This window comes from Pedobacter kyonggii (assembly GCF_004310665.1).
GTDB classification, from domain to species: domain Bacteria; phylum Bacteroidota; class Bacteroidia; order Sphingobacteriales; family Sphingobacteriaceae; genus Pedobacter; species Pedobacter kyonggii.
The window spans coordinates 230,163-287,833 of the sequence record NZ_SIXF01000003.1; the positions used below are offsets into that span (position 1 = coordinate 230,163).

At 38.4% G+C, this 57,671-nt stretch carries 41 protein-coding genes (2 of these 41 cut by a window edge); 26 read left to right on the plus strand and 15 right to left on the minus strand.

Annotated elements, in window-relative coordinates; genetic code table 11:
• Positions 1-796: the 5' portion of a winged helix family transcriptional regulator gene (locus EYS08_RS05285; RefSeq protein WP_131028873.1), read on the minus strand. The gene continues 95 nt to the left of window position 1, outside the view; 796 of the gene's 891 nt are visible here — the first part of the coding sequence; it begins with the start codon at positions 794-796; its stop codon lies beyond the left edge, outside the window.
• Positions 797-1,330: 534 nt separating this feature from the next.
• Here EYS08_RS05285 and EYS08_RS05290 point away from each other — a divergent pair.
• The 3 genes from EYS08_RS05290 to EYS08_RS05300 all read left to right on the plus strand — a co-directional run bounded on the left by EYS08_RS05290 (position 1,331) and on the right by EYS08_RS05300 (position 5,260).
• Positions 1,331-2,686 (plus strand): alkaline phosphatase family protein, encoded by a 1,356-nt coding sequence (locus EYS08_RS05290; protein ID WP_131028875.1) that lies wholly within the window; start codon positions 1,331-1,333, stop codon positions 2,684-2,686.
• A 271-nt stretch (positions 2,687-2,957) separates the two neighbouring features.
• A complete protein-coding gene (locus EYS08_RS05295) occupies positions 2,958-3,800 on the plus strand; it encodes an AraC family transcriptional regulator (RefSeq protein WP_131028877.1) in 843 nt (280 codons plus the stop codon).
• 134 nt (positions 3,801-3,934) lie between these two features.
• Complete coding sequence (locus EYS08_RS05300) at positions 3,935-5,260, plus strand: amidohydrolase (protein ID WP_131028879.1); 1,326 nt, start codon at positions 3,935-3,937, stop codon at positions 5,258-5,260.
• Between the two features lie 211 nt (positions 5,261-5,471).
• On the opposite strand, the gene EYS08_RS05305 is transcribed toward EYS08_RS05300, so the two are convergent.
• The 8 genes from EYS08_RS05305 to EYS08_RS05340 form a co-directional block, all read right to left on the minus strand.
• The gene (locus EYS08_RS05305) at positions 5,472-7,112 is read right to left on the minus strand and encodes a TldD/PmbA family protein (RefSeq protein ID WP_131028881.1); all 1,641 of its coding nucleotides are present in this window, start codon (positions 7,110-7,112) and stop codon (positions 5,472-5,474) included.
• Between the two features lie 187 nt (positions 7,113-7,299).
• A complete protein-coding gene (locus EYS08_RS05310; protein WP_131028883.1) occupies positions 7,300-8,616 on the minus strand; it encodes a TldD/PmbA family protein in 1,317 nt (438 codons plus the stop codon).
• Positions 8,617-8,618: 2 nt separating this feature from the next.
• Positions 8,619-10,253, minus strand: coding sequence for a TldD/PmbA family protein (locus EYS08_RS05315; RefSeq protein ID WP_131028885.1), 1,635 nt, complete (start codon positions 10,251-10,253; stop codon positions 8,619-8,621).
• 390 nt (positions 10,254-10,643) lie between these two features.
• Positions 10,644-12,431 carry a hypothetical protein gene (locus tag EYS08_RS05320; RefSeq protein WP_131028887.1) on the minus strand — a complete coding sequence of 596 codons (1,788 nt, stop codon included), beginning with the start codon at positions 12,429-12,431 and terminating at the stop codon, positions 10,644-10,646.
• A 2-nt stretch (positions 12,432-12,433) separates the two neighbouring features.
• Positions 12,434-14,566 (minus strand): DUF4175 family protein, encoded by a 2,133-nt coding sequence (locus EYS08_RS05325; RefSeq protein ID WP_131028889.1) that lies wholly within the window; start codon positions 14,564-14,566, stop codon positions 12,434-12,436.
• Entirely contained in the window at positions 14,553-15,923 is a 1,371-nt protein-coding gene (locus EYS08_RS05330) for a BatA domain-containing protein (RefSeq protein WP_131028891.1), read from the minus strand. Before EYS08_RS05330 ends, EYS08_RS05325 begins: the two co-directional genes overlap by 14 nt.
• A gap of 3 nt (positions 15,924-15,926) precedes the next feature.
• Positions 15,927-16,814, minus strand: coding sequence for a DUF58 domain-containing protein (locus EYS08_RS05335; RefSeq protein ID WP_244215859.1), 888 nt, complete (start codon positions 16,812-16,814; stop codon positions 15,927-15,929).
• Entirely contained in the window at positions 16,814-17,851 is a 1,038-nt protein-coding gene (locus tag EYS08_RS05340) for an AAA family ATPase (protein WP_317130080.1), read from the minus strand. The genes EYS08_RS05335 and EYS08_RS05340 overlap by 1 nt, the downstream gene beginning before the upstream one ends.
• Positions 17,852-17,963: 112 nt before the next feature.
• Between EYS08_RS05340 and EYS08_RS05345 the strand changes: the two genes are divergently transcribed.
• Positions 17,964-18,593 carry a DUF4159 domain-containing protein gene (locus tag EYS08_RS05345; RefSeq protein ID WP_131028893.1) on the plus strand — a complete coding sequence of 210 codons (630 nt, stop codon included), beginning with the start codon at positions 17,964-17,966 and terminating at the stop codon, positions 18,591-18,593.
• 139 nt (positions 18,594-18,732) lie between these two features.
• On the opposite strand, the gene EYS08_RS05350 is transcribed toward EYS08_RS05345, so the two are convergent.
• The gene (locus EYS08_RS05350) at positions 18,733-19,200 is read right to left on the minus strand and encodes an Lrp/AsnC family transcriptional regulator (RefSeq protein WP_131028895.1); all 468 of its coding nucleotides are present in this window, start codon (positions 19,198-19,200) and stop codon (positions 18,733-18,735) included.
• Between the two features lie 323 nt (positions 19,201-19,523).
• Here EYS08_RS05350 and serC point away from each other — a divergent pair, with 323 nt between their 5' ends.
• The 4 genes from serC (at position 19,524) to EYS08_RS05365 (ending at position 22,892) form a co-directional block, all read left to right on the plus strand.
• Complete coding sequence (gene serC, locus EYS08_RS05355) at positions 19,524-20,621, plus strand: 3-phosphoserine/phosphohydroxythreonine transaminase (RefSeq protein WP_131028897.1); 1,098 nt, start codon at positions 19,524-19,526, stop codon at positions 20,619-20,621.
• 11 nt (positions 20,622-20,632) lie between these two features.
• Positions 20,633-21,754 (plus strand): DUF1015 family protein, encoded by a 1,122-nt coding sequence (locus EYS08_RS05360; protein WP_131028899.1) that lies wholly within the window; start codon positions 20,633-20,635, stop codon positions 21,752-21,754.
• A 25-nt stretch (positions 21,755-21,779) separates the two neighbouring features.
• Positions 21,780-21,926 (plus strand): hypothetical protein, encoded by a 147-nt coding sequence (locus EYS08_RS25665; protein WP_165456383.1) that lies wholly within the window; start codon positions 21,780-21,782, stop codon positions 21,924-21,926.
• A gap of 174 nt (positions 21,927-22,100) precedes the next feature.
• The gene (locus tag EYS08_RS05365) at positions 22,101-22,892 is read left to right on the plus strand and encodes a DUF4350 domain-containing protein (protein WP_244215860.1); all 792 of its coding nucleotides are present in this window, start codon (positions 22,101-22,103) and stop codon (positions 22,890-22,892) included.
• A gap of 4 nt (positions 22,893-22,896) precedes the next feature.
• Here EYS08_RS05365 and EYS08_RS05370 read toward each other — a convergent pair whose 3' ends face one another.
• Positions 22,897-23,463 carry a DUF1543 domain-containing protein gene (locus EYS08_RS05370; RefSeq protein WP_131028901.1) on the minus strand — a complete coding sequence of 189 codons (567 nt, stop codon included), beginning with the start codon at positions 23,461-23,463 and terminating at the stop codon, positions 22,897-22,899.
• A 407-nt stretch (positions 23,464-23,870) separates the two neighbouring features.
• Between EYS08_RS05370 and EYS08_RS05375 the strand changes: the two genes are divergently transcribed.
• The 16 genes from EYS08_RS05375 to EYS08_RS05450 all read left to right on the plus strand — a co-directional run bounded on the left by EYS08_RS05375 (position 23,871) and on the right by EYS08_RS05450 (position 52,547).
• On the plus strand, positions 23,871-25,574 hold the full coding sequence (locus EYS08_RS05375) for an FAD/NAD(P)-binding protein (protein WP_131028903.1): 1,704 nt from the start codon (positions 23,871-23,873) through the stop codon (positions 25,572-25,574).
• A gap of 1,140 nt (positions 25,575-26,714) precedes the next feature.
• Positions 26,715-29,708, plus strand: coding sequence for a SusC/RagA family TonB-linked outer membrane protein (locus EYS08_RS05380; RefSeq protein ID WP_131028906.1), 2,994 nt, complete (start codon positions 26,715-26,717; stop codon positions 29,706-29,708).
• An 18-nt stretch (positions 29,709-29,726) separates the two neighbouring features.
• The gene (locus tag EYS08_RS05385; RefSeq protein ID WP_131028907.1) at positions 29,727-31,325 is read left to right on the plus strand and encodes a RagB/SusD family nutrient uptake outer membrane protein; all 1,599 of its coding nucleotides are present in this window, start codon (positions 29,727-29,729) and stop codon (positions 31,323-31,325) included.
• A gap of 14 nt (positions 31,326-31,339) precedes the next feature.
• On the plus strand, positions 31,340-32,014 hold the full coding sequence (locus EYS08_RS05390) for a hypothetical protein (protein ID WP_131028909.1): 675 nt from the start codon (positions 31,340-31,342) through the stop codon (positions 32,012-32,014).
• A 10-nt stretch (positions 32,015-32,024) separates the two neighbouring features.
• Complete coding sequence (locus tag EYS08_RS05395; protein WP_244215861.1) at positions 32,025-33,065, plus strand: DUF5007 domain-containing protein; 1,041 nt, start codon at positions 32,025-32,027, stop codon at positions 33,063-33,065.
• Between the two features lie 35 nt (positions 33,066-33,100).
• Positions 33,101-36,259, plus strand: a complete 3,159-nt coding sequence (locus tag EYS08_RS05400; protein WP_131028913.1) for a SusC/RagA family TonB-linked outer membrane protein — start codon at positions 33,101-33,103, stop codon at positions 36,257-36,259.
• A 16-nt stretch (positions 36,260-36,275) separates the two neighbouring features.
• Entirely contained in the window at positions 36,276-37,817 is a 1,542-nt protein-coding gene (locus tag EYS08_RS05405) for a RagB/SusD family nutrient uptake outer membrane protein (protein ID WP_131028915.1), read from the plus strand.
• An 89-nt stretch (positions 37,818-37,906) separates the two neighbouring features.
• Positions 37,907-38,572 carry a fasciclin domain-containing protein gene (locus EYS08_RS05410; RefSeq protein ID WP_165456384.1) on the plus strand — a complete coding sequence of 222 codons (666 nt, stop codon included), beginning with the start codon at positions 37,907-37,909 and terminating at the stop codon, positions 38,570-38,572.
• A gap of 30 nt (positions 38,573-38,602) precedes the next feature.
• Positions 38,603-40,276, plus strand: coding sequence for a DUF5008 domain-containing protein (locus tag EYS08_RS05415; protein ID WP_131028919.1), 1,674 nt, complete (start codon positions 38,603-38,605; stop codon positions 40,274-40,276).
• A gap of 26 nt (positions 40,277-40,302) precedes the next feature.
• A complete protein-coding gene (locus EYS08_RS05420) occupies positions 40,303-42,036 on the plus strand; it encodes a DUF4983 domain-containing protein (RefSeq protein WP_165456385.1) in 1,734 nt (577 codons plus the stop codon).
• A 17-nt stretch (positions 42,037-42,053) separates the two neighbouring features.
• A complete protein-coding gene (locus tag EYS08_RS05425) occupies positions 42,054-43,994 on the plus strand; it encodes a M60 family metallopeptidase (RefSeq protein ID WP_131028923.1) in 1,941 nt (646 codons plus the stop codon).
• Positions 43,995-44,006: 12 nt separating this feature from the next.
• Entirely contained in the window at positions 44,007-45,713 is a 1,707-nt protein-coding gene (locus EYS08_RS05430) for an alkaline phosphatase family protein (protein ID WP_131028925.1), read from the plus strand.
• Positions 45,714-45,927: 214 nt separating this feature from the next.
• Complete coding sequence (locus EYS08_RS05435) at positions 45,928-49,092, plus strand: glycoside hydrolase family 2 TIM barrel-domain containing protein (protein ID WP_131028926.1); 3,165 nt, start codon at positions 45,928-45,930, stop codon at positions 49,090-49,092.
• A 140-nt stretch (positions 49,093-49,232) separates the two neighbouring features.
• Positions 49,233-50,435, plus strand: a complete 1,203-nt coding sequence (locus EYS08_RS05440; RefSeq protein WP_208745791.1) for a glycoside hydrolase family 27 protein — start codon at positions 49,233-49,235, stop codon at positions 50,433-50,435.
• Positions 50,436-50,465: 30 nt separating this feature from the next.
• The gene (locus EYS08_RS05445) at positions 50,466-51,962 is read left to right on the plus strand and encodes a M60 family metallopeptidase (protein WP_131028928.1); all 1,497 of its coding nucleotides are present in this window, start codon (positions 50,466-50,468) and stop codon (positions 51,960-51,962) included.
• Between the two features lie 192 nt (positions 51,963-52,154).
• A complete protein-coding gene (locus EYS08_RS05450; protein WP_131028930.1) occupies positions 52,155-52,547 on the plus strand; it encodes a hypothetical protein in 393 nt (130 codons plus the stop codon).
• Between the two features lie 61 nt (positions 52,548-52,608).
• On the opposite strand, the gene EYS08_RS05455 is transcribed toward EYS08_RS05450, so the two are convergent.
• The 4 genes from EYS08_RS05455 to EYS08_RS05470 form a co-directional block, all read right to left on the minus strand.
• Complete coding sequence (locus EYS08_RS05455; RefSeq protein ID WP_131028932.1) at positions 52,609-53,322, minus strand: NmrA family NAD(P)-binding protein; 714 nt, start codon at positions 53,320-53,322, stop codon at positions 52,609-52,611.
• On the minus strand, positions 53,291-53,476 hold the full coding sequence (locus tag EYS08_RS26440) for an NAD(P)H-binding protein (RefSeq protein WP_131028934.1): 186 nt from the start codon (positions 53,474-53,476) through the stop codon (positions 53,291-53,293). The genes EYS08_RS05455 and EYS08_RS26440 overlap by 32 nt, the downstream gene beginning before the upstream one ends.
• A 79-nt stretch (positions 53,477-53,555) precedes the next feature.
• Entirely contained in the window at positions 53,556-54,182 is a 627-nt protein-coding gene (locus EYS08_RS05465) for a M23 family metallopeptidase (protein WP_131028936.1), read from the minus strand.
• A 260-nt stretch (positions 54,183-54,442) separates the two neighbouring features.
• The gene (locus EYS08_RS05470; protein WP_131028938.1) at positions 54,443-55,663 is read right to left on the minus strand and encodes a metallophosphoesterase; all 1,221 of its coding nucleotides are present in this window, start codon (positions 55,661-55,663) and stop codon (positions 54,443-54,445) included.
• A gap of 216 nt (positions 55,664-55,879) precedes the next feature.
• On the opposite strand from EYS08_RS05470, the gene EYS08_RS05475 reads away from it, so the two are divergent.
• The gene (locus EYS08_RS05475) at positions 55,880-56,326 is read left to right on the plus strand and encodes an RrF2 family transcriptional regulator (protein WP_029275042.1); all 447 of its coding nucleotides are present in this window, start codon (positions 55,880-55,882) and stop codon (positions 56,324-56,326) included.
• Between the two features lie 889 nt (positions 56,327-57,215).
• Positions 57,216-57,671: the start of a HEPN domain-containing protein gene (locus EYS08_RS05480; protein WP_131028940.1), read on the plus strand. It continues 1,635 nt past the right edge of the window; the window shows 456 of its 2,091 coding nt (coding positions 1-456); it begins with the start codon at positions 57,216-57,218; the stop codon falls past the right edge of the window.

A 57,671-nucleotide genomic window follows, 5' to 3' on the forward strand; every position in this document is an offset into this window, starting at 1 on the left:
ACATATCCAAACTTCGGCCCACGATAACACCTTCGTCTTCCCATATCTCTTTTTGCAGTCGGTTTCTCTCTATAGTTTCATTTGGAGACAGCGCGAAGATGAGCAGTAACCGTGTTTCAGTCCCGGTTAAGTCTGTCATCTTTTCATTGATGATGAGCTTACGATTTTTCGCATCGAACAACACTGAGCCTAAAGTGAACATATTAGTATGCTGATCGTTAGACAAGGCTCTTCGTGGCTTAACAGATCTAAAAAAAATAAACCCAACAAATGCTAAAAATGACAAGCTGCCAAAAAGATATCCCTTCTTTGCGGAATTTATACCTGTCGGTTTGAATTTGATGTTGATCATATAACATGCTTTGGGCTGCTTTCTTCCTATGCATGTTACAATATCATTTTTTTTGTTTTTTGATATCGCGTATCCATAAGCTACACTGGCATTGCCACAGTTTAGTACGTTAACAATATAATCACTTGCGAACGGGTCTTTTGCCAATAAACGCTGAGTCGTATTTACCAGGGAATCGGCTTGAAAAGCTAGATCTTTCTCAAACGTGATCTGGTATTCATTTTCAGCGATCTTTTTTATGGGAAGAACCCTCGATATACTGTCGCCCGACTGGAGGAGTAGTTCGTGCCCGATCCGGCGGAGCAAAACTTCCCTTCTGGAAATATCAAAGTCGTCACTGCCCGTCATACTGAAAGCTACGCAGATTACAGAAATAAACGAGAGTAATACTAAACCGAACAGGTATTTGTGCTTCCCATAGAAGAGATTTCGAATAAAATCCATTTGTCAAGTTTTAATTTACAAAGTTTACATTTTTATTTGCAATCCTGATTCTTCAGACGGAAAGATATCAAAGTAATTTCGATGAATCAATTTTAATAGGATATTAGGGATCACCCACCCTGTACTTTCCCAGTCAAAATATAAGTTAAGAACGGAACTGTTAAAGCAATTGGCAAGCTGGTCATTGATCGAACAAAATGGAGCCTCAGGTATAAATCAGGCAAGTTCTATGATCTTTTAGCTGATCAAACCATGTCGGATTCTATTGAATTCAATATAAAGATTGTAGCAAAAAAATAAATAGCTAAAAAAGGCAGTTTTCAAATCGAAATTGCCTTTTTTATTGCCTTGTTACGCTGTAAAGAAGTATATCAAAATTAAATTCTGTTTGTGAATTTTGATTGATGATACATCTTTTTTTGTGTTGATTCTTCTCAAATCCCCGTCTGTAACGTTTCTAACATTAACATTTTCTTAATATCTATACAACCTTAACGGCATCTTACGCAAATACCTTCGCGTAAAAATAATTTTATGAAGAAAATAGTATCCTTAATTGCATTATTCTGGCTTTCGGCAGGGCATTTATCTGCTCAAGAAAACCATGTAGTATTGATCAGTATAGATGGTTTACGTCCCGAATTTTATCTCGATCCACAATGGGGCATGGTTAATGTGCGCCAGGGGATGAAAGGCGGCTCATATGCCGAAGGAGTACGCGGTAGTTTTCCTACGGTTACCTATCCGTCCCATACCACAATAGTGAGTGGTGTATTGCCAGCAAAACATGGTATTTATTACAACACACCTGTTGAGCCTTTAGGTATCTCAGGTAAATGGTTCTGGTATTATAAAGACATTAAAGTACCTACAATATGGACTGCTGCTAAAGATGCAGGTTTAACTACCGCAGGTGTAAGCTGGCCGGTAACTGTTGGTGCACCAATCGATTATAATCTGCCTGAGTATGTAATCCTTCCAAAGGATAAAGGGGAGAAAAAAGATGAAATCAAAGCCATGTCGCAGGAGTCCAATCCAAAAGAACTTTTTCAGGAAATTCAGGATAATGCTATTGGTAAGTTTGGCGAGTATGGAGCTTCTATTGATTTCTACACTAGCGACCAAAACAAGTCAAGAATGGCTGCCTATATCCTGAAACGTTACAAACCCGCTTTTTTAGCCTTGCACATTGCTCTCCTAGATCATTTTGAGCATGAGGAAGGTCGAGATGGCGATAAAGTAAGGTCGGCCATTGTTGGTGCAGATGTGGCCGTTAAAACCATTATGGATGCGGCAGAGGCTGCGGGTATTAGTAAGAACACCACATTTATCATCACAGGTGATCACGGTTTTGTTGATATTCATACACAGTTTAAGCCTAATGTGATGCTCGCCAGGTTAGGGTTGTACAATGGTGAAAACAAAGAAGCCTGGAAAGCCTATTTTCAGCAAAGTGGAGGTTCTTCATTTTTACACCTCAAAGACCCTAAAGACAAAGCATCTTTAGGGAAAATCAGACAGGCATTAACACAGCTTCCTGATGGGATCCAAAGGATGTTCCATGTACTGGATAAAGATGCAATAAGCAAAGCACAAGGTGATCCTAATGCTTTTATGGCTTTAGCCGCCAATCAAGGTTTTAGTTTTGGTGCTTCTGCCGAAGGTGAGATGCTTGCTCCAGTAAGCGGTGGTACACATGGTTATTTGCCTACCGATTTCAAAGAAATACAAACAGGTTTTGTTGTTTTTGGTAAAGGTATTAAAATGGGTACTGTATTGCCTATAATCGGACAAGAAGATATAGCGCCATTAATTGCAAAATTGTTAAATCTGAACCTTAAAACAGACGGTGTTTTATATCCTGGTTTAATTGCTCCGGTAAAAAAATAATACACTTTATCTGTCTATATCATAATTATTCGTCATTGCGAGGAGGCTTTTTCAGCCAAGGAAGCAATCTTACAACGATCGCTACCAGCTTGCGCTTTAAGATTATTCATTTTTGCAGTTGCTTTTAAAGGCATTCATGAGCTCACTCCGTTCGGTTATCTTCGTACCTCGCAATGACGATTTTTCTTTTAGATCGGTACAGGTAGCACCTCATTCTATTTTATTCCATCATACATTTCCCATTTTACATCCTAAATGGTAATTTTCCCCAATGGATGCGATTGCAAATTTTCCTACGCTTGATATTAGTGAGTTTTGGCCTGAGCAAGATTCGGGAAATAACTTGCTATATCATGAAATACTAGGGAAAAGGCATATCGAAAAACCACATAAGCATGATTTTTTCCTTTTTATGCTTTTTGCGGAGGGTAGCGGCATACATACCATCGATTTTTTAGATCACCAAGTTGACGGAGGTCAGTTGCACTTATTGTTTCCAGAGCAGATCCATAAATGGGAACTCGGCGAAGAAACCCATGCCCATCAACTTATGATTAGTAGGAGCATATTCGAAACGCTGGCCTATTCTTTACGTTTTTCATTAATCTTATACCAAAATTATCCGGTAATAAACTTAAGTGCCGAAGCTTACGGAAAAATCCTGTACGAATTTCAGCGCATCAGTTCCGAGCTCGCAAAGCCTGCCATACTTTGGGAAATTATCAATGCCAGGATCAGGCTTATTGCGCTGATGGTTAGTGAAGAGGCAGAAACATTGTTCAATAACCAAACGGTTTACCAAACCAAACCGATGCTTTTTAAATACCGCTCGCTGATCGATATGCATTATAAGAAGGAAAAACTTGTTGGATTTTATGCCGATCAGTTAAGTATTTCGGCAAACTATCTGAACATGCTCTGCAAAAAACATTTTCATGTATCAGCCACTGCACTCATTCATGAACGTTTAATCCTCGAAGCAAAACGGATTTTATTAACTACCGAAAGGCCAATTAAAGCGATTGCTTTCGATCTTGGGTTTTATGATGTCGCTTATTTCTCTAAATTCTTTAAAAAACAAACCCGAATTACCCCACGTGCATTTCGCGAATAGTTATGAATTGAGCAAGATATAGGCTGTAAATTCGATAAATAGGTACAGATAGTTATAAATGATACAATTTTTAATATAAATCCTACTATTCATAAATATAACAGAACGTTATTTTTGTAACAAAGAATCCTGTTATGATAAACCCAAATTCGATCTCGAGAAAAGACTTTATTAAAAGCTCATCTATTTTGCTTGCAAGTACCTGTTTACTGTCAGCAGAACGGACCATTGCAGATGAAAATGTAGACCGTTTCTCAGGACAAACGTTGATCTTAAAAAATGTTAGGCTCGAAACGGGATTCGAATATGACGAAGATGAGGTAATCAAAACAAAAACCGAGCTTTTCATTATTGAGATTGAAGACGGTAAGGTGAAGAATGTTCTTCCTAATAACCCTAATGCAAAAGCAATCGATGCAAAGGGATTATTAATGCTCCCGGCTTTCAGGGATATGCACATCCATCTGGATAAAACCTATTATGGATTGCCGTGGCAGGCGCATTTGAAGAAGAACAGATCTGTAAAAGATATGATTGCTTTCGAGCAGCAGATAATCCCGGAGCTTTTAAAAACTTCTATACCACGTAGTGAAAAATTAATTGAGTTACTTCAATCTTACGGAACAAGTTATGCAAGGTCGCATGTAAATATCGATCCTACTTCAGGACTAGATTCGCTGAAGCATTTAGAAACCGCATTATTGCATAAAAAGAAATCTTTTCAGGCAGAGCTGGTGGCTTTCCCCCAGCATGGCATATATTATACTAAATCTGCAGAACTGCTGAAGGAAGCAGCGAAAATGGATATTGACTTTATTGGTGGCCTTGATCCAACTTCTATTGATGGCGGTATTGAGAAACACATGGATTTTGTAGTGCAGCTGGCGTTAGACCATGGAAAGGGGATTGATATCCACCTTCATGAATCAGGCGAATCTGGTTTGAAAACAATCGAATACCTGATTGATAAAGTAATGGAAAACCCAGCGCTGAAAGGAAAAACCTATGTGAGCCATGCTTTTGCATTGAGGTATCTCGATAAAACAAAAACCGAAGAAATTGCTGAAAAACTTGGTGCTGCAAAAATGGGAATAGCTTCAACCATTCCACTTTCTGGTAATCCAATGCCCATCCCTGCACTGTACAAGTATGGTGTAGAAGTAGTAGCAGGTAATGATTGTATTGTTGACCATTGGAATACTTTTGGCACAGGAAGCATTTTGCAAAAGGCCAATATAGCTGCTCAAATTTATGGCTATCGTACAGAATTTGAACTTTCAAGGATATTGAAACTGGCTACAGGTAATATCCTTCCCTTAGATGACAATGGAAAAAGACTATGGCCTAACGCAGGCGATAAAGCCAATCTGGTGCTGGTTGATGCCAGTTGCTCTGCAGAGGCTGTATCTAGAGTTTCGCCCATTAAAAGCTTAATTCATAATGGTAATTTAGTTTTCTGATCTAGTAGTTTTATTTAAATCGCTTTTGAAAACTAAAAACATGTACAACAATTATTGTTATGGAGGGAGCCAAGGGTTCTGCAATAGAAACAGCAAAGGACAAATCCATTAAGAGTTGTCCTTTGCTGTTAAATAGGCATAAAGAATGGCATAAGCCTAATTTTCTTTTGTATTGATCCTATCGGTTGGTATCTCACCGACCGAAATATTATTACCCTAATTTCCTTCCCGTATTAATCACATTAACCCCATTAAAACGGGTAGTGGCACTTCCGTGCGAAACTGCACTTACCTGTCCGGGTTGACCTTTGCCGTCAGAAAATGTCCCGCCTAGCCTGTAGTCGCTTTTATCGCAACGTTGTACGCACGAATTCCAAAATTCTTGTGTATTGGCTTGGTAGGCAGCATCTTTAAACATACCTACAATTTTGCCATCCTTAATTTCATAGGCCAGCTGTGCGCTAAACTGGAAGTTATAACGTTGTTGATCAATAGAATAAGAGTTACGGCCAAACATGTAAATGCCTTTCTCTACATTTTTAATCATATCTGCAGCGCTTAAAGCAGCATTTCCAGGGGCTAATGAAACATTTGGCATTCTTTGGAACTGAATACTATCCCAGCTATCGGCATAACAACAGCCCTGCGATTCTTTCAAACCTAAAATATGCGCCTGATCTCTTATTGTCTGGTAATTCACCAAAATCCCATCTTTAATAATATCCCATTGGCCACATTTTACGCCTTCGTCATCATAACCCACAGCGCCTAATGAACCCACTTCTAGTTTATCACCAATGATGTTTACCTCTTTACTTCCAAAGTTGAATTTTTTGCTTTCCCATTTATCCAGCGTTAAGAAACTCGTTCCTGCATAATTCGCCTCATAACCTAAAACACGGTCTAACTCTGTCGGGTGACCAACAGACTCGTGGATGGTTAGGAATAGGTGAGAAGGATCTAAAACCAGGTCGTATTTGCCAGGGGCAATGGGTTTGGCTTTTAGTTTTTCATCAACATGTACAGCTGCTTCGCGTACGTCTTCCAAAATATCGTAACGTTTTTTGTACATCGTAACAGGGCCACCTTTAATTTTTTCTTCGTCTTTTGGTTTAAGGTATTCAAAACCCATACCCATTGGCGCGCTTAAGGCATTTCTGGTTTCGAACTTGCCACTGGCCGCATCCGTTTTAGTTAGGGTAAAGGTTGGCCATATCCTATGGATATCCTGATCGATATAAGAACCATCGGTTGAAGCGAAATATTTCTGTTCATTGATCATAAACAGATTGGAGCTGATGTATTTTGCACCGCCTTTCATGGCCTCACTATTTACCTTTAAAAGCAGATCAACTTTATCGGCAATGGGTACCTCAAAGGCATTGATTTCGATTGGTGTTTTCCAGCTCACCTCCCCATATCCTTTTTGCGCTGCCAATTGAACAGGTTCTTCCATGAGTTTAGAATTTCCTTTGGCAATGGCTACAGCAGCTTCTGCAGCTTTGGCGATGCTGGCATTGTCCATGTTGTTGGTTGCTGCAAAACCCCAACTTCCGTTGGCAATCACACGCACGCCCAAACCATAAGATTCTGAATTGGAGATGTTTTCTACCCTGGTTTCTCTAGTAGCCACTACCTGATTTAAATACCGTCCTATACGTACATCGGCATAAGTTGCACCTTTGTTTTTTGCAGCATTGAGGGCAACATCAGCCATTTTCTTCTTTAGGGCAATATCAACAGGCGTTAAAGATTCTTCAACAGAAATAATTTTGCCAAAGGCAGGTATATTGGGCATCATGCTGGTGCCGAGGCCAACGCCTGTCATGTATAAAAAATCTCTTCTTCTCAATTTTAATGTTTTTAATAAAAAGTTATCATTTTTAGTACGATCGTCATTGCGAGGAGAAACGACGAAGCAATCTTACAACGATCTATTAGTGTGCGCATTAAGATTGCTTCGTGCCTCGCAATGACGAATTAACGATTTAATAAAGCTCTTCGACTCCGCTCAGAGTGACCCTAGCGTAAACGCTTATTTAAATCGCATCCGATAATGAAGTGAACGTAAAATCGCGGATTTTCATTGGTGGAATCAATCCACTTCCAGTTCTCACCGGTTTACCTAAAGCTTCAACATTGTTGAGCATAATTACTGGGCTCTCGTTGAACCTGAAATTCTTGATCGGGAATTTAATTTCGCCATTTTCGATATAAAAAGTACCATCACGGGTTAATCCAGTAAGTAATAGGGTTTGTGGATCTACCGAACGGATGTACCAGAAACGGGTAACCAATATGCCTTTTTCAGTGCTTTTGATCAGATCTTCCAACGATTGTGTTCCACCTTCGATAATCATGCTGCGGCTAAAAGGAAGTGGTTGAACATTTTTCTGTGCAGCCCAATATCTTGAATAAGACAGGTTTTTAACTATCCCTTTTTCAACCCATTGCGTTCTTTTTACCGGTAAACCTTCGCCTGTGAATGTCGAAGACGGGATTTCAGTATTCATTGGATCAGAGTAGATATTTACGTTTTCTGAGAACAATTGCTCTCCTAAACGTGTACCACCACCCTTTTTGCTCATAAAACTCCGGCCTTCGTCAGCACTTCTGGCATCAAACCCCCTAAACATATTACCGATAATATCGCTGGCTGCAAGTGGCTCTAAAATAACAGTATATTTTCCTGGTTCGATGGCTTTTGCACCTGCAGAACCATTGGCTTTGCTTGCTGCAATTTTGCTAAGTGCCAGGGTGTCCATTTTGTCGAGATCATTAAAGCCTTGCTCAACGTAGCCCGATCCTGTTCCTTGTTTGTTTCTAACTGTTACTGAAAAAGAAACATCGGTACCTTTATTGTAGGCGAACAAACCTTTAGAGTTCATGATCGCGTTAAAACGGGTTGAGTTTTCTAAGAAACCGGCCGCATCTAAACCAGCTGCTTTTGATACACTTAAACTTTTTCCTACCATTTCGGCCCTGGTATCAGGAGTCATGGCAGCAGTTTTAGCATTGTATGTATTCGATTCTGGAAAAGTCTGCGGACCTAATGGAGGCATAAACTCAGGGTTTTCTGGTGCCAGCATGGCCAGTTCTTCTGCTCTTTTTACCACCTTTTGTAGGGAAGCATCATCAAATTCATTTATCGTTGCCGAACCAGTTTTTTTACCAAAAGTGGAGCTTACACCTAAGCTCATGGTACTGATCTGCCCTGCGGTGGAAACCGCATTGCGGGCATAACGGATATTCCCGCCATCAGAACCATTTAAACCTACTTCGCAGAAATCGGCTTTCGAATAACCGATTACTTTTTTTAATATCGCCTGGGCTTCTTCTTTACTTAATATGGCCATAATTATATTTTTCTTGCTGTATTGATAACATTAACTCCATTAAACCGGGTAGTGGCACTGCCATGCGATACGGCACTGCTTTGAGAAGGTTGTCCTTTACCATCATTAAACGAACCGCCTAAACGGTAATCGCTTTCATCGCAAATGGCATTACATGAATTCCAGAACTCCTGCGTATTGGCCTGGTAGGCTACATCGTTAAGCATGCCTGCAATTTTACCATCTTTAATTTCGTAGAAAATCTGTCCGCCGAACTGAAAATTGTAACGTTGCTGATCGATAGAAAAACTTCCGTCGCCAATGATGTAAATGCCTTTTTCAACATTTTTAATCATATCATCAACACTCAGTTTTTCTTTTCCTGGCTGTAGCGAAACATTTGGCATACGCTGAAACTGAACATCATCCCAGCCCTGCGAATAACAGCAACCATTTGATTCTGTTAAGCCGATAATGTGTGCCTGATCGCGGATGGCCTGGTAGCTTGTTAATACGCCATTTTTGATCAGATCCCATTTTTTGCATTTTACACCTTCATCATCGTAGCCAACAGCTCCTAACGAACCTACCTGGGTTTTATCGGCTACAATATTTACCTTATCACTCCCAAATTTGAAATTTTTCGATTCCCATTTATCTAAAGTAAGGAAACTGGTTCCTGCGTAATTGGCTTCGTAGCCTAAAACACGATCTAATTCTGTTGGGTGGCCCACAGATTCGTGAATGGTTAACCAAAGATGTGAAGGATCTAAAACCAGATCGTATTTACCTGGCTCAACCGATTTTGCCTTTACTTTTTCTGTTGCTACGCGGGCTGCTTCTTTAACATCTTCCAGCATATCATAACGGCCTTTATAGCGGGTTACAACACCAGTAACTTTATCCTCAGGCCGGGCATGCATGTATTCATAACCCTTTCCAGAAGGTGCACTTATTGCATTACGTGTTTTAAATTTACCTGATTCCCGGTCAATTTTGGTTACGTTAAAAGTTGGGTAAATGCGGTGAACATCCTGATCGATGTAAGAACCATCAGTAGAGGCGAAGTATTTTTGCTCATTAACTGCGAAAATAACGGAATTTACAAAATTGGCTCCATTCTGCATGGCCACATCGTTTACATTCAGAAGCAGGTCTACTTTCTCTTTTACCGGAACTTCGAAGGCATTAATTTCGATTGGTGTTTTCCAACTTACCTCGCCGTAACCTTTTTGCGGGGCCAGTTGAACCGGTTCTCCCTGTATTTTGGCATTGGCTTTTGCAACGGCAACCGCTTGTTCGGCTGCTTTGGCGATAGCATCTTTGGTTACATTGTTTGTGGCCGCGAAGCCCCAACATCCGTTAGCTAAAACACGGATACCCACACCATACGATTCGGTATTGGCTACACCTTGCACACGTTTTTCGCGGGTGGCCACAAACTGGTTTAAATAACGCCCGATGCGGATGTCTGCGTAAGTTGCGCCTTTAGATTTTGCCGCATTTAGTGCAACATCAGCCAGTTCCTTTTTAATTTTAACATCTACTCCATCTAGTGCCTGTAAAGGGTCTATAGGAGTTCCGAATGCAGAAAGGTCGGGAAGGAGCAGGGCACCCATACCCATTCCGGATAAGTAGAGGAAGTCTTTTCTTTTCAATTGGTTGAATTTAGTTAGTTTACGTTCTCAATATAGCCAATTGTGCCCCTAAAAAGGCGAATTGATTATAACATTTTAGTTTCAATGCTGAAATGGATTGATATTTATCGATAAAAACTTTAATTGAGGTCCTGTTTAGTGATTTTTAACCGAATTTGTGCACAGATAAGCATAGATTTTAGCGCTAATGCTTGCGCTCGTTTCCAAATGAGTGCAGAAATAGTTATACGATTTCATCGTTGCAAACGATGGACTATTAAACGCTCGTTAAAAACGAGCGTGAGCAATGGGATTTGTCATTCTGAACGCAGTGAAGAATCTTTATCAGTTTGCACTGTTTCATTGGAGGAGGATTCTTCACTGCGTTCAGAATGACAGTAAGCGCGCGATTTATTTAACTGCCAAAATCCGCGATTCGTACCATAAAAAGGCAGCTGCAAGCAGAAACCCTGCAAAGAACCACCAGAGTGATACTTCTTCCGTTAGAATAGTATCTGCTAATTTGTTTTTGGCTTCAGTAGTATTCAGGTTTTTGATAAACTGATAAGTTCTATCAAGCTTTTGTTGGTTTTTGAGTGCTTCCCAATCGGTTTTTTTGTAGATATATATTGGCTCGATAGTTTCGTTTACCTGCAGATTAGACCAACCTGACTTTTGAGGCCAGTATAATGCATCCCATTGAAAAGGAAGCTCCATGTTTTGCCGCGGACTGAGTAAAATACTATCGATTTTTAATTTCGGGACCCTGTCTGATGCTGCCAGATCTGCAATAATCCTCACTTTTTGGTGAATAACGGGGAATTGAGGAATGATGTTTACAGACTGAATATCGTTTTTTTTCCTTGCTGCATTGGCCAAAAGTTTAGACCAATAAGTAGCATAATCAGTTTTTTGCCCTGAAAGTAACCAATTGTAGGTGGCGGAAAGTGTAGAGACTAATACTTTGCCATAACCGCTGATGCTGCTATTGACCACTACTTTGCCGCTAGCATCAGAAATAATGGGCAGATCAGTTTGGTTAGTCCTTAAAAATAAAGCTTGTTCAAGTGGTAACGGATTAAATTTGTGATGATCTTCTATTAGGGTTAAATTTAATGGTTTGCCTTTTAAAACAGGAGATTCAAAACGGCCAAATTTACCACTAAGCGTTGTTAAAGCTTTTGTATTTGTAACCCTGATCAATAACCCTATTCCGTTATTAACCGCAAGATTTATTGATGACCTTTCGTTGGGGCCAATAGCTGCTAATTCTTCTTCATCAATGATCAGTATATCGAATTTTTTTAACGATGGTGTATTGATCTGATTAAGGTTTATGCTATCTATGTTAAGGAAATCGAAAGCAAATTTGTTTTTACTGATCTGACTTCTGAAAGCTAGTGGATATTGATTTTCGTACAGCCAGTTTTTTAAAAATTTATATTCGAAGTCGGGAAAAGAGGCTAAAATCAGTACTTTCATCGGTGTCTGATCACTAACCTGAACAGGCACGGGTTCTTTGGCCAGAGTGTCGTTTTTTTGTAGTGCAATTAATTCGTAAACGGCTTTGCCTATTTGTTTTGGGCTGGTTTTAAATGAAAAAGATTTATTTGATTCTGCCTCAACAGTCATAGAATCTACTACTTTGCCTAAACCTTTGAGTACGAGTTTAACTGCTTGATTACTGGTGTTTTGATAGGTCCCCTGGATATTTAAGATATCGCTTGTTCTTAAATTTGCTGACCAATTTGCCGCAATAATACCACCAGGATTTGCCGATGGATGGAAAGTGATCTGGTAGCTTTTGAGCTGCTCCAATTCGGCTGCATTTAAGCCGTAGCCATAAATATTCAGCTTTCGGATATTGGGATTCGATTTTAAAAAATAAGAAAGGTCAGGAATATTTGTGGCGTTAATATTTTTTAAATCTACTGAAGAAAGTGCATATTTCTTTCCCTTTAGGCCGGCAATCGAATCAAGTTTTGTACCATCGGTGAGTAAAATAATTTCATCAGGATTTTGTTTTACATGTGTTTCATATTTGATCGGTACAATAAAAAATACAAAGCAGCTTAAGGCAATGATATTAGCAAAAATACGCCAGATTAACCTTGCTTTGTTTGCCCTGTAAACTTCTTTATAGAGCAAAAAGACCAATAAACCTAACGCAGCCAAAATAGCGATGTATTTAAATTCCATATCTACTTGCCGGTTTTATTGAGATTATTAAAATAGTTTTGGTACAATGCCGAAGCTGGACCAGCACTTTGTGTTTGTGGTTTGGCCGATTCGGTATTGATCATTTTTTGTATGGCCTGTTGAACCAGATCAATATCGCTGATGATCAGTTTATTGTTGGTGCTTAATTTTCTTAAACTGCTTAGTGCATTTAAATAGGTAGAAGGATGATCGGCTGCAGCACCAATCATGTATTTTTCTGTTTCGCTGAGTAAGAACTGGTCTTGTTCGCTAAATTTTTTACCTGTTTTTCTGCTTTCCAACAGGGCGAGACTTATTTTTAAAGAAGCTGTCCTTTTTTCTTTTTGCTCAAACGACATTTTCTGTACTGGCTGGGTAATCTTATCCAGCTCACCGCTTAAGCGTTTTTCGGGCTTTAATGCCGCTGTTTTTACGGTAGTTTTGGCCACGTAAGCCCGCGACTTTTGCTGCAGGTCTTTGAGCAATCTCAGCGCTTTATATTCGTAAGGTAATGCTTCCTGGGGTTTATAGGTTCTTAAACGAAGTTCAGCATTCCACATTTCAGTTAAAACGGCCTTTAATTGTGCCTTCATTTCTGGTTCGAAGAAGGTAGCATCTTCAGCAATATCATGTTTATGGGCATATTTGTCCATAATGGTAGTCACATCACCAAATTTATCGCCCTCAGCTTTATGCTCTGCATGTTCGTCGTGGTCATCATGATCACCGCCAATTTCGGTTTCGTTTTCTTCGCCCAAAAACTGGCCATACCGCAATCGCAACAGTTTCTGATCGATTCCCAGATCGTTGCTTCTGGTTTTAAATGTCTGAGCAGATATTGATGATTGTTCTTTCAACAATTTCTCGGTATCGATAATAATCTGCCTTTCGCTTCTAAAATATTCTGGAACCAGGTTAACCCCATTGGTCATTCCTGCAAAACTCATTAATTCCGCGGTATCTACAATCGATACAAAGTAAACATCCGAGCGGCTCGATTGACCATGGTTATCCATCGCTTTGATGAAAAAGTAAAGTTCATCGCCTGGTTTCATGCCAAGGCTTTTTAAGTCAATCAGTTTACTTAGCGTGAGGTTCTTTTTGTTATCAAACCTGGTATTAAACGATAGTTTTTTTTCGGTAAAACTCACACCTTCACCTTTACCGCTGGCCATGGTTGCCGATATATAGGTGTCGTTGATGCCATAATCATCTGTAAGTGATACCTTCAGATTAATCTTTTGCGGCTGACCGATATCAATTGTTGTGTGCTGTTTGGGTTGCGTAATTTTAATCGTAACGGGTAAATCAGGAATGATCTCGATCTGGTAGAGATCTGATTTTTTCCCGTCGAGGTCTAATTGATAAAATCCTGATTTATTGACGGTTTTGCTATAAGTCCACTGCGTATGTGATGCATTTAAGGCTTTTAATAAAACAATTTCGTTATCGTTGAAGATGATTTTCAATTTTTTAATACCAATGTTCGTTTCGATTTTCCAGTTTATTTTGGCACCGGTTTCGGCAGCAATGGTAAACTGTTTTTGTTTACGCTCAGCTTTTTGAGTGTAGGCAGGCGGAATGATGGTAGCACTGAAATCGGAAATTTCTGCAGGAATATTTTCTTTGATTGCCGGAATTTGACTTGCCTTTTCGTGAAAATTTAAAGGTTCGCTTTTGAGCGAAGGGATTTGGGTAATACCAAAGCTGATTAACAATCCTACAAGAAGGATAATCAAGCCGAAATATAATTTCTTCACAGGTTCTTTTGGCTGTGAGAGGTGGGGGATTATATTTTCGATTTTATTGCGCTGCAGTTGTTGCAGCATAGACAATTCAGCCTGATTTTGAAGCAGCAGATCAGCACTTTCTTCTAGCTCAGGATATTGATTATTTACAAATCTCGAAATATCATGGTCGCTTGTTTTCCAAATCGGTTTGCTGAATAAAAGAATAGCCAGAACAACAGGAAAAACCAGCGCAAAAAGCCATGGTGAAAAATGCAATAAGTACACTGCAATGGCCGATAAAACCAAAGCTATGGCTAAGGCAATCGCAACGGTGCCGATCAGGTAAAAGCTAATCCACTTTTTCCTGAGGTTACTGATCCAATGCTGTCCTTCAGCTTTTAACATAATTCGGTTTTTGTCTGAATGATAAAATACGTTCGGTAACAAAAATCACTAAGGCAGCTATCCAAAATAAAGTTCCCAGCGCTTCGTTTTGCGTAGTTTTTATAGTCGATTCCGTTTTGCTGGACTGAAAGGCAGCATTTTGCCTGGATGATAAACGTCGCTGATCGTTAGGATGGTTCTCAAAGCCAAAATCAATCGCATTTTTATCTTGTATAACAATGGGCATTAGTGCCTTCACAAATACACCATCCCAAACCAATTCGTTCCACTGCGGGTTAAACCGGCTATAAAAATGAAATGTATTTAGATTGTTTACCTTTTCGTTTGCTAAGATTGCATTTCCGAAAGCGTCAGTCCATATTTTTTCCAATTGATTATTCGAAACAACCCTTTTGCTCAATTTAATTTGACGACCATCAACATTAATGGCAGATAGCGTAGCAATTACTTTCCCTTTTTCATATTGAAACAGGGTTCCATTTGGTGTAATTGACGATTTAAAAGTTGAAGTAACCGGATCATCAGATAGCCAGAAGCCAATGTCTGCTTTCCCGGAAGCAGGATTAATGATTATTTTTCGCTTCGTAAAGCTACCAATGGCCTTTAAAGCAGCAATGAGGTATTTGCCATCTGCAATTCCGGAAGCTTCGTGTATGGCGATGTTTATCGATGTCTCATCTCCTGAATTTAAAACTTCGTAAGTGGTATTGGATGGATTCGATTTTGCCTCGTATTTCTTCCCGGCATAGCTGGCAATCCAGCTGCTTAAAGTATCAGTTCGGTTTAATGGGATCCAATTCAACTTGTAGTTAAGGGTTGGCAGTTCATTGCCAAAACGGTTTAAGCGGTGATCGGCAAAAAAATAAACTTCAGTTCCTGATGGAACAAATTGATTAGCTGCATACAGCAGAGCTGTATAATTTAGGCTATTGCTCTGTTTTGTTTGATGATCAGCAGTATCTTTTAAGGTTAATGGTTCAAAACCCACATTAAAATCATGAACTTCGTAACCCTGTTTTATTAATGAATCTATCGTTCTACTCTGCGTTTTAAAAACATGTAGAAGCATTGCTTTATCAACCAAAATCCATCCGGTTTTATTTTTGCCCGAGATTATTTTTTTTATATAAGGTTGTGCCAGAAGAAATGCCAGTAGTGTCAAAAGCAAACAGCGTAGCAACAACAAAAGCCAATCATTAATTTTAAAGCTTTTTGAGCTTACCCTCGAACTTTCGCCCAGCAGTGCAATGCTGCCAATCTTAAGTGTTTTGCCCTGTTTAACATTCCACAGGTGTATAATGAGCGGGATAATTAAGCCTGCCAGCGCCAGTAAACCTATGGGATATAAAAATTGCACGGTTTAAATTCTAAGTTTACTTCTCTGTTTTAAAAAATCCCTTAATGCCTGATCTAGTGGTTCATCGGTCGTAATTGTCCGGTAAAAAATCCTTCTATCGAGCAATTTTATCCTGGTTTCTTCCAGGTAAGCATTAAGCTTGTTTTGATAATTGGTCCTTGCTTTGGTTTGATCAATCTGAATGGTTTCTCCTGTTTCCAGGTCTTCGAAAGTGCTGTAACCTTTAAAATCAAGATTCAGTTCGTTTCTTGATAACACATGAAAAACCACAATTTCGTGCCTTAAAGTATTCAACGTATCCAATAACTTGATAATTTCATCTTCTTTTTGATAAAGATCGGTGATGAAAATCAGCAGTTCGCGTTTTTGGGCACCGGCAAACAATTCTTTATAATGAACGGGTTTGGTGAATTCTCCATCGGGATTGATCTGCTCCAACTGGTAAAACAATCGGGCCAAATGCTGATAATCCTGCTTTGGGGTCATTGAAAAGATCCCTGAATTTTTCAGCACATATAAACCAATGGCATCGCCCTGTAAATTGGCGAGGTAAGCTAAAGATGCACCAAGATATTTTGCATAATCTATTTTGGTAAAATCGCCATCACTATGGTTCATTGAGGCACTGGCATCTATTAATATGCGAACGGCAATATTCGTTTCCACCTCCGATTCGCGGATATAATAACGGTCGGAGCGGGCAAACATTTTCCAGTCGAGCGAGCGAAGGTCATCGCCAGGCTGGTAACTTCTATATTGACTAAACTCCAATCCCGGTCCCTTTACGGTACTTTTATTAATGCCGTTCATAAAACCATCAATCGTCATTTTAGCCGATAGTGAAAGGTCTTTAATGGCCATCAATACTTTTGGATCGAGCAGTTTACTCATTAAATATTCGCTTTTGGTTTCGAAATGGCTTTAATCAGTTCGTCTGTAACTTTATCCGACGAAACATTTTCGGCCTCAGCTTTAAAGTTCATCAATACCCGGTGTCGCAATACCGGGTAAGCCATGGCCTGTAAATCTTCCATAATTACAGCGTACCTGCCTTTAAATAAGGCTCTTGCTTTTGCTGTTAATATTAAGGCTTGCCCGGCCCTTGGGCCTGCGCCCCAACGCACCCATTCTTTTACAAAATTTACAGTGGTGGTATCAGGTCGGGTGGCTCGGATGATTTCACTTACATAAGTAATTAAATCATCGCTAATGCTTACTTCGCGGGTAATGGTCTGCAGTTCTTTGATTTCTTCTGCACCGATAATCGGGTTAATTACTGCTTTTTTACTACCCGTTGTGCTGCTTAAAATCTGAGTTTCTTCGGCTGCCGTTGGGTAACCGATTTTGATGTACAAAAGAAAGCGGTCTAATTGTGCTTCTGGTAGGGGGTAGGTTCCGGCCTGCTCAATTGGGTTTTGTGTAGCCAGAATAAAAAATGGCCGATCTAAAGTATATGTTTTTCCGCCATAAGTGACTTCAAATTCCTGCATGGCTTCTAGCAATGCCGATTGTGTTTTCGGGGGCGTCCTGTTTACCTCGTCTGCCAGGATAATATTAGCAAACAGAGGGCCTTTATTAAATTTAAAAAAACGTTTTCCCGTTACGTGGTCTTCTTCCAGTATTTCGGTGCCCACAATATCGGTAGGCATTAAATCGGGCGTAAACTGGATTCTTCTAAAAGAAAGATCTAAAGCCTGAGACATTGTTCTTACCATTAAAGTTTTAGCCAAACCCGGTACACCTTCCAGTAAACAATGTCCGCCGGCCATTAAAGCGATCAGCATTTCTTCAATGATCACATCCTGACCCACAATTACTTTTTGTATTTCGCTTTTTAAAAGGGAGATCTTATCGATCAATATTTTTAGGTTGCTTTCTGAACGCTCCAAAACGGTTGATTTTTTTAGTATAACGATATTGTGCTTCAATATAGGGGATATTGATAGATAGTTTTAGCCTAGTAGAAAGAATATCAAAAAATTTACACGATAATTAGGATAAAAAAGCAGATTAATAAAAAATGAAGGTAATTTTAGGGTGATGCAAAGAGCTAAATTTACATTTGCGAGATTAAAATATAATTCAGGCGATTGGGATACCGATCAGCGCATGCCTTCTAACCTCTTAAATTCTCTTCTCGAGTATACAACCATTCCTTTGGATGAAGAAGAGAAAATTGTAGAGCTGAGCAGCCGCGATTTATTTAAATATCCTTTCTGTTATTTAAGCGGGCATAAACTGGTTCAATTTAGTCAGCAAGAAGCTGTAAATTTTAAAACCTATGTACATAACGGGGGGTTCGTTTTTGTAGATGATTGCAATCATGATATTGATGGTTTATTTGCCCGTTCATTCGAAACACAGATGAGCAATTTATTTGGAGCGCAGGCTTTGAAGAAAATCCCTAATAACCATGGTATTTATAGTTCTTTCTTCAAGTTTGAGAAAGGTCCGCCTACAACTTCTTTCGAATTAAACGGCTGGGGTGATGATCTGGTACACGATTACCTGAAAGCAATTACCATTAACAATAGGATAGGGGTATTGTATAGCAATAAAGATTATGGCTGCGAGTGGGATTACGATTTCAGGAACAAACGTTTTTTAGCTGAAGACAATACCAAATTCGGGGTAAATATTATCCTGTATGCCATGGGCATAAACAGTTAACAATTGGCAATTTCAGTTGGCTGTTTTTTTCGTGCTGTCAGATGTTACCATCTGACAGATTTAGAAAACTCATTGATTAAGTTTTAATCGCAGCAGATGGTAACATCTGCCGCCACACTTAAGTTGCTGATTAACCAATCTACAAAGTATACGCGGTTTCGGCTTTCGATTGATTCAATACCAAAAAGCTCTGGATATTTCCTACACAAGCCAGTGCGCCTATATTGTCTCTCAGGAAGTTATTGTAAGATACCATATCGGGCATGGCTACTTTGAGCATAAAATCGAAATGTCCGGTAAGATGATAACATTCCATTACTTCAGGGTATTTTTCCATTTCGGTCTTAAATGCCCTTACAATATCTTCCGAATGCGTGGTAAGTTGAATGTGCGGAAAGGCTATAAAATGCGACCTCAGTTTATCGATGTCTACAATGGCAACTGTTGATTTGATGTAGCCATTTGACCGCAGTTTTTTAATGCGGTCTACAATATGGGTCATGCTTTTTCTAAGCTTGCCCGAAACTTCTTTATAGGTTAATAATCCATCACGTTGTAAAAGATTTAGGATTTCGATATCAGTCTGATCAACTTTTTGAGGTTGCATGTAAATACTTAGTGTATAATTGTTTCTTTTTTGTTCGCTTTTGTGCAGCCTAAAAATAGTTAAAATAAGGTATATTTATATAATTTATTATCGTTATTTAAAAACATACTTAGTGTATATATTACAATAATAGTGAGAATTATGAAGTTTAAATAAAAATTATATTCTGTCAGCTTATTTTTCTGATATGCTAAACCAAATTTTTAGGATGTTTAGGGTTTGATAAAAAATAATTTTTATCAAAAAAATAAGTTGTTGCGGTATAATTTGCTTAACTACTGATCTTTACGCTGTAATTAATTTAACCGAATATTATTCTTCTCATGCATAAAAAACACAATTTCGGTGCCGGGCCATGCATATTGCCGTCATCTGTAATGGAACAAGCTGCTCAGGCCGTAATCAATTGGGGAGGGATGGGTTTATCTATTTTAGAAGTTTCTCATCGATCGCCAGAATTTGAAGATGTAGTACTTAAAACCCAGCTTTTGGTGCGCGAGTTATTGTCTGTTCCAGATCACTATTCAGTACTTTTTTTGCAGGGTGGGGCCAGTACACAATTTGCTATGGTTCCTATGAATTTTTTGAGTGCAGGAAAAAAAGCCGCTTATCTTGATACCGGTTATTTTGCACAAAAAGCCATTAAAGAGGCCAAATTGTTTGGCGAAGTGGAGCTAGTTGCTTCTTCGAAAGATAAAGATTACGCCTATATCCCAGTTGGTTTTAATAACGATAAGCATGCAGCATACCTGCATTGTACTTCAAATAATACGATTGAGGGGACAGAAATATTTGATTTCTCTACTGCCGGCGCACCGTTGATATGCGATATGTCATCAGATATTTTTTCCAGAAAAATTAACATCACCGATTTTGATCTTATTTATGCAGGTGCGCAAAAGAATATGGGACCGGCTGGGATGACACTTGTTATTGCTAAAAATGAATTTCTTGATCAGGCAAAAAAGGAAATCCCATCAATGTTGGATTATCGGGTATTCCGCGATAATATGAGCATGTACAATACACCGCCGGTTTTTTCTATTTATGTGGCCATGCTTAATTTATTGTGGCTGAAAGATCAGGGTGGTGTTAGTGGAATAGAACAAAGAAATATAGAAAAAGCAAAATTATTATATGCCGAAATAGACAGGAATCCGCTTTTTTACGGTACGGCCGATGTTGAGCATCGCTCTCGAATGAACGTTACTTTCTTAGCCATTAATAAAGAGGTAGAGACCGGGTTCTTAAAATTTGCAGCAGATATGGGAATTGTAGGCATAAAAGGTTATAGAACAGTTGGTGGATTTAGGGCTTCACTTTACAATGCGCTTCCATTATCAAGTGTTGAGGTATTGGTAAATGCAATGGCCAGTTTTGAAAAAATATACAGTGATAAAACAGTTCTTGAACTCGAATAATCCGTTAAACGATGATAAAAATATCTCCATTAAAGGCACTACAGCCAGGTAAAGATATCTTTGATCTGATGATTTCTGATCAGGTGAACGGTAAGGTGCATAAAAATGAACAGCTTTCGTTTGAAGACCTGCTTAATCTATTTGGATGTCCTTTAGATGATCTGCCTGCTATTTATGTTTACGAGTTCCGTAGCGAGTTTGGTGTAATGAGGGGAATTTGGGCAGCTACCGATCTCTCCCAAACACCAGTAAATGCAATAAAAAGGCACGAAGAAACGGTATCGTCGAAAGTAGAATCGCTTAAAATAGATCGGAGAAATAAGGCAGTGCAAAAATCGCCAATCTTATTGGTTCATAAAAAGGATAAAACTTTAGATTCGCTTATTGATTTTGTGGTGCGTACGCGTAAACCTTTAACCAGCGAATGGTCGCAGATGGGACATTTTCTTTATCAGGTATTGGAAGAAGATGTTATTGAAAAATTTGTTGAAGCGTTTATGAAACTTCATGCGGTTTACCTGGCCGATGGTCATCATCGTTTGGAAGCAGCCTGTTCGTTGCAGAAAAGCATAGCTCAGCAAATCAGTTCGCTTTTTGTTTCTGCCGATACAATTTCGATAGGTGCCTTTCATAGAGTGGTTTCGGGTGTAGATATTTGTTATTCACAGTTGATGGAAAAACTGGAACAGTATTATTATATCTCAAAAATTCCCAACAACAAAGCTTATAAACCTGATCAGAAAAATAGGCTAGGCCTTTGTTTTAAAGGCGAATGGTATCAACTGGATTTAAATAAAGCTTCTATTGTATTGTCAGAAGTGCCGGATACGGTGATTTTACAAGATCAAATTCTGTCAGCTGTTCTTGGTATCAATAAACCGAAGGAAGACGAAAGACTAGTCTGCTTTCCGGATTGCAAATGGTCTCAATTTCTTGAAGTGCTGAATAGTGATGAAACGTCAATTGGCTTTTCTCTTTTCCCGATGACAGCGGATGCATTTATTACCACTGCAGAAAAGGGTGAGTTTTTGCCGCCAAAATCTACCTGGATAGCGCCTAAGATCCCTCAGGGATTTATGGCGAGTAGCCCAGTTGCCATAACGGCGAAAGGAGAACAGGTAAGGGTAAATTAATAGATAAACCTATAAAACAAACGATATGTTCGATCTCGATTTAGAAAGTATAGCGCAGATAGGCGCTACCTTTCTGATAATTGCTTTCTTTTTAGTGGCTTTGTACAAAAAGCGTCTTAAAGTAAACAAGAAAAAAAATGATGGAGAGCAAGATTACCTGCACTGGCTCTAAACGGTTAAGTTGAATAGTCTTGTGCTATTTTTTTGTTATGGTAAATCAATTTAGTTTGATATGGAGTAAGCTTTGCAGTTAATTATGCCTATAGAGGTTAATTAAAGAAATTTGATTATAGTTAAATTTTATACTTTTGGGTTATTGATATTTACAATTTAACCCGATATGTTTATGAAAATGCTTTTTAGAGTTTGCATACTTTCTGTTTTAATCTGTTCATCTATTCTGGCGAGTGCACAAACCGTTACCCTAGATTATTTTTTTAATCGTGAAACCCGCAAGGATAAACAGGGAAAAGAAATCCGTTTTCATTACCTATGGAGTGAGCGGGCCATGAGTGGTTTTTCTATTTTTGGCAATGTATTTAAAAAAGAAGGATTTAAATTGGATTCGCTTGAAACAGCACCAACACTGGCCAACTTAAAGGGAAGTGATGTTTATTTAATTGTAGATCCCGATCGCCCGAAAGAAAATCCTAAACCTAATTATATCGAGGCTGACCATATTACTGCAATTTCTGCATGGGTAAAGCAGGGTGGGGTATTGGTGATGTTTGCCAACGATAGTGCCAATGTAGAATTACGGCATTTTAATAAACTAGCCAATGTATTTGGTATGCACTTTACGAATGAGATGCAAAATCACGTTATTGATGACAAACATTTTGAAGATGGCGGCATTGTGATCAAAAACAATCCAGTATTTAAAACGGCGCAGAAAATATTTATGAAAGATATTTGCTCCATTGAAACAAAAGCTGGCGCAAAACCGGTTTTGAAAAATGCGGCAAACGCAACTGTTATTGCTTCGGCTAAATATGGTAAAGGAACAGTAATTGCCATTGCCGACCCATGGTTGTATGACGAATATGTTAATGGACGTTTACCAAAAGAAATGGGTTTCGAAAATGATAAAGCAGCCCATGATCTGGTGGTTTGGTTAAAAAGCATCGTTAAAAAATAATAGCTTATAATTTATCCAATTTAAAATAGCCTAAATGAATCTCATCTTCAGGTAACCCTGAAGATGTTTTTATTTCGATATGGTATTTTTGTTTCGATTCTTCGCTTAAAATATCCTCAATTTTATAAATATCATCTACATCAATACCATACTTTTCATCAATATGGGCATTGGCACCTTTTATCGAATTGGTTTTAAAGAATACTGTTTTCTTTGCTTCTTGTATTGCCTTTGCCCTTTCATCATAAACAGATAGCACAATATAATGTTGTTCATATAGCTGGTTCGACTGGTAGCCACCAAGATTAATAAAAAATAGTTTATTAGTTGAAAGGGTAGTATGGTTGTCTCTTAATTTAATGTTGATTTCATAGTTGTCAACCTTATTCACTTCCCGCCAGCCATCTATATGAATACTGGCTCCTGCTTCGGGCCAAAATGCTTTAATTTCGGGAACAAGCGCTTTAAGTGAATGGGCAATACCGAAGAAATAATCGTGCTGTTCTACATTTCTTTTCGGTGCTTTCGATCCCAATAAAAGCATGTATAGTTTAGGTTGCTGTTCGTCCATATTTAATTGATTGCCTTTTCTTTTAACAGCGTTAATGAGAATTGGTTTGTGATTTTACATCTTCTTTTAACCACAGAGAACACAAAGAGGAAGGGGCGGAGAACACAAAGCTGGTGATCATGCAGTACAAACCTTTCATTATAAACCCGATAGCAGTGGATGCCGATTCTCCATCGGCTGGAACGAATAGCGGGACTACCACACCCCATGGAATACTGACCTTCATTTCCAAAACCTAAAAGCATTACAAACATCATTATATTGATCCTTATGAAATAAATTATCCCTCAGGATGACAATATTAGGGTAATTAATTCCGTGCTTCCGTGGTGAAAAATAAAACAATTTCGTTTTTTTTGGATTATATGATCTGATGAATTGAGGTGCACATATAAATGCAGCGATAAATGGATATTAAAAAAGCAAAAAAGAAGATCGCGATTTTAGGCGGTGGGCCGAGTGGTCTTTTTATGTATAAAAGATTAATCGAATCTAAAACTACCAACTTTGTAATAGATATTTTCGAGCGAAAAGATTATTTGGGGGCAGGTATGCCTTATAGTGCCGAAGGAGCTAATGTAGAACACATCACCAATGTATCAGACAATGAAATTCCGATCATTTTTAATTCTATAGAAGATTGGGTGAAAATAGCACCCAAATCAGTTTTAAAAAAGTTTAATATCAACGAGGAGAAATTTAACGAGTATAAGGTATTGCCCAGGCTGTTTTTTGGTGAATACCTATCTGCCCAGTTTAATCTGCTGAAAGATGCTGCGACCAAAAAAGGCATAAAAACCAATGTACATTTAAATTGTGTGGTAAAAGATATTATCGATTTTCCTGCAGATAATAAGATAGGGATAAGCATTAAAGGGCATGAAAATACCTATTTTGACCAGGTGATTATTTGTATCGGTCACAATTGGCCAAAGAAATATGAAGGCCGTATACCCAATTATTTCGATTCGCCTTACCCACCGAAAAAACTTTTATTAAAACTTCATCATCCAGTGGCTATTATGGGCTCGTCGTTAACTGCAATTGATGCGTTAAGGACGCTGTCACGTCAAAACGGGAAGTTTGAGGAAGAGGAGGATGGAACCTATCGTTACCATTTGGAAAGCGCGGGTTTTAAAATTGTAATGCATTCGCGTAGCGGTTTATTACCTGCTATTCGCTTTCATCTGGAAGATTCGCATCTGGGAAAGGAAGAAACGCTGAGCAAAGCTGAAATTAAGGCGAGTATAACTGAGAATGGAGGCTTTTTGCCATTGGATTTTGTATTTGAAAAGAATTTCAAGGAAATATTTATTGAAAAAGATCCAGCTTTTTATGAGCTGATTAAAGCATTGAATCTGGAAGAATTTGTTGAGACCATGATGGGGTTCAGAGAAAAAATGGAGCCTTTCGATCTTTTTAAACAAGAATATGAAGAGGCAGAAAAATCTATAGAAAAGCGAAAATCTATTTATTGGAAAGAAGCCTTGGCTGTATTAAGTTTTGCAATGAGTTATCCGGCAAAATATCTGTCTGCGGAAGATATGGAGCGGCTTCAAAAAGTATTAATGCCCCTTATTTCTATTGTAATTGCATTTGTGCCCCAAAGTTCGTGCAGAGAATTATTGGCACTGCACGAGGCTGGTGTGTTAAGCATTGTTGCCGTTGGGGATAATGCGGAGGTAGAACCGTTAAAAACAGGCGGTGCAGATTATTATTACAAAGTGGGTGATCAGGAGATGACTGTTCACTTCGATACCTTTATCGATTGTGTTGGTCAGCCACATCTTTCTTTCGATGATTTTCCTTTTAAAAGCTTAATTACAAATGGAACGGTTAGTCCGGCCATGTTGCAGTTCCAGTCTGCTAAAAATGGAAAAGCAGAAATGAAGCATAATGATTTAGTGATAAGGAAAGGCAATACTTACTTTTTAACTGTGCCTGGTATCACCATCAACGATCATTTTCAGGTGGTTAACGAAGCGGGGCAGGTGAATGAACGAATCTATATTATGGCCGTTCCGTACATTGGTGGCTATAACCCCGATTATTCCGGAATCGATTTCTGTGAAGCCGCATCAGAGGCGGTGCTCAACAGTATTTTAAACTAAGTGTTAAATAATATGCTACCGAAAATATTAGTACTAATTCGCTAACAATACGCTATCTATACTTAAGGTATGCGCCTATGCCCTGCTTGGGCATGTAGAGTTGCTACAGTTTTTCCTTTAGGCTAGTTGGTCAGGATCGCAGATCCTGACCTTTGTACTGCGGATTTGTAATCCGCATTGTAATCTTGTTTAAGGTTTAATTAATGAGGTTTTCAGTATTTTTTGATCACAAGAAGGATGTAGTAAAGATAAGCTTGATTTATGAATCAATTAGTGTTGTTTCTGCAAAAAATGCAGCGAGTAAAACGGATTATTTATTGTTTTTCAAGATAATAAACAGCAGTTTTTTTAAAGTAGCTTACTTATGTTGATGTTTGACTTATTTGATAATTGAGAGCAGAAATTACTCAAAAATAGTATACTTCATTTAATTGCTTTTAGAGAAAAAAATCCCTAATGGAGTGTTAGAGCTTGTTTTGTGTAAAAAAAACAAACGTTTGCGCTTAATTTGTGTGATGTCTTTTTAAAGTTACAAAATTTATAAAAATGGTATAGCCTTTCTGAGTGTAAGCGAGCCTAAATATGATTCTTTAAGCCAAATATCAGTAACCAATCAAACTATCATTTAAAGCTTTTTCCTTAACAGTTATTCATTATTAGAATATCGTTTATAAAAATTATAAAAATTAGTTGATTAATACGGCTGTTCAATGTTTATAACCATTTATAGCTTTGCTTATTACGCATTTTTTAAGCAAACGTTTGCGTTAAGAAAAAATAAAAAACAACTTTCTTAATATATACCTTGCATTAACAAATCATAACTAGCCGATATTTTATTTTAGTATTACGAGCAAAAAATCTTGTTAACTAGCAAGAAATAATAAATAATTAATAAAATAATAAAGCACCTCTAACCAAGGTATTATAGCAAACAAACAAAAACTAATCATTCTTAGTGCTTCTACATGTACTAAGAATTAATATTAATCATCCTAAACCATATTCCATGATCAAAAATTTTACTTTTTGTCTTCAGGCATTGCTTTGCCCAAAAATCTCAAATCGAGGTCATTTCTTTCTTACATCTTAACAATCAAGATTACTTTTTAAACACTTAAACTTAATTAAACTAATAAAATGGTTAAAATTTATACAAGCGTTTGTATTGCCTTGTTTTTATCTGTTTTTGGATTACAATCTTTATATGCCCACAAGGCATGGCTCTGTACAGGTGTTAAAAGCACCTTTGTATTTCAACAAGATACGATCAAAGCTAAAAAAGATTCGTCCGCCTTTTCACTAAAGACCGATACAATCGGCCAAATGGTTAGAGCACTACAGAAATTTAAAACAGTACGCGATACGGTTAATATCCGTTCCTCAACACCTGTTCCCAATTTATCGTTACAGCAAATTATTAAAGGTAATTTAGCTGGCGTTTATGTACAAGAGCCAAACGGCGAACCTGGAACTGAACAAAGCATTATCGTGCAAGGTGCATCAGGTTTACTTTTCAATAGGAAAGATATTTATGCCCTGCAGCCTGCCATCTATTTAAATGGTGTGCCTTTAGTAGCCGATAATCCTTTTGCATTTGATGTGCAGAAATATGATTACAATAGGATTGGGCCTGCAACTAACCTTTTATCGCAGGTAGATATTAATAACATACAATCTATCACGGTAATTAAAGATCCTTTCGAGTTGGCTAAACTAGGTCCAAATGCAGCCAATGGTGCTGTATATATAACCACTAAAAATGCTAAGGCCGGACTTAGAGATATTAGTTTAAACTCTTATTTTGGTTATGTAACTGCTCCACAGGTAAATACTGTTAATGGCGTTTACGAAAACAATTTTAGGAACCAGTTTTATCAAAAATATAATCCAACTGGCAATCCTGCTTCTTATTTACGTGATTCTACCAACGTGGCTTATTTTGGCCCGTCAAACTGGACGGATTTATATTACCAGAATACACCAACATTTTCTGCCGACTTAGGCATTACCGGAGGCACAGAAAGAGCAAATTTTAGGTTCTTTGGCTCTGGAACAAGGAATGCAGGAAATGCAGATGATACGGATATTAACCGTTACAATTTGTTCTTCGGAATAAATATGGCTCCTTTTAAATGGCTTACAGTATCAAGCACCGTTAACACCGCTCGTTTAGATCGGACGAGAAACAAAAGTTTGCGTGATCGTTTTGCCGAAACACGTTATATACCCGATTTAAGCAGTCCGCTTTCTCCAAATTCTGACTCATACGCAACGTATTTGACTGAAAATGATAGAAATGTAGATAACAATCGCTCTACAGTATTAAACGGAAGTTTAAGCTTAAGTGCAAAAGTAAACAAACTGGTGATAACAACCACCGGTTTATTTAACTACAACGAGGGTATCAGAGATTATTTTATTCCATCTACTTTATTGGCAGGCGTAAGTTATGTATCCAATTATTTTGGTTATAGCCAAAGGGTTTCGATGAACAATACCGTGAGCTACAAATACGATATCAATAAAGACCATGTTGTTGATTTTGAGCTTGGCCAGAGTTTACAAGGCGATACCTATAAATATAACTATGCAAGGGCATACAATGGCCCGAACGATTATGTAAAATTATCTTTTGTAGATGCAAGACCAACCATTAGTGGATCTGAGAATCCAGATTACCTAAACGTATTGGCTAACAGTAATTTTTATGTGTTCAGGTATATCGATAAAGAGCGCAATAATTTAATGTCGTTTTATGGTTCAGCAAAATATGCATATAAAAATCTGTTAACATTAAGTGCATTGTTAAGAAGAGATGGTTCTTCTAACGGCCAGCCAGATAGCCGTTGGGTAACTACACCCGCCTTTAGTGCCAACTGGAATTTAAAAGAACAGTTTTTAAAAGGCTATAAAATCATTGATGCTTTACATTTAAGCGCCGCATGGGGCAGAACTTTGAGGGTTTTTCAGGATGACCGTTTTGCAGCAGGACCACAGTATCGCTCAGAAAACGGTTGGGAAGAAGAGCCGACCATACCAGGATACGGTGGTTTGTTGGGCATTAACCGCCCATACAACAGTGGCTTTATTGGATACAACATTAGTTTGCCATTTGCTGATAGAACTAGCGTAACCTTAGATGCTTCGTTCTTAAACAGCCGGATCAATGCAGCTGTAACAGTATATAACCGTGAAGATAAAAATAACGTAATCGGCTTGCCTGTTGCAGTTGAAACTGGTTATTCTACCGAGTATAAATCGGGAATGAACATTAATAACAAAGGTATTGAGCTTTTGGTTAACGGATCTGTTTTACAAAAAAAGAACGGTTTCAATTGGAATACTGGTTTAAATCTGAGTTATAATAAAAATAAATTATCGGCTTTGCCAGAAGGTTTAACTGAATTAATTTATCAGAACGACAATAAACTAGAGGTAGGTAAATCGGTTGGCAGTTATTGGTTATATACCAATCAGGGTATTTATAATAGCGATGGAGAAGTACCTGCAGGCAGAACCTTTAACGGCATTCCTTTAAAAGCTGGCGACCCAAAATGGGTTGACTATAATAACGATAATAGGATAGACAGTAAAGACAAAGTATTAACTGGCGATAGATTGCCAAAATTTGTTGGCGGTTGGAACAACACTTTAGCTTATAAAAACTTCGATCTAAACTTCAATTTTATTTTTGCTGCCGGGCAAAAAGCAATTAACCAATACGAGGCAACCCGTTATGGCTTTGTAAACCGCGAAGCCGGAAATGACATTAACTCAGTTAAAGAAGTATCTTCTTGGCAATCTATTGATAGCGAGAAAAACTATCCAATATACAATCCATGGAGTCCGGTAGATGCTTACCGTACTGACCAAGACTTGTTTTTAGAGAATGCATCTTATATTAAATTAAGATCGATAACACTGGGTTACGATTTTAGTAAAGCAGGTTTCTTTAAAAAAGCTGGCGGAAAATTTAGAAGAGCTTATTTATATGCTACCGCTTTAAACGTGTTTACTTTAACCGATTTCTCAGGTGTTGATCCAGAACTGATCAATTACAATGGAATTTACGACGGCGCAAATATCACTATTCCACAAACATTTGTTTTTGGCTTCAAACTGGATTTATAAAATATTACCATTATTGATATGAATTATTCTAATTATAAAATTAGTATCTACAGGACGATTACCCTAGCTTTAATATTAAGCTTGATTGGTATTGGCAATTTCTCCTGTAAGAAAATTGATGATGTACAATCAACAAGATTAGCTACTGAAGAAAGCAACTGGAAAACACTTGAGGATGCAAGAGCAAACTTGCTTTCAGTATACGGCCTGATGCGTTCGGCTACTGTTTCTGATAATACGCATTGGTTAATGGGCGATTTAAGACAAGGTGATTTCGCCATTACCAACAGAGCCGATTTAAAGTCTATTGTAAGCGGACAGCTAAACGCACAATACCCTGTAATTAACCGTATTACCAATTGGCGTAGGTTTTATGCTGTAATTAATGCGGCAAGTTTATTTATAGAACGCTCTAAACAGATCGTTCCTTTAGATACACGTTACACCATCATAAATAACAATGTAGACATAGCGCAGGCCAGAATATTAAGAGCGTTTGCCTATTTTTATATGGTGAGGATTTGGGGGGATGTGCCTTTGTTAACCTCATCACACGATGGCGATTTTATTAAACTGCCAAGAACAGGTAAAGATAAGGTTTTACAATTTGCTACGGCCGAGTTATTGGCTGCGGCTCAGGTGGTGCCGTTTAAATATGGAGGTGATGATCCAATCCTTCCAGGTCTTTATTATGGTGCAGGCTGGTCGAGCTGGAATGGAAACATTTTTACCAGATTATCAGCATACATTATTCTTGCACACATTGCTGCTTGGGAAGGCAATTATCTAGATGCAGCTACCTATACGAAATTTGTATTAGACAACTATACCAGATCTAACGGAAGCGGCTCTAACGGAATTGTTTATTTGGAGATGGATGCATTAACTGAAAACTTGAATTACTATAGTCCATTTGCCTTTAAACGTGCCACTGTATTGGTAGGCTTTCCGTTCGAAGCAGGTAATGGATTATCAACAGCAAATGGCCACATCGAGCAGTTAACGTTAGCATCTCCATTTATTCCTAAGGCGCAACCAGAGATGTTTGTAACTAAAGATAGTATTCTTAAAATATTTACAGATCCTAAGGATTTAAGGTTCAGTTTTAACCCTGTTACAGGCTTATATCGCACCAACTACTTTTACAATTTCACTTCTGAGCAACCTATTTTTAACAAGATCAAAGTTATTTATACTGCCCAAACCTCTGGCGATTTAACTTTATTTAGTTCTACAATGCTGTTTAGCCGTATAGAAGAAGTTACGCTGTTAAGGGCAGAAGCATGTGCCGTATTGGGACAACGTGATGAAGCCATTGCAGCGTTAAATAAGGCAGCCAATTTAAGGGGGCCAATTACCTACAATCCTGCTTCTGGTAAGGATTTAATTGATGCAATTTTTGAAGAGCGCAGAAGAGAGTTAATGGGCGAGGGCTGGAGATGGTACGATATTGTACGGTACAACAGGCTTAAAAACTTTGCTGGCACATTCATCAAGAAAAATGGTACGCCGCTTACATTCAGACAATTTGAGAATGCTGGTGGTATTTACTGGCCAGTTTCGCAAGATGTCATCAATGCCAATCCAACGGTTACCCAAAATCCATACTGGCAATAATCAATTAGAAGATCATGAAAAAGAAATTATATAAGCATAGCCTGTTATTACTTCTAGGGGTAATGGGTATTTATTTAAGTGCCTGCAAAAAAAGCGATTCTCCTTATTACGATTATACCAATACGGTACAAACCTATAAAGGAACTACTTTGGATTATTTGAAATCGAAATCAAATACCTTTGATTCGCTTTTATTGGTATTGGATCGTTTTCCTGCCTTAAAAGATTCGTTAACCAATCAGAAAGTAACCTTATTTGCTCCGGTAAACGAAAATTTTGCAGCATCAGTTAAGTATTTAAACCAAATCAGAAAAGCAGGCGGAAGAGCTCCTATTTATCTGAAAACTGCAGACCTGACAGAACTTGAGTTTATGCTTTCAAAATATATTATTAGGGGCAATATAACTACCAGTACCTATACTAATAGTGTTGATGGACTTTCGTTAAATACAATAGTTTCCAATTATCCTATGCATGTTAAAGCGGTAAAAGCAGATGCATCGGGTTTTGTTGGTGGAGGTGCAACAACACTCGAGTATAGCGATATGTTTGGCTCAACTATTCGGCTTAATTGGGTAACTACCATTACCAATGCGGTTAATATTAAAACCAATAATGCCACCATTAACATCTTAACCCCGCTGCACAATTTTGGATTTGATGAATTTACAGCAAGATTAGACCAATAGCCTTATGAAGATGAAAACAAATAAATACTTGCTTAGCGCAGTTATAATGCTATCAGGCATGATGCTCATGTTGGCATCGTGCAAGAAAAATTTACCTGATAATAGATTGTCTATCGCCAACGATAGTCAGTATACGCAGTTTTTATATCAGCCCACCCTCGGTAGAAATACTTTATTTACCAACAATTTTACCTATGGCAACTCAAGCAGGCCATTAGATTTTAAAATTGTAAACATGCGTACTTTTGGTGGCGAACCAGCTCCCGAATTAACCAAACTATTGCCAGTAAAGGTCTGGAAAACCGCTTACGATGGTACCGAGAAATCGCTTGCAGAAATTGAAGCGAAACGTGTAATAGAAAGTCACCCGCTATTTGAAGTACGTCCACATTCTGGTGAGTTTTTGATGTGGGCCGAAGCCAACTCCAATATGATTAAAGCACAACCAGATTCTGGTTATGTTTTCGATGTAGAAATGTCTAATACTGGAGGGAGAAAATATTTTCAGAACTTCCGCCTTCGTCCATTGCGCGAGCGTCCTTACGAACCATCACCGCTCGATCCGGTAACAGGACAGGGAACATCTACCTCTGTGAGCCCATCAGGGTTGTTTATTTCAGGTGTTAGAACAAATCAATTTTTATCATCGAGCGACGTGCGTGTAGTATTTAATAAACTGCCAAAAGGCTTGCCTGGCTATTCTGGTCATAGTATCAGTTTCAAGTTTGTAGATACTTTGGCTCAGGTTATCGATCCAAATAAGTTTGCACTAACCGATTGGGGCAATCTGGTACATGGTTTCAACATGGTAAAAGATGCCACTAAAGTGAAATTTGATGTGGCTTATCCTATTCCATTAACCGCCTACCCTACAAAATACACGACAACAGATGGCGGTGCGGCTAGGGTAGTATTTAGGTTTGATAGACAGGCATTTGGTGCTGTTTTACTTCACTGCTATCTGGCGTTAAATTTCAAGATTTACGAAGAGGGCGATTGGGAAATTATCTTCCAGTTTAAGAATGACAAACCAAAATTTGATAACGACTGATGAAACTAACTAAATCCAAACAAAATATATTTCCAATGAAGTATTTTTACAGTATAGTAATTTTATTGATTTTTGGTTTGCAGAATCTTGCCCTGGCACAACAGCAAATTGCGGTTACAGGTACGGTTTATGATGGCGAATCGAAAAAGAAAGAAACCATGCCTGGCGTAAGTATTCTAAGCAGTGGCAAGGTTTTAGGCCAAACTGATGGAGACGGACGTTTTAGGGTAACTGTTGCATCAAACGCCGAAATCACCTTTAAATATTTAAGTTACATCACACAAACCATAAAGGTAAATAATCGGGCCAACATTAACATCACCCTACAGGGCGATAATACTACCCTTAAAGAGGTAACGGTTACTGCGGGTTATCAGACCAAAACCAGGACTTTATCTACAGGATCTGTTACCACTATTTCGGGTAAGGATATTCAGGGACAACCTGCAAGTGATGTAATGTCGCTTTTACAGGGTAAAGTGGCCGGTCTTAATATCCAGAACAATACAGGTGCACCGGGTTTTAGGGGTTCTATTACCTTACGGGGTATTTCGAACATCAACGTATCGGGTTCAGGAAGTTCAAGTTTCTTAACACCAACCTCACCATTATTTGTAATTGATGGGGTGCCTGTTGATGACAATACCAACTATTCGTATGGTTTCCAACAGGCTGGGCCAGGTGTATCGCCAATCTCGCAGATTCCACCAGAAGATATCGAAGAAATTAACACTTTAAAAGATGCTGCTGCTACAGCATTGTACGGATCGAGAGGAGCTTATGGTGTAATTTTAGTTACCACTAAACGTGGTAACTCAAAAGTACCGGTTGTGCGTTATAATGGTGCCTCATTTTTTTCGATGGTACCTCAGTTGCGTGCAGTAATAGGAGGTAGGGGGGAACGCGAACTGCGTATTATGCAAATTTTGCAGAATGACAGTACCTACAACCATGCAGTTGACCTGATCAATTCTTCGCCGCTTTTAGCTGATAGTTTAAATGCGTATTACAATAACTCAACTGATTGGCAATCTTATTTTTATAGAAATACATTTAACCAAAGTCATAATGTAAGCGTTTCAGGGGGGGATGTGGCTTTTAACTATAAAGTAGGCTTAGGTGCCTTTGATGAAACCGGGATACAGCAAAATACAGGTTACTCTAGGTATAACCTCAATATGAATATGCAGTATAACCCAACCCCTAAATTTAAATTGGTGGGCCAGTTGCAGAATTCCATTCAAAAACAGCAGACCGGAAGTGGCAATGGACTGTTAAATAGTGGTCTTGCTGCTACAGGTTCTGCCTCTACTTTACTGCCATCGCCATCACTGTATTCGGCGCAAAGTGGTTTGTTAGCACAGCTAGGTACCGATAACGACAATAAATCGTTACAGACTTTTGCCACCATTAACGCAGAATACGAAGTATTTAAGAATTTCAGGATTGCTACCTTTTTAAACTATACAAACGGTTCTAATACAAAGGATAATTTTTCGCCTGCTGCTTTAAATGGCAATCAATCGCAATATTATACTTATAACGACCGTGCAACCAAACTATACAACCGTAACCAGTTTTCTTATGTATATGGTCTAAAGGATGCTGCCGGAGAAGATTCACACACCTTTAACTTATTTGCCTTTACAGAGATCAACTCGAGCTTTTTTAAGGCTGATGCCATTTTAAACGAAAGAGGGGTGAATGATCAGTTAAGGGGGCCTTTAACCAATATGACCAATTACCTGACTTCTTTGGGGGGCACAATCGATTATAACGATGCGAGAAGCGTGGCCTTTGCCGGTGCATTTTCTTATAACTACCAACAAAAATATGTTCTAGATCTTAACTACCGTTTAGATGCCAACTCTGCAAATGGCGAAAACGCACGTTACATTGCCAACCCATCCATCGCTTTAAAATGGAACTTTAACAAGGAAAAGTTTATGCAGAATATCCAGTGGATTGATTATGCCGATATCCGTTTAAGCTATGGTTCTAACATACAACCTGTAGGAGGTATTTTTGATGCGTATGGTAAATATGTAGGGGGCGACCGTTATAACAACGCTAACTCCATAATATTGGATCTGAAAAGACTTCCAAATTTAGATTTGCAGCCAACCAAAGCCACTACATACAATGCCGGTGTTGATTTTAGTTTGTTCCAGAACCGTTTCTCATTCGTTTTCGATACCTATTACAAGCAGAACGATAATATTTTCAGATACAAGGATATTTCGAGTGCTAACTCTTTCGAAACGGTTGCCTCTAACGAAATCAGTAACGTAAACTACGGCTGGGAGTTTCAGACTACTGCCCGTCCATTAAGTCCTAACAGCGCTTTTAAGTGGACAGTATCTGCGAATTTGGCCATTAACCGGGAAATATTAGCGCAACTACCTGATGGCTTAAGAGATCTTATCTATTATGATAAAGATTTGGGTCAGGATATCTACTACCGCTTAGGTACCAACTCTTTATCTAATTATCTGTATAATACCAAAGGTGTTTATTCTACCAATGCGCAGGTTCCGGTTGATCCGAATACGGGATTGCCTTATCGCGTAGGGGGTACAGACCGCCTGAACTATTTCAAAGCAGGCGATCCTGTTTTTACCGATCTGGATGGAAATTATGTGCTCGACGGTAACGACAGGGTAATTGCAGGTAATTCGCAGCCTCAGGTAACTGGTGGTTTTACTTCTTACCTACAGTGGAAAAACTGGAGCTTGGAGGTAAATACATCTTTCACACTCATTCGCGATATTATCAATAATCCATTGGCCAACCAGTTGCGTAACTATTATTTACCATATGCTTCGGGCAGTTTAGTGCCTTTAGGTCAGCTTGATTACTGGCGTTCAGCTGGTGATGTGGCTACCTATGGTAATCCTTTAGATTTTTTGCGTTCGAGAATTATCGACCCATTTAGGCTTAACCAAACCGCATTTCAGGAAGATGGCTCTTACTTTAAATTAAATTCGGTTAAAGTGTATTACATCTTTGATAAAAAGTTTACAAGCAGATTCGGAATGAACAGGGTAAGTATTAACGCTACTGCGGCCAACCTTGGTTTTATTACCCGCTATTCTGGCCCGAACCCCGAAAATGTAACCAGTTTAGGTAGAGATGATTCTGGAGGTTATCCTTCTCCAAGACAGTTTACCCTAGGTTTAAACATTGAGTTTTAAGACAAAATTAGACAAGATGAAAAATACAAAATATATAATCCTGTTTGCCGCACTGGTTTTTACTACCGTTAGCTGCAAAAAGTTCCTTAATGTTACTCCTATTGAAGCCCAATCTGGTAACAATTTTTGGAAATCGCGTGAAGATGTAGAAGGGTTTACAAATGGCATTTATGCACGTTTAAGATCAAAAGTAGCGGGTACACCACAGTTTTTTAACGGCGATGACAGAGCATTTTTCCCTGCATTGGAAATAAGGGGCAATAATGTGCAGGTAAATAGTTTGGATAACGATGGTTCCAATACGTTTACTGCCCTTAGTGGTAATAATATGAAATTTATTCTTAACAATACCGGAAGGTACAACAGCATGATGAAAAACATTATGAGTTGGAAAGAGTGGTATGATATTATAGCGGCATCGAACATACTTTACTTCGAAATTGATAGAGTACCTTCAGCCAGCTTACCCGAAGCTGATAAAAAACGATATAAAGCTGAAGCTGTATTCTTGCGCAATTTAAGCTATATGTTTATCTGCAAGTTATTTGGCGATGCAGTTTATTATACTGAAGCTTACCATAGCAGTCCATTAGCTAGGATCTCGCAGGTAACGGTAATGAATAATTGTATTGCGGATATGACAGCGGCAAAAAATGATCTTCCAATTATCTACAACGATGCTTCATCTAATGGTTTCAGACCAACAAGAGCATCGGCGGTTGCATTGTTAATGCATTTGAATATGTGGGCTGCAGCTTGGGATGGTGCAGGTAAAACAAAGTATTATGAAGGAGTAAAAACACTGGCAGCTGAATTGGATACTTACACCAGTTATAAGATTTTGCCTATTACGCCTGAAAATACATTAAAGATTTTCAAAGGAAGAAGTACAGAAAATCTATTCGGTATTTTGCAAGATTTTAACTATGGTGAAGGCTTTTCTTTGCCAGCAGGTTTCTCTTATTATTTTGCACGTTACCCTTATCAGGGTAATGTAAACAAAACATCAAGCGCTATGGCTTATCTCAGAGATTACATTACCAAGCTTTTCCCAGCAGGAACTACAGATGCTAGGTTGACTAATTGGTTCGAAAATTATGATGCAGGATCTGGTAATTTCCAGTTTAAAAAATTCGCAAATGTGTATACAACTGGATCAGGTAATGCAATAACAGTAACCAGCGATGATAGTGCTATTGTTTTCAGATTGCCAGATTGTTATTTGCTAACTGCTGAAGCTTTAGCCGAACTAGGAGATGATAATGGAGCAAAAGATTTTGCCAATAGGGTAACAATCGCAGCCAATGCACCACTAATTATAAAAGATGGGCAGGAATTGAAAGACGAAATTTATAAAGAAAGATGCAGGGAACTGATTGGCGAGGGGCAGTTCTTCTTTGATCTGGTTAGAACAAAGAGAGTAGTAAATTCCGATTTTACAAAATCGCCTATATCAGTAGGTAACCTAAACGCTGGTGCCTGGACATGGCCACTTAGCATTAGTGCTGCCGAGCGTAGCGCAAACCCAAATTTAATTGGTAATAATTTTTGGAATTAATAGATATGATGATGAACAACAAACATAAAACTCTGCTATTCTCACTAATCTGTATCTTATCAGTATTAGCTGGCTGTAAAAAGTACTATATGGAAACGGGGATTAGTGATGCAAAATACAGCGGCAATATTATGCAGTACATGGAGACAAAGAAACCGTTTTTTGATTCGACCTTAACTGTGATTAAACTGGCTGGTTTGGCTGATGTGATAAGCAATGAAAACATTACATTTTTTGCACCACCAAGTGGATCTATTTTTAAATCGGTTAAACGCTTAAATGTAGAATTGCGTGTAAACGGTAAAGATACTGTTTCTCAATTATCACAGATAAAGCCAGAAGTATGGAAGAACATACTTTCTCAATATATTTTTAAAGGTGCAAACCGCTTGAAAGATTATCCACAGCGCGATACTTTATCTTATTTGGCTTATCCTGGTCAAGGGTACACCTCTTATGGAGGAAGGATTATGAATGTTGGTGTAATTTTTAATGATGCAGTGGTTTACAACGATAAAGGTGCCGAAATTTCAAGAGTATCATATGCAGGTTACCGTCAATTGTATTTGGCTTATATTCCCGACCTGTCCAATCCGCAGGTATCGCTGGTGAATATTCCTATTGCTACTTCAGATATACAGCCCACTAATGGCGTTTTACACGTATTAAATAAGTTCAAACATAATTTTGGCTTTAATACGAATATTTTTATCGAACAGGCAATATCAGCAGGTATTAGTCCAAAAACACAATAGATCTATTGTTTTACCCATAAATTGAATAAAATGTTAAATAACATAAGATATAAATTTAAGCTGTTTTTGTTCGGAGCAACATGTTTAACAACAGCTTTGGTTTCCTGCCAAAAGGAAAAAGGACTTACCGAAGATCCTTATGCTGGCGGTAAGAAACCATTGGATCTAACCTTTGTTTCCAAAGCAATCGATCCAGATGTGGTAAATGCAGGTGATGTTTTAAGTGTAAAGGTGAAAGGCCTTAATAAATACATTAACGATTTTAAGGTTTATGTAAATGAAATTGAGGCCGAAGTGCTTACTGCTTCTACAAATGATACTACCTTAACTTTTAAAGTTCCGTTAACAGCGAGTACAGGCAGTATGTGGATTACTTCGCAAGGGCAAAGTTTTTTTGGCCCTATTGTTAAAGTAGGAGGTAAACTGAGTGTAGATGCCAGTTGGAAAGTAATTAATGGGGCAACAAATACTACAGGTATTAGCACTATTTTTGATATTGAGTCTTTACCTGGTGGTAACTTCTTTGTTGGCGGGGCATTTAACGATTTTGAATTAAAAGGAACCGAAAAGCTGCCTATTGGGGGCATTGCTCAAATTCTAGGCGATGGTACTTACTCAACAAGTGGTGTTTCTTTTGGTAAAGGTGCTGGAGGCGCAGGAAAAATGATCTATTCAATTACCAGAATACCTACAGGGGGGCAAGCTGGTAAATATATTATTGGAGGAAGCTTTACAGCCTTTAATTCTACACGTACAAACCGCCAAACGTTAAGCAATGTTGCTAGGTTAAATACCAACGGATCATTAGATAGTTTGATCCTCAGGGATGTGATTAATCCAAAACCACAAGAAACCTATAAAAATGGCGATACCATTAGCGCATTTAATGCAGGTGTAGATGGAATGGTTAGAAAAACCTTCGTATTTAATGAGCAGGTTTATATTGTAGGGAATTTTAATTATTACAGAAGGATGTATTTACCAAATTCTAGCTATGATGAGAAAGTTTACGATTATACCCGGATGCGCCAGATGGTACGGGTAAATATGGATGGTACAATGGATTCAACCTTCCATTATAACAAATCTACCCGTCAAAGTGCGGCTGCAGCTGGTGGCGTTATTTTAGATGCAATGATGCAGGCTGATGGAAAGTTGATTTTGGTGGGCACTTTTAGTGCATTTAATGGGGTGCCAGCTAACAGAATTGTAAGACTGAACTTAGATGGAAGCGTAGATAATAGCTTTAATGTAGGTTCGGGTGCCAATAGTGATATTATTTCCATTAGATATAATGCTACAACCAATAAAATTGTAATAGGGGGAACCTTTACCAGTTTTAATGGTAAAACAGCTTCAGGCGTTAATCTGTTAAATGCCGATGGCTCTAACGTCACTACCTTTAATGCACAGGCCATAACCGGCGGTATAACTAATTTTGTGGGCCAGCTTAACAACGGGAAAATAATTGTAAGTGGCTCTTTTAATAAATATGGAGATTATTTGCGGCAGGGTTTTATGGTTTTGGAAGCCAATGGTCAGCTGGCAGTTGGGTATAATAATACCGGAGGTTTTCAGGGTAATATTTACGATATGGTAGAAAACACAACTTCTACTGGTTCGCAAGTGATTTTAGTAGGCGATATTTTGCGTTTCAACAGTACTTTGCCGCACAATCTATTGCGCCTAAATTTTTCGAATTGATCAATATAGTTTCAAACATAATGAATATGAAAAAAGGATTTACATTAACCATAACCCTAAAATATTTAGGCCTGGCCTTTGTATTTGGCTGTTTCCTTATCGCCACTGGGTGTAATAAGGGTTTCGAAAATACACTGCCACAAAGTTTTAGAAACGATACAGCAGGTTTAGGAGCAGGGAAAAGGGTACTTTACATCGTTTTAGATGGTGTAACAGGTACGGCAGTAAAAACACTTGCACCTACCAATATAGCTCAGATTAATGCAAAAGCTACCTATACCTATGATGGTTTGGCCGATAACAAATACAATGTTATTACCAATGCATCAGCCTGGACAACCATGTTAACGGGTTACGATTATACTAAACATAATGTAACCGCTGAAGATTTTACGGGTTTAAACTTACAAGCTACTCCTACAATCTTTACACGGATTAATAGTTCAATCAACAATGCCAGAACAGTTTCAATTGCATCAACAACTGTTTTTAACGATAGACTAGCGACAGATGCAACGGTAAAACAGAATGTATCTGATGATGCTGCAGTAAAAGTAGGAGTAGTTGCCGAGTTAGCTAGCAACAACCCATCAATGATAGTTGCGCAGTTTCACAGTGCCGAAACTGCTGGTGCAGCCAACGGTTACACTGCAAGCACCCCTGCGTATGCAGCAGCCATACAAAGCATAGATGGTTATATTGGCGAAATATTAACAGCACTAAAAGCTAGAAAAGGTTATTCTGGCGAAAACTGGCTGGTTATAATTGCCTCTAATAAGGGGGGTGGCCAATCTGGAGGCGTAGTAGGTTCAAATATTTTTAATGACCCTTCGCGAAATGCTTATATCGCGTTTTACAATCCACGGTTTTCTTCAGTAAAAATTGCACAACCAGATCCAAATAGTTATCCATTTGTAGGTACAGCCCCTCGTTTTATTGCTACAACTGCTACGAATGTTACCGCTATACAGAATAATACAGCAATAGGTAATTTTGGTACCACTGGCAATTTTACTTTTATGTTCAAATTTAGGGATGATTATGGACAGGCAAATTATTACCCTATGTTCTTGGCAAAAAGAAGTGCTTTTAATTCTGTTTCATCTACAGGTTGGGGCTTTCTTTTTGGTGGCAATAGTGCGCAGTTAGATTGGGGAGGTACTCCGCGCCCAGGCTTTGGTATCGATATCCGTGACGGACGCTGGCACACTGTAGCCTTTACCATTGGCCTGTTAAACGGTGTAAGAACACTTACGCTATATGTTGATGGGCTAACCAGGTATTCAGGATCTATAAACGGAAGAAATATAGATAACAACATTCCACTTAGGTTAGGAGGGGATGTAGGAACTGATGGTAATACACAAACCAATCTTTTAATCAGGGATGTTGCCTTGTTTAATGTAACCATGTCTGCTACAGAAGTAGCTGCAATAATGAGAACACAGATAAAATCTACTACACCATTTTTTAGTAACCTGTTGGGTTTTTGGCCAGGAAATGAAACAAGCGGTACGGCCATGTTAGATCAATCTGGAAAAGGAAATAATTTCACTTATAGCAGTAATGTGGCCTTTGCGCAGTTCGAAGAAATTTCGCCTAATGTCTCTCCAGATATTTCACCTGCTGCCTACCTTTCTGTGCCAAATGGTGTTGATATCCCAATGCTTATTTACAACTGGTTAAATATTGCCGTTTCTCCTCAATGGGGTTTGATGGGTAGATTGTATAGTCCAACAGTATCATTACCAACTAATTAACTTTAAATCTTGATAAAATGAAATTTAATCAGTTAACTAAAATATTTGGCCTATCTCTTCTAGTGGTATTAACTGCTTGTAAAAAGTATGGCTATGAGATTCAGGATGGTTATCCAGACAACTCACAGAATGTGGCCGAAGGAACTATTGATACCAATATGAAGGTAATCGATAAATCTATGTACGGTAAAGCAAGAGTATTTCCTGGTTTGGTAGATCAGTCTGAACCTAGGGTAAAAGATGTTCAGTTTACGCTGGATCTGAACTTTACCGATCAGACTTCACAAAATTTAAGAATCTCGGTTGCACCTTCGCCACAGTATAGCACGGGCTTTTATGCAGCACCTGGAGAACTAATCAAAATTGTAGTGCCGGCAGGTGTGGATGGACTAACCGTACAAATTGGTGCTCATACCGATGATCTTTCTGGTAAATCTACCTTACTGCGCGATCCTGTAATTTATAATAGAAAGCAATTGGTTTCGGGTGTAAATTATGTGCGTAATCTTTACGGCGGACATATTTATATCTTGGCAACTTTTGCCTATGCTAATCCTGTTACATTTACCATAACTGGAGCTTGTGTATCGCCTGATTTTATTTTAGGACAAACAACCGATGAAGCTTGGTTGGCCAAAGTAAAAGCATCAGCTGTGCCTTGGCTTGAGTTAAGAACTAAACGTGTCATCTTTACCATTCCAAGAGATAAAGTACTGGCTACATTAAACTCGTCAGAGCCTTTCACCAATCCTACTTTAGCAATGACCAAATGGAATGATGTATTTGACTTGGATTATAATGCTTGGATGGGCTTATCAGATAATGCGCCTGATATCAGAGACCGTAGTCCACAAAGTCAGTGGCGAGGAGTATTAGATATTCAACTTTCATTAGGTTATGGTCACTCTGGCTTTCCTTTTGTAGGCCAAAACGATAGTGAATGGTTTAAAAGCTTTACCAGCGTGAATAATCTAAATACCAGTAATGGCCAATGGGGTTCATATCATGAGTTTGGTCATAACTGCCAACAACCTGGTGTCTGGAGCTGGAGCACACTGGGTGAAACAACCAATAACTTGTTTAGCTTTAAAGTAGCCAACAGAATTGGTGCCAATTATAATATCCTGCATCCAGCGGTGTCAAGTGGCTTTCCTCAGGCAATTACTTATGCCACTACTGCAGGTACTAAGAATTTCGATACCGATGCGGCAATCAACGATCCATTTAAAAGGATGACACCTTTTGTGCAGATTTTTGAGAAATACGGATATGGTGCAATGACTTATCTTTATAGCCAAGCCCGTCATGCAGACAGATTGAATTCGAGCGATATTACCAAGCATAATTTTGTGTACGAAAAGCTTTCTGATTATACCCAAACAGACTTATCTCCATTTTTTGGGGCTTGGGGTATTTTAATCAGCGATGCGGTTGTAGCTAAAGTTGCGGCAAAGTATCCGACCTTAAAAACTGCTATATGGACTTATAATCCACTAAACAAAACAGGTGGTACTGGTACTATTACTTATTCTACTACCGTGGTATCGGTAAGTTCTACTCAATCTGGTGATGGAACAAACGCTGCTCTGGTTGATGGTGTGGTTTCTGCTGCATCTTACTGGCATTCTAAATATTCATCTCCAACCGCTGCTGAAACTTTTCCTATAAGCATTGTATTAGGTACTGGGTCGCCAATACCAATTTCAATTAAAGGAGTAACTTTTGCGCAAAGACAAAATAATTCAGCTGGTTATGTAAAAGATGTAGAAATATTTACCAGTAACGATAATGTAAATTATGTAAGCGTAGGTACCACAACTTTACCTCAAAATACCGCAGTTTACAACTTTAACTTTCCAGGTGGAAATGTAAGCACGAAGTTTGTCAAAGTGGTAATTAAAAACGGTGCTAATGCTGTTTATGCCAACTTATCAGAGTGTAATCTTATTAAACCTTAATGGCGCTTTATTATGAAAATTAACAACAAAATATACAATATCATCCTTCTTAGTTTTTGCGCAGTAGGCATACTGGGCTACATGGGATGTAAGAAATACAATAACCCACCAGCAATATACCAAGAGCTAAAAAATCTCACGGTTGGTCAGCGTAAGGTTTTGGTAATCAGTATTGATGGTTTAACGGGGTCTGAGTTGCAGACTGTTGCGCCAACCAATATTGCAACCTTGCAAAAAAACTCGAAGTATTCTTATAATACTTTAAAAACGGCTTCTGATGCTGCAGGATGGGTATCAATGTTAACGGGTACAGGTTTTTCAAAACATCAGATCAGTAATGATAATTTTGAACGTACTCAAGATCCGAATAGTGATGACCATGCAGCTATCGTATCTTACCGCAACGTATTCGATTACGTAACCCAGTATAAATCTGTAAAAACAGCTTTGGTTACCCCTTGGGCTAACTTACGCAGTTACATGCGTAATGCAGATTTTTTACCTGTAGTGTCGACCGATTTAGCCGTTAAAGACAGTACAGTAAATATCTTAACCAACCAAGCAGGTTTAGGTATCATGTTTGTTAATTTTAGAGAGGTAGAAGCTGCTGGTGCTAACGGCGGCTTTATTGCAACCAATACCAATTATAAAAATGCCATTGTAAAAGCTGACGAATATGTTGGTAATATTTTAACAGCCTTAAAGGCAAGAAAAAATTTCGCAAACGAAGATTGGCTGGTAGTAGTTACCAGTAATCATGGTGGTAGCAGTGCTAATCCTACCAACGGTTTCACTCTAGCATATAATCCTGCTTTTAAGCCTTTCGAATTAAAAAAATCAGGTTTTAATCCTGTACTTTTTAGCACCACCTCATCAAAGGCTGAAGTACCTGCTGACAATAGCCTTTATGATGTTGGAGATACTAAGAGTATTACTGTTCAAATGGATGTTAAATTTAATAGTACAAACGTTAACTACCCAACTTTCTTTAGCAAAAGCACAAATTTGACTGGTTCTAACATTACGGGTTGGCAATGGGGGCATTACGGCGACAAATGGTTGGTTACTGTAGGGGGCTCTGCAAATGGCGGATCGGGAAAACAGGAAATAGTTGCAACAACTGCACCAGGTACAGATTGGCATACGCTGACAATGAGTATCAATACCACGGTTAATGCACAAGGAGTAGCAACAGCAAGATCGCTTAAAGTTTATACTGATGGAAAATTGGAAGCAACTGCTGATATTTTAGCTAAAAAAAGTTTAACCACATCAGAATTACTTAGAGTTGGTCACAGAAAAGGTGATACAGATACTCCTACACCTTTTTATGGAGCAAACCTATCGTTTTTTAATGTGGCTTTAAGTGATGCAGTTATAAAAGCAAACGTTGGCCTTAAAGACATAACCCAACACCCTAATTACGCTAATTTAGTAGGTTTTTGGCCTATGGATGAAGGAACTGAGGGAACGTTTTTCAATAAGGCACCTGTTGGTTACAATATGTCGCTATCTGGTGTTTATAACTGGGTAAATTTAGCCGCATTGTTTCCTCCGGGAACAACGCCAGAACCTGTAACATCATCTTTATCAATTCCATCTACAGTGAGTGATATATCTGCATTAACCATGTATTGGATGAATATCAATATCCTTCCTGATTTCGGCTTTGATGGTAAACCTTACCTTAAAAACTTTGAAATAGAATTTTTAAAATAGTAGTAGTTTAGTTAGTAAAACCCTTTCCGCCAGAGGTGGCAAAGGGTTTTTTCTGTTTTATGCTATATCCAAAGCGACAACAGACGTGAATTATACCTATAAACTAACTGCTCGGTAACATATTTAAAACTCAAACGTTTGCGCTAAAACATTTTCATCATTATCAGCCAATCATCAGTAATTTGGAGCAGCAAACCAAAATTATACACACAAAATGAAGCGAAAATTAACCATTTTATTTACATCATTATTTATTGCCGGGCAAATCAGCGCACAAGATCTGCCTTCCGAACTGCAAACCCCAGAAGTGGTTTCGGTAAACCGTTTGCCTATGCGGGCATCGGCTTTTGCTTTCGAAAATCAAGATTTAGCAACTAAAAGAGCCAAAGAAAAATCAGCATATTTTTTATCGTTAAATGGTGTCTGGAAATTTAACTGGGTAAAAGATCCACGTAAAAGACCTACCGATTTTTATAAAGTAGATTTTGATGATAAAGGTTGGGATAATTTTAAAGTGCCCGCCAATTGGGAAACCAATGGCTATGGTACCCCAATTTACGTTAATCAACCTTACGAATTTGCCGGCCGACAGCTAACAGGCGCAAAAATGAACCCTCCATTCGATATTCCTGTAGATGATAATCCGGTAGGTTCGTACCGTAAAAAAATCAATATCCCGGCTAACTGGAGCGGTAGACAAGTGTTTATCAGCCTTGGTGCTGTTAAATCTGCTTTTTATATCTGGGTAAATGGAAAAAAAGTAGGTTATAGTGAAGATAGTAAACTGGCTGCAGAATTTGATATTACTAAATATGTTAAGCCAGGAGAAAATACCATCGCACTGCAGGTTTACAGATGGAGCGATGGCAGCTATTTAGAATGCCAGGATATGTGGCGCATATCGGGAATAGAGCGCGAAGTTTATTTATACTCCACGCCAAAATTAGATATCCGCGATTTTAAAGTTATTGGTAATTTAGATGCCACTTATACCAACGGATTGCTAAATGTAGATTTAGCGATAGAAAATTATAAAATCGATCAGCGCACCAACCACAGCCGCCCCGATAGTTTTTACGTAGCACTCGATTTAGTTGATGCCAAAGGAAACAATGTTTGGAAAGACGCTACCACAATCCAAAAAGTGCTGGGCAATTATAAAACCGATCTTTCTTTTAAAACACAGATCAGTAATGTAAAAAACTGGTCGGCAGAAATTCCTTATTTATATACACTTTACATCACTTTAAAAGATAAAAACAATAAAATAATCGAGGTAATTCCACAACGCGTGGGTTTTCGCTCTGTAGAAATTAAAGGAAGCGATTTATTGGTTAATGGTAAACGTGTATTTTTAAAAGGTGTAAACAGGCATGAACACAATGCCACTCAAGGCCATACTTTAACCCATGCCAATATGGAAAAAGATATGGAAATGATGAAAAAACTGAATGTAAATGCAGTTCGTCATTCTCATTATCCGCCAGATCCTTATTGGATGGAACTTTGCGATGAATATGGTTTGTACGTAATAGACGAAGCCAATATCGAATCGCATGGCCGTTATTACAGTTTGGAAACTACTTTTGCCAACGATAAACAATGGCGTATCCCTCATCTGGAGCGCATTACCAGGATGTACGAGCGCGATAAAAACCATGCATCGGTAATTACCTGGTCATTAGGTAATGAAGCTGGAAATGGTGTTAACTTTTACGAGGCTTACCAATGGCTTAAAGGAAAAAATTTCCGCCCGGTACAATACGAAAGAGCCGAGAGCGATTTCAATACCGATATGATTGTTCCGCAATATCCGTCGCCAAATTATCTGCCACGTTATTCGAAACAGGATAAAGAAACCCGCCCGTTTATTATGAGCGAGTATGCCCACATTATGGGTAACAGTTTGGGTAATTTTAAAGAATACTGGGATGCCATTGAGAACAACCCTAAACTACAGGGTGGTTTTGTTTGGGAATGGATTGATCAGGCAATTGATACCGTTAAAAATGGCAAACGCATTATGGCTTATGGAGGTGATTTCCCGCTAAGCGGCCCCGTTGACGAAAACTTTAGCGATAACGATTTTTGTGTAAAGGGTGTGGTTACCGCATACCGTGGTATGACACCAATGGCTGTGGAATTGAAAAAAGTACATCAATATATCAAAACTACTTTTAATGGCACCAACCAGATTAATGTAAATAACAGCTATTTCTTTAAAGATATTAGCAACTTACAATTAAACTGGGAATTGGTTGAAGATGGAAAGGTGATTCAAACTGGTGTGGTCAATAACCTAAATATTGGTCCGCGCCAAACACAGCTGTTAAGCCTACCATTTAAAACGAATTATGCTACGGATAAAGAATATTTCTTAAACGTTCGCTACCACTTAAAAACAGCTGAACCATTTTTGGAAAAAGGTTATGAAATTGCTTACGAACAGATTGCGTTGGCCGGGATGCCAAAAGCCAATGTTTATACCAGCAACAAGAAAACTTTAAAAGTTGAGCAAACAGCCGAAAAAGCAGTAGTTAAAGGAAGCGATTTTACCATCACTTTCGATTTAATCAAGGGTACATTAATTAGTTACATTTCAAAAGGGCAAGAATTACTGATTTCGGGGCCACAACCTGGATTTTACCGTGCACCAACCGATAACGATATCGGTGCGGGCTTAAATACAAAGCTACGCATGTGGCGTAATGTGTACCAGGATAATAGTGCTGGCAATATTAAATCAACTGTAAATTCAACTGCTGATGACTTTACCCTAACCATTAAATCGTCTTTACTTAAAGGTGATGCAGAAACCACACAAGAATTTAACGTATCTGCTGATGGTATTGTAAAAGTAAATAATCAATTCAAAGCCGTAACAGGCAACTACAAAAGTTTAATGCGTATCGGTAACGATCTGCAGCTGAAAAATGATTACAGCAATATCCAGTGGTATGGCCGTGGTCCGGGCGAAAATTATGTAGATAGAAAAACGGCTTCATTAATTGGTACTTATAAATCAACGGTTGCAGATCAGTATTTTCCTTATGCCCGTCCTCAGGAAAGTGGTAATAAAACCGATGTACGTTGGGTAACTTTTACCAATAAAGCAGGGAAGGGCTTACGGTTCGAATTTGCCGATCAGTTATTGAGTTTTAATGCGTTGCCGTATTCGGTAGAAGATCTCGATCCGGAGGCTGAAAAAAAACAATATCACTCTGGCGAACTGGTAAAACGCAACCAGATTTATGTACATATGGATATGCAACAATTGGGCGTACAGGGGATTGATAGCTGGGGCGCTATGCCATTAATTCAATACCAGATCCCATTTAAAGATTACCAGTACAGCTATTATATCAAACCGATTAAGTAACATACATAGTTCGTCATTCCCAACTCGATTGGGAATCTTAATGCTTTAGCTAGGTCTATATGTTGCATTAAGATTCCCGCCTGCGCGGGAATGACGACCATTTCCTAAAGAATTGAAGAACTTTCTAATCAAAGAATCATATGAAATTTATCAAAATCTGTTTAACCTTATTGTTATTTGCTCAAATCAGCTTTGCACAGGAATCAAAATTAGCTGCTACACCACCAATGGGCTGGATGAGCTGGAACATCATGTCCGAAAACCCGAACGAAAAAGATATTAAAGAAATGGCTGATGCAATGGTTGCCAGTGGAATGGTGAAAGCAGGTTATCAATATATTTTTTTAGATGATTGCTGGCAAGGTGGCCGCGATAATAAAAACAAAATCATTGCCGATCCAAAGAAATTTCCTTCAGGCATTAAAGCCCTGGCCGATTACCTGCATAACAAGGGGATGAAATTGGGTATCTATTCTGATGCTGCTCCTTTAACCTGCGGTGGTTATACCGCAAGTTTAAATTTCGAAGATCAGGATGCCAAAACTTTTGCTTCGTGGGGGATAGACTATTTAAAATACGACTATTGCAATGCCCCAGAAGATGTTGAAACTGCTAAAGCCCGTTATGTTAAAATAGCCCAGGCGCTACGTAAATCGGGTAGAGATATTGTATTGGGAATCTGCGAATGGGGTCCACGCGAACCCTGGAACTGGGGTGCACAGGTTGGCGGACAAAGCTGGCGTACTACTTACGATATCAGGGATAAATGGAATGATGTAGAAGGCAAGGGGGGGGTAGGTATTTACAATGTGGTAGATAAAACAGCCGGATTGGCAAGCTTTTCGGGCCCGGGCAGATGGAATGATGGAGATATGCTTGTGGCAGGCTTACATGGTACAAAAGGCCCTTCATCAGCTTTTAATGGCAAAGGTTGTACCCAAGCTGAATATCAGAGTCAAATGAGTTTATACAGTATGCTTAATTCTCCTTTATATGCAAGCTGCGATATCCGTAAAATGGATAATGAAGCAAAAAACATTTTCACAAACGAAGAAGTAATTGCATTAAATCAGGATGCTTTGGGTAAACAGGCCGAAAGAAAAATCAAAACCGATATCTGGGATGTTTTTGTTCGTCCTTTAGCCAATGGAGATTTCGCGATAGCGATATTAAATAAATCGGCAGCTGCTCAAAATGCAAAAATAAACTTTACCGAGTTAGGGCTGACCGATAAATACGAGATCAGGGATTTATGGCAACATAAAGTAATTGGCAGAAATAATAAGTGGAATGGTAAGGTAACTGCTCACGAAACGAAGGTTTTCCGCCTAAAAAAAGTATAACACCTAAATAACAACAAACCAAACAAACAAATGAAATCACTATTATCACTTGCATTAGTAGCAACAGGCTTAACCACCTTTGCTCAAGATCCGGCAACAATTGTCATTACACCACAACACACCCTTTCAAAAAGCGATACGGCATTTAGAAAAGCCATTGCCAAGTGGAGTGATGAAACTTTAAAAAGTACCGATTATAAGAATATCAAGGCACAACCATCAGCAGAGGTTTTTCCAGGTACAGTAAAGGCAGGTTTTCAGTTTATAAATAAGACGATAAGCATCGACCATAAAAAAATGGCCGATAGTTTAGTGTCTATCGTGTCGACCCTAGGGTATTCTGGTTACGATAACGCGACCATGTACAGTACAGGTTTATATGCAAAAGCTGGTGAGTATATTGAAATTGATGTGCCCAAAAACACAAATGTAAACGAGCTTGAAGTTCAGATCGGTACACACAGCGATCGGTTAAATTATTGGGTAGCAGGCAAGGAGGATTGGCGCAGAATGCCAATTATAACCAAGAAACAGCAATTGGTAATTGGTAAAAACAGATTAGCATCGCCTTTCGGCGGACTGATTTATATTAATATTAAACCTAAGGCCGAAAGTAGAAAAATTGATTTCAAAATTAGCCATGCTGTTGCAGCCCCACTTTTTGTATTGGGCAAAAGCACGCAGAGCGATTGGGAGAGTCAATTAAAAAACAATAAAGCACCTTGGGGCGAAATGGTCACTGAAAATGTGATTTTAACTTTGCCCGATAGTGTATTGCAAACCATCAAAAATCCTGAAGAAGTATTAAAACTATGGGATTTAGTTGTACTTGGAGAATTAGATCTGGCCAATATGCCGGCACCATTTTACAGGGCTCAACGAATGGTACCCGACGAACATATTGGTGGGGGATACATGCACAGCGGTTATCCGATCATGATCCACCATTCACCATCCAGAAAGATGCTCTCGAACGAAATTATGGCCAACCCTGAATTATTGATGAAACCAAGTAAGGGAGGAGCAAATTGGGGCTTTTTCCACGAAATTGGTCACAACATGCAAAATCTGAACTGGGTTTTTGGTGGCACTACAGAAGTGAGCAATAACTTCTTTTCAATTTATATGTTCGATAGGCTAATGGGCGGACGGGACGATTCCCATACGGGTGTATCAAGTGCAAATACGCAAAAAATGATGAAAAAGTATTTTGCCGAAGGTGCGAGTTACGAAAAGTGGAAGGGTGATGCCTTTTTAGGCCTGATCATGTTCCGCCAAATGCAGGAAGGTTTTGGATGGGAAAGTTTTAAAGCGTTTTTTAAAGAATACCAAAAAATCGGACCAAGCATAGGGCGGTTAAACGATCAGCAAAAACGAGATTTATGGGTAAAAACGTATTCTAATGTGGTAAAAAGAAACTTAGCTACATTTTTTAATACCTGGGGTGTAGGCATAAGTGAAGAAACACAGAAAGAGCTAAGCGTACTTCGCGCATGGAAACCTTATAATTTTCCGCCGGTAAACTAACTGTAAAGCTTCCAGACCTATGAGGTTTTCCAAGCATGTGCCAATAACCTCGTAGGTCTCATTAAAATTAAGTTAAGCTTTCCTGACTTATGAGGTTTCTAAGCATGTGCCAATAACCTCATAGGTCTTAAGAAGTATCCAGGGATGTAGCGTTTTTATCCCTATTTCCGTTTTAGGTTAAAAGAATAAACGATGAAACGGACGCTATTTATTTTAACTTCAATTGTGCTGGTAATGAGTTTGATATGGGCTTGTACTGATCGCGATGAACCCATGCGGAATGTTGATCAGGCGGAATTAGAAAGGCTTTACAAGGACATCGAAAAATCAGCTCAGCAGTTTACCTGTGAAAATGCGGGCGAATGGAAATTCACAGCCATTGGATCTAAAGCTTGCGGAGGCGCATCAGGTTATATTGCTTATTCTGTAAAAATAGATGAAAGCACTTTTCTAAAAAAGGTTGAACAATTTACCAAACTACAAGCCGATTACAATCAAAAATGGGGTGTATATTCAGATTGTGCATTGGTAATACAGCCAAAAGGGGTAACCTGCGATAATGGGAAACCTAAATTTACATATTAAGATTTAAATGCTGTGTCAGGTATTTCTGTTCTGACGCCAACAATATTTATAACCACTTATTTTAATTGTCTCGTAGCGCATTTTCGAAGTACTCGGAAATGCGCGTTTTTAATGTAACAACAGTAGTTCCCTTGTTCTCAGGATCAGTTTTACCATCCACTACAGTTTGGGTCATATCAATAAAATTCTTGCTGGCATCTGGTGTAAAACCCATTTTCTGCAGGGTTATGTTCCATTCTTTGTACGGAATTTGTTTTGCTTTAACCTCTTTATTTAATACTTTTTCAAAAGCTGCAGCTACATCGTCAGAACTTAGTTTTTCGGGTCCAACAATTTCATAGATTTTAGATTGACTATCTTCCATTAAAACATCAGCTACAAATGAAGCTACATCCAGCGGTGAGGCCATAGGTAAAGTTAAATCTGTAGGGTAAAAAGTAGGTAGTATTCCGTTCTTTTTAACTTCCGATAGCTGAGCTAACCAATTGCTATAATAATATGCAGGGCGAATAAAAATTTTGGGAATTATCAGATCTGTAAAAGCATGCTCTAGCATGTGCGACATTAATAAATTACCTGTTCCTTTACTGTATTGTGCACCAATTGACGATAATCCGACAACTTTTTTAATTGAAGACTGTTTAATGGCTTTATTGTAATTTTCGAGGATAGTTTTTGTTTCACCTAGCACGTCAGCTGTTTTTCCAGTTTCCGGTGTTAAAGCAAAAAGAGTATCATCGTCTTTAAAAGCATCGACTAAGGAATTTAAATCTATAGCATCGGCAAATGGCTACTCCGGCACCTTTTTCTTTAAATACTGAAGCTTTATCGGGATGATGAACAACTGCTTTAATACTTAAGTTTTTAGCCAATAAATGATCTACAATCGCTGATCCAACCTGTCCGGAAGCACCTAAGATTACGTACATAACAAAATAATTTAGTTACGAGCGCATTCTTAATCAACAAGAAAAAAGGGGCTTGGTTTATATTTTTTTGAATTTGTTATTATTTGATATGTTCTTTTATAAATACCTGAGGATTATAAAACCGTTCGTTCAGTTGTTTATTATTAAAAGTTAGCCAGCTTGCACAGCCATAATCGTCAAATTTTTTTCTGATCTCTAAATGAAGGTGATGGTAATCGCCTCCATACTTTTTACTTTCCTGAGGCGTAAATAACCTGGCCAGTTTGGTATTCTGATCAACATTCTGGCCATTGCCAACATAAACTTCTTTAAGGTGTTTGTAGGTGGTAAACATGGTTAAGCCATTTGGTAATTTATGTTTTACCACAACTGTACGTTGGTTTTCGCCCAAATGGACAGAGCAGACTATTCCGTTAGCCATGGCGTAAACATTAACCAATTTCGCTTTAGGATGGGCAGGATTAATATCAATAGCCGTGTGGATGTGGCCTTTAACATAACTATCTCTATGATCGCCAAAAATGCTGATGATTTTAATGTTGTTTATTTTCTTACGGTTAGCTACATCAAAAGGAAGAAACCAGTTATCGGCTGTTTTTGCTGGAGCAGTATCGGTATAATATGGTTTCCATCGATCGCGATCTTTTTCAATCGTAGGGGTTTCGAACAAAAGTGTCGATAAAAAGATAAATAATAGTGCGCTCATCTATGCAATAATTTATAGAGCAAGATAATGATTTTATCAATATAAACTATTTTTATAGTTTAAAATAAATGGATCGTCACTGCGAGGAGGAACGACGGAGATATGATCTCATAGAAAGAACGTCATCTCCTGGAGCATAGCGAAATGTTCCAAAGGAACTCCTTCGGAGGAGAGATCTATCTTAATAGATTTCTCGGCTTCGTTGCGCTTCGCTCAAAATGACGATTTTTTTAAGGAAATCGTTTGCAACGACTATTTCTTTATTTCTTTTTCAATTCTATCACCGTAATCTCCGGCCAGATACCAATCCTGCCCGAAAAGCCTAGAAAACCGAAGCCTCTATTTACGTTCAAATATCTTCCATTTTCGGTTTTAATACCCGCCCAATGTTTATAACGGTATTTCACCGGACTCCATTTAATTCCAAAAGCTTCGATGCCAAACTGCATACCGTGTGTATGTCCGGCCAATGAAAGTTGGATTTTTGAAGGATAATTTTTTACCTGTGCATCCCAATGCGAAGGATCGTGAGATAACAGGATTTTAAAATCATCGACATTAGTGTTTTGCAAGGCTTTGTTTAAGTCTCCACGTTCTCCAAAACCAATTCCCCAGTTTTCTATTCCTGCCAGTATAATTTTCTCGCCATTTTTATGCAATTCAACATGTTCATCCAATAAAAGTTTAAAGCCAAGTTCTTTATGGTAAGCTTTTAACTGATTCAGGTTCTGTATTTTATCTGCTTCAGTTGGCCATTTAATATAATCGCCATAATCATGGTTACCCAGAACAGAAAATTGTCCGAAAGGGGCTTTAATCTGCGAGAAATGACCGATGTAAGGTGCAATTTCTGATGAAGCATTATTCACTAAATCTCCGGTAAAAACAAATAAATCGCTTTTTTGCGCATTAATCATATCAATGCCTTTTTGCACTGCTTTAGAGTTGGTAAAACTTCCGGCATGCACATCAGAGATCTGTGTTAAGGTAAAACCATCAAAACTTGCAGGCAGATCATCAAAATACAAAGTATGTTTAATTACGCGGTAAGCATATTTTCCTTGGGTAATGCCATAAGCAAATAAGGCAATGGTTAAACAGAACATCACAAATGCAAAATCGACCCAGTAATTGCTACGGCCTAAAATGTGAAAACCTTCAGGCTGGAAATTAGTCGATAAACCTAACAGCAAGCGGTAAATATCGCCGAGGAGGAGGAAAAAAGCGAAGACGAGCTCTGCGGCAAAGATGATTAAAAAAGCATGACTGATGATCTGGAAAAATCTGTTCATCCCCTGGATCCGCATCTGCTGTATGGCGTATAGCAAAGCAAAAGTTAGCCCCACAATAAAAACCCAGAAAATAGGACTGAGCCATGTAGATTGATTAATGGTACCCAGGCCAGACAAAACATAAGCGTTAAGGGCAAAAAATATGATTGCAACTATAATGAACGGCAATAGATTGAGTTTTCTTTTCATTATTAAAAATCTGTAAATCAGAATATGTGGTAAAAATAGAATTTAAACGTCGGTAATTAGCTACTGTTACGGTTACCGATTATTTTTACGCTCGTTTGATTAAAGCGATTGTCGTTATTATGCGTTATATTTATGAATATGATAGTATGTTGAATTAAAATCAACTTCCTGTTGCATATTTTATAATTTACTTTCTTTTATTAGCTTTGTGCGAATATGCTGTCCAAAAAAACAAAATATGCCATAAAAGCGCTTGTTGCGCTTGGTAAAAATTTAGATAAACCACCAATGCAGATTTCGAAGATTGCAGAGGAGGAGCATATCCCGAAAAAATTCCTGGAGCAAATTCTGCTCGATCTGCGTAATGCTGGCTTTTTATACAGCAAAAAAGGTGCAGGCGGTGGCTATAGCTTAAATAAAAAACCTGAAGAGATTTTATTGGTACACGTAATGCGCGTAACTGATGGGCCTATTGCTATGGTTCCCTGTGCAAGTTTAAATTTTTACCACAAATGTGATGAATGTGTAGACGAGAAAACATGTGGAATAAGAAGTGCATTTATCGATGTTAGAGATGCTACCCTTAAGGTTTTAACCGAAACCAGCATTGCTGATGTAATTGGTAGAGAGGATAATCTGAAAATCGGCATCGTTAATTTATAATATTTTTTAAAAATTTCTTTTACTTCTCTTGCAGTCAGTTGTGGCTGTATCATATGTTGTAATTCCATTTGAATTTGTCACGTTGTCCAAAGGACTCCTACGGAGAGCTTGTCGAAAGGCTGTGAGGCATTTAAACAAGTCCATTGACAGGCTCTGGATGACAAGTCTATAATTATGATACACTTGCTTTCTTGCTAATCAGGCCTTGATGGTTTTAGTATAGTACTTAGGTTCACTCAGGTAACTTAGGTGGTTGATATTTTTTGGAAAGGAGGGTTCTGTACGTTTCGGATCTGATAGTCCTGCTACCGCTGCAAGTCCTCGCTCATTCTTCGCTGTGGGCTTTCCGCTATATCAGGTTTATTTAGCAAAGACTTCCGAAGTTTCAAAGGAGCATAACGCAGGCTAAATCGGAAGTCTGATGATATACGCCATAATTTCGCGTTAGGGATTGTAAGGGTTCAGTGCCGATCCTTCATCGGTACCGGAGCGCAGCGCAGCCCTGCAAAGCCCGACCCTTGCGTAGCTTGGGGAACGCCCAAATCAGTTAGCAGTTTTCAATTTTCAGTTAGCAGTTTTAAGCTAATAATTAAAGAATTTAACTTATAGATTTCTCCTCCGAAGGAGTTCCTTTGGAACATTTCGCTACGCTCCAGTCGAAATGACGTTTTATTTATGTAAATTTTTTCATAATAAATTACGACTATTCCTATATACTTTATATATTTGGCATATGAATTTCAATTTTATACCTAACAAATTAATCGCTATGCAAATAATGTGTTGTTGTAAAACGCAGTAATAGGAGCCTACAGATAATTTTAAGTATAAAATATGGAATGCTTCTCGGTAATAGGGGAGCATTTTTTGAATAAAGCTAACAACACATATGCAAAGTTTCAGAACAGAACTCGAAAATCCAATTGTCGAGCAGGACATTATCGATTTAGAGAATAAGATTAAAGCTTTTAGAGATGGAACCATCCACGACGAAAAGTTTAGAAGCCTCCGTTTAGCACGCGGTGTTTACGGGCAAAGACAACCTGGCGTACAAATGGTGCGTATTAAATTGCCTTTTGGTAAGGTAACTTTTAAGCAGTTGTTACGTATTGCAGATATTGCTGATGAGTATGGAAGTGGAAATTTACACTTAACCACCCGTCAGGATATTCAGATTCACTATGTGAGTTTAGACCGTACACCAGAGCTTTGGGCTAAATTAGAGCAGGATGATATTACGCTTCGCGAGGCTTGTGGAAATACAGTACGTAACGTAACGGCTTCTCCAAATTCTGGGATCGATGCTGAAGAACCTTTTGATGTTTCACCTTATGCACAGGCGGTG

Excerpts from the sequence above, each read along its gene's own strand:
- EYS08_RS05440 (WP_208745791.1), top strand. The coding sequence starts at position 49,233 with ATGAAATTTATCAAAATCTGTTTAACCTTATTGTTATTTGCTCAAATC.
- EYS08_RS05350 (WP_131028895.1), bottom strand. The coding sequence starts at position 19,200 with ATGCAACCTCAAAAAGTTGATCAGACTGATATCGAAATCCTAAATCTT.
- EYS08_RS05415 (WP_131028919.1), top strand. The coding sequence starts at position 38,603 with ATGTTAAATAACATAAGATATAAATTTAAGCTGTTTTTGTTCGGAGCA.
- EYS08_RS05425 (WP_131028923.1), top strand. The coding sequence starts at position 42,054 with ATGAAATTTAATCAGTTAACTAAAATATTTGGCCTATCTCTTCTAGTG.
- EYS08_RS05400 (WP_131028913.1), top strand. The coding sequence starts at position 33,101 with ATGAAGTATTTTTACAGTATAGTAATTTTATTGATTTTTGGTTTGCAG.
- EYS08_RS05420 (WP_165456385.1), top strand. The coding sequence starts at position 40,303 with ATGAAAAAAGGATTTACATTAACCATAACCCTAAAATATTTAGGCCTG.
- EYS08_RS05360 (WP_131028899.1), top strand. The coding sequence starts at position 20,633 with ATGATAAAAATATCTCCATTAAAGGCACTACAGCCAGGTAAAGATATC.
- EYS08_RS05395 (WP_244215861.1), top strand. The coding sequence starts at position 32,025 with ATGAAAACAAATAAATACTTGCTTAGCGCAGTTATAATGCTATCAGGC.
- serC (WP_131028897.1), top strand. The coding sequence starts at position 19,524 with ATGCATAAAAAACACAATTTCGGTGCCGGGCCATGCATATTGCCGTCA.
- EYS08_RS05370 (WP_131028901.1), bottom strand. The coding sequence starts at position 23,463 with ATGGACGAACAGCAACCTAAACTATACATGCTTTTATTGGGATCGAAA.
- EYS08_RS05365 (WP_244215860.1), top strand. The coding sequence starts at position 22,101 with ATGAAAATGCTTTTTAGAGTTTGCATACTTTCTGTTTTAATCTGTTCA.
- EYS08_RS05445 (WP_131028928.1), top strand. The coding sequence starts at position 50,466 with ATGAAATCACTATTATCACTTGCATTAGTAGCAACAGGCTTAACCACC.
- EYS08_RS05345 (WP_131028893.1), top strand. The coding sequence starts at position 17,964 with ATGCAAAGAGCTAAATTTACATTTGCGAGATTAAAATATAATTCAGGC.
- EYS08_RS25665 (WP_165456383.1), top strand. The coding sequence starts at position 21,780 with ATGTTCGATCTCGATTTAGAAAGTATAGCGCAGATAGGCGCTACCTTT.
- EYS08_RS26440 (WP_131028934.1), bottom strand. The coding sequence starts at position 53,476 with ATGTACGTAATCTTAGGTGCTTCCGGACAGGTTGGATCAGCGATTGTA.
- EYS08_RS05470 (WP_131028938.1), bottom strand. The coding sequence starts at position 55,663 with ATGAAAAGAAAACTCAATCTATTGCCGTTCATTATAGTTGCAATCATA.
- EYS08_RS05405 (WP_131028915.1), top strand. The coding sequence starts at position 36,276 with ATGAAAAATACAAAATATATAATCCTGTTTGCCGCACTGGTTTTTACT.
- EYS08_RS05410 (WP_165456384.1), top strand. The coding sequence starts at position 37,907 with ATGGAAACGGGGATTAGTGATGCAAAATACAGCGGCAATATTATGCAG.
- EYS08_RS05375 (WP_131028903.1), top strand. The coding sequence starts at position 23,871 with ATGGATATTAAAAAAGCAAAAAAGAAGATCGCGATTTTAGGCGGTGGG.
- EYS08_RS05385 (WP_131028907.1), top strand. The coding sequence starts at position 29,727 with ATGAATTATTCTAATTATAAAATTAGTATCTACAGGACGATTACCCTA.
- EYS08_RS05465 (WP_131028936.1), bottom strand. The coding sequence starts at position 54,182 with ATGAGCGCACTATTATTTATCTTTTTATCGACACTTTTGTTCGAAACC.
- EYS08_RS05380 (WP_131028906.1), top strand. The coding sequence starts at position 26,715 with ATGGTTAAAATTTATACAAGCGTTTGTATTGCCTTGTTTTTATCTGTT.
- EYS08_RS05390 (WP_131028909.1), top strand. The coding sequence starts at position 31,340 with ATGAAAAAGAAATTATATAAGCATAGCCTGTTATTACTTCTAGGGGTA.
- EYS08_RS05295 (WP_131028877.1), top strand. The coding sequence starts at position 2,958 with ATGGATGCGATTGCAAATTTTCCTACGCTTGATATTAGTGAGTTTTGG.
- EYS08_RS05475 (WP_029275042.1), top strand. The coding sequence starts at position 55,880 with ATGCTGTCCAAAAAAACAAAATATGCCATAAAAGCGCTTGTTGCGCTT.
- EYS08_RS05325 (WP_131028889.1), bottom strand. The coding sequence starts at position 14,566 with ATGTTAAAAGCTGAAGGACAGCATTGGATCAGTAACCTCAGGAAAAAG.
- EYS08_RS05435 (WP_131028926.1), top strand. The coding sequence starts at position 45,928 with ATGAAGCGAAAATTAACCATTTTATTTACATCATTATTTATTGCCGGG.
- EYS08_RS05335 (WP_244215859.1), bottom strand. The coding sequence starts at position 16,814 with ATGAGTAAACTGCTCGATCCAAAAGTATTGATGGCCATTAAAGACCTT.
- EYS08_RS05310 (WP_131028883.1), bottom strand. The coding sequence starts at position 8,616 with ATGGCCATATTAAGTAAAGAAGAAGCCCAGGCGATATTAAAAAAAGTA.
- EYS08_RS05320 (WP_131028887.1), bottom strand. The coding sequence starts at position 12,431 with ATGGAATTTAAATACATCGCTATTTTGGCTGCGTTAGGTTTATTGGTC.
- EYS08_RS05300 (WP_131028879.1), top strand. The coding sequence starts at position 3,935 with ATGATAAACCCAAATTCGATCTCGAGAAAAGACTTTATTAAAAGCTCA.
- EYS08_RS05430 (WP_131028925.1), top strand. The coding sequence starts at position 44,007 with ATGAAAATTAACAACAAAATATACAATATCATCCTTCTTAGTTTTTGC.
- EYS08_RS05290 (WP_131028875.1), top strand. The coding sequence starts at position 1,331 with ATGAAGAAAATAGTATCCTTAATTGCATTATTCTGGCTTTCGGCAGGG.
- EYS08_RS05450 (WP_131028930.1), top strand. The coding sequence starts at position 52,155 with ATGAAACGGACGCTATTTATTTTAACTTCAATTGTGCTGGTAATGAGT.